At 45.1% G+C, this 41014-nt stretch carries 28 protein-coding genes, 1 tRNA gene and 1 riboswitch; of the genes, 23 read left to right on the top strand and 6 right to left on the bottom strand.

Annotated elements, in window-relative coordinates; translation table 11 throughout:
- The 7 genes from ACERC8_RS06545 to ACERC8_RS06515 form a co-directional block, all read left to right on the top strand.
- Positions 1 to 108: LPXTG cell wall anchor domain-containing protein (locus ACERC8_RS06545; protein ID WP_373659099.1), on the top strand; the 108-nt coding region annotated here is incomplete at its 5' end.
- A 98-nt stretch (positions 109 to 206) separates the two neighbouring features.
- On the top strand, positions 207 to 1253 hold the full coding sequence (gene holA / locus ACERC8_RS06540; protein WP_373659096.1) for a DNA polymerase III subunit delta: 1047 nt from the start codon (positions 207 to 209) through the stop codon (positions 1251 to 1253).
- Positions 1254 to 1349: 96 nt separating this feature from the next.
- Positions 1350 to 1958, top strand: coding sequence for a superoxide dismutase SodA (gene sodA / locus ACERC8_RS06535; RefSeq protein ID WP_373659095.1), 609 nt, complete (start codon positions 1350 to 1352; stop codon positions 1956 to 1958).
- Between the two features lie 201 nt (positions 1959 to 2159).
- Positions 2160 to 5417, top strand: a complete 3258-nt coding sequence (gene rexB, locus ACERC8_RS06530) for an ATP-dependent nuclease subunit B (protein WP_373659094.1) — start codon at positions 2160 to 2162, stop codon at positions 5415 to 5417.
- Positions 5407 to 9030, top strand: a complete 3624-nt coding sequence (gene addA, locus ACERC8_RS06525; protein ID WP_373659098.1) for a helicase-exonuclease AddAB subunit AddA — start codon at positions 5407 to 5409, stop codon at positions 9028 to 9030. Before rexB ends, addA begins: the two co-directional genes overlap by 11 nt.
- A 241-nt stretch (positions 9031 to 9271) precedes the next feature.
- Positions 9272 to 10264 (top strand): aspartate--ammonia ligase, encoded by a 993-nt coding sequence (gene asnA / locus ACERC8_RS06520; RefSeq protein ID WP_373659093.1) that lies wholly within the window; start codon positions 9272 to 9274, stop codon positions 10262 to 10264.
- A 3-nt stretch (positions 10265 to 10267) separates the two neighbouring features.
- The gene (locus ACERC8_RS06515) at positions 10268 to 11308 is read left to right on the top strand and encodes an MmcQ/YjbR family DNA-binding protein (protein ID WP_373659092.1); all 1041 of its coding nucleotides are present in this window, start codon (positions 10268 to 10270) and stop codon (positions 11306 to 11308) included.
- A 215-nt stretch (positions 11309 to 11523) separates the two neighbouring features.
- Here the strand turns inward: ACERC8_RS06515 and ACERC8_RS06510 are convergent, their stop codons facing one another.
- On the bottom strand, positions 11524 to 12444 hold the full coding sequence (locus ACERC8_RS06510; protein ID WP_373659090.1) for a helix-turn-helix domain-containing protein: 921 nt from the start codon (positions 12442 to 12444) through the stop codon (positions 11524 to 11526).
- A 392-nt stretch (positions 12445 to 12836) separates the two neighbouring features.
- On the opposite strand from ACERC8_RS06510, the gene ACERC8_RS06505 reads away from it, so the two are divergent.
- The 4 genes from ACERC8_RS06505 to ACERC8_RS06490 all read left to right on the top strand — a co-directional run bounded on the left by ACERC8_RS06505 (position 12837) and on the right by ACERC8_RS06490 (position 20670).
- Positions 12837 to 18500 carry a KxYKxGKxW signal peptide domain-containing protein gene (locus tag ACERC8_RS06505; protein WP_373659089.1) on the top strand — a complete coding sequence of 1888 codons (5664 nt, stop codon included), beginning with the start codon at positions 12837 to 12839 and terminating at the stop codon, positions 18498 to 18500.
- Between the two features lie 368 nt (positions 18501 to 18868).
- Positions 18869 to 19735, top strand: a complete 867-nt coding sequence (locus tag ACERC8_RS06500; protein WP_373659097.1) for an ABC transporter permease — start codon at positions 18869 to 18871, stop codon at positions 19733 to 19735.
- Positions 19732 to 20490, top strand: a complete 759-nt coding sequence (locus ACERC8_RS06495) for an ABC transporter ATP-binding protein (RefSeq protein ID WP_373659087.1) — start codon at positions 19732 to 19734, stop codon at positions 20488 to 20490. The genes ACERC8_RS06500 and ACERC8_RS06495 overlap by 4 nt, the downstream gene beginning before the upstream one ends.
- A 107-nt stretch (positions 20491 to 20597) precedes the next feature.
- A tRNA-Ala gene (locus tag ACERC8_RS06490) sits at positions 20598 to 20670 on the top strand.
- Positions 20671 to 20775: 105 nt separating this feature from the next.
- On the opposite strand, the gene gatD is transcribed toward ACERC8_RS06490, so the two are convergent.
- Positions 20776 to 21561, bottom strand: coding sequence for a lipid II isoglutaminyl synthase subunit GatD (gene gatD, locus ACERC8_RS06485; protein ID WP_373659086.1), 786 nt, complete (start codon positions 21559 to 21561; stop codon positions 20776 to 20778).
- Positions 21561 to 22904, bottom strand: coding sequence for a lipid II isoglutaminyl synthase subunit MurT (gene murT, locus ACERC8_RS06480; RefSeq protein ID WP_373659084.1), 1344 nt, complete (start codon positions 22902 to 22904; stop codon positions 21561 to 21563). Before murT ends, gatD begins: the two co-directional genes overlap by 1 nt.
- A gap of 108 nt (positions 22905 to 23012) precedes the next feature.
- A riboswitch (FMN riboswitch) is annotated at positions 23013 to 23225 on the top strand.
- A 163-nt stretch (positions 23226 to 23388) separates the two neighbouring features.
- Between murT and ACERC8_RS06475 the strand changes: the two genes are divergently transcribed.
- The 3 genes from ACERC8_RS06475 to ACERC8_RS06465 all read left to right on the top strand — a co-directional run bounded on the left by ACERC8_RS06475 (position 23389) and on the right by ACERC8_RS06465 (position 25477).
- Complete coding sequence (locus tag ACERC8_RS06475) at positions 23389 to 23961, top strand: ECF transporter S component (RefSeq protein WP_373659083.1); 573 nt, start codon at positions 23389 to 23391, stop codon at positions 23959 to 23961.
- Complete coding sequence (locus ACERC8_RS06470) at positions 23948 to 24604, top strand: phosphatase PAP2 family protein (RefSeq protein ID WP_373659082.1); 657 nt, start codon at positions 23948 to 23950, stop codon at positions 24602 to 24604. Before ACERC8_RS06475 ends, ACERC8_RS06470 begins: the two co-directional genes overlap by 14 nt.
- Before the next feature lie 153 nt (positions 24605 to 24757).
- Entirely contained in the window at positions 24758 to 25477 is a 720-nt protein-coding gene (locus ACERC8_RS06465) for a hypothetical protein (protein ID WP_373659081.1), read from the top strand.
- A gap of 57 nt (positions 25478 to 25534) precedes the next feature.
- Here the strand turns inward: ACERC8_RS06465 and ACERC8_RS06460 are convergent, their stop codons facing one another.
- Positions 25535 to 26617, bottom strand: coding sequence for a DEAD/DEAH box helicase (locus ACERC8_RS06460; protein ID WP_373659079.1), 1083 nt, complete (start codon positions 26615 to 26617; stop codon positions 25535 to 25537).
- 123 nt (positions 26618 to 26740) lie between these two features.
- On the opposite strand from ACERC8_RS06460, the gene udk reads away from it, so the two are divergent.
- On the top strand, positions 26741 to 27364 hold the full coding sequence (gene udk, locus ACERC8_RS06455; protein ID WP_373659077.1) for a uridine kinase: 624 nt from the start codon (positions 26741 to 26743) through the stop codon (positions 27362 to 27364).
- A gap of 37 nt (positions 27365 to 27401) precedes the next feature.
- On the opposite strand, the gene ACERC8_RS06450 is transcribed toward udk, so the two are convergent.
- On the bottom strand, positions 27402 to 28034 hold the full coding sequence (locus ACERC8_RS06450) for a copper homeostasis protein CutC (RefSeq protein WP_373659076.1): 633 nt from the start codon (positions 28032 to 28034) through the stop codon (positions 27402 to 27404).
- 111 nt (positions 28035 to 28145) lie between these two features.
- On the opposite strand from ACERC8_RS06450, the gene ACERC8_RS06445 reads away from it, so the two are divergent.
- Both ACERC8_RS06445 and ACERC8_RS06440 read left to right on the top strand, forming a co-directional pair.
- The gene (locus ACERC8_RS06445; RefSeq protein ID WP_373659075.1) at positions 28146 to 28523 is read left to right on the top strand and encodes a RidA family protein; all 378 of its coding nucleotides are present in this window, start codon (positions 28146 to 28148) and stop codon (positions 28521 to 28523) included.
- Positions 28524 to 28555: 32 nt separating this feature from the next.
- The gene (locus tag ACERC8_RS06440) at positions 28556 to 29137 is read left to right on the top strand and encodes a xanthine phosphoribosyltransferase (protein ID WP_373659074.1); all 582 of its coding nucleotides are present in this window, start codon (positions 28556 to 28558) and stop codon (positions 29135 to 29137) included.
- A gap of 465 nt (positions 29138 to 29602) precedes the next feature.
- Here the strand turns inward: ACERC8_RS06440 and ACERC8_RS06435 are convergent, their stop codons facing one another.
- Entirely contained in the window at positions 29603 to 29815 is a 213-nt protein-coding gene (locus ACERC8_RS06435) for a hypothetical protein (RefSeq protein ID WP_373659072.1), read from the bottom strand.
- Between the two features lie 264 nt (positions 29816 to 30079).
- Here ACERC8_RS06435 and ACERC8_RS06430 point away from each other — a divergent pair, with 264 nt between their 5' ends.
- From ACERC8_RS06430 to ACERC8_RS06405, 6 genes are all read left to right on the top strand, one after another.
- Positions 30080 to 30826, top strand: a complete 747-nt coding sequence (locus tag ACERC8_RS06430) for a DivIVA domain-containing protein (protein ID WP_373659071.1) — start codon at positions 30080 to 30082, stop codon at positions 30824 to 30826.
- 12 nt (positions 30827 to 30838) lie between these two features.
- Positions 30839 to 31264 (top strand): hypothetical protein, encoded by a 426-nt coding sequence (locus ACERC8_RS06425; protein ID WP_373659070.1) that lies wholly within the window; start codon positions 30839 to 30841, stop codon positions 31262 to 31264.
- Positions 31265 to 31425: 161 nt separating this feature from the next.
- The gene (locus ACERC8_RS06420; protein ID WP_373659069.1) at positions 31426 to 36951 is read left to right on the top strand and encodes a putative Ig domain-containing protein; all 5526 of its coding nucleotides are present in this window, start codon (positions 31426 to 31428) and stop codon (positions 36949 to 36951) included.
- Positions 36952 to 36966: 15 nt separating this feature from the next.
- Positions 36967 to 37143, top strand: coding sequence for a hypothetical protein (locus ACERC8_RS06415; RefSeq protein ID WP_373659068.1), 177 nt, complete (start codon positions 36967 to 36969; stop codon positions 37141 to 37143).
- The gene (locus ACERC8_RS06410) at positions 37140 to 39158 is read left to right on the top strand and encodes an LPXTG cell wall anchor domain-containing protein (protein WP_373659067.1); all 2019 of its coding nucleotides are present in this window, start codon (positions 37140 to 37142) and stop codon (positions 39156 to 39158) included. The genes ACERC8_RS06415 and ACERC8_RS06410 overlap by 4 nt, the downstream gene beginning before the upstream one ends.
- Positions 39159 to 39257: 99 nt before the next feature.
- A partial coding sequence (locus tag ACERC8_RS06405) for an SHIRT domain-containing protein (RefSeq protein WP_373659066.1) occupies positions 39258 to 41014 on the top strand: 1757 nt, incomplete at its 3' end.

Raw genomic sequence — 41014 nt, 5'->3', positions numbered from 1 at the left:
AAGGGACTCCCTGCAACAGGCGATGTTCACACAGCTCTAGCTGCTGTCGGCGCAACAGCCCTCTTATCAGCCCTAGGTTTAGCCGGACGGAGAAGACGAGCTAGGTAAGTTAATAAAAACTAGATTGGCCATGAGCCAGTCTAGTTTTTTACGCTTTTATTTCTTAGGATACCTCATCTAAATCTAAACTATGGTATAATAATCCTATGACAAATTTAGATGCATTGACAAGGTTGAAAAAAGAAACGTTATCCTCAGTGACGGTTCTTTTTGGAGAGGATGTTGGCTTGTTTGCCCATATGAAAGAGACCTTGCTGAAACAAATTGGCTATCATCCAAGTGACCTGACCTATTCTTATTTTGATTTGTCGGCAGCACGTTATAGTGATGTTGCTATGGATTTGGAGAGTCTGCCTTTTTTTTCAGAAGAAAAAGTAGTTGTTTTGGACAACGTCCTAGACATCACGACAACAAGAAAGTCTTACCTGACTGAACAGGAACTAAAGCAGTTAGAAGTCTATCTGGAACATCCACTAGAGACAACACGATTGATTATCTGTGCGGCTGGAAAACTGGATGGAAAGCGACGGCTGGTCAAGTTACTGAAGCGTGATGCCCTTCTTTTAGAAGCTAGTCCCCTATCAGAAGATGAATTGCAGAAGTATTTTATCAATCTGGCTCGGACATCAGGTCTATCTTTTGAGGCGGGAAGTTTTGATGCTTTGATGAGAAAGTCCCAGTATGATTTCGGACAGTTGTTAAAAAATATGAGTTTTTTGACCAACTACAAAGGCTCAGGCTCAGCTATTTCTTTGAAAGACATTGACGAGGCTATTCCAAAGAGTTTGCAGGATAATATTTTTGATTTGACTAAGTTAATCTTGTCAGGGAAAGTGACTGAAGGTCTGGGATTGGTGGCTGATTTGCGCTTGCAAGGTGAGGATGAGGTCAAGTTAATTGCCATTATATTGGGGCAGTTGCGGTTGCTCTTGCAGGTTAAGTTGTTGTTGCGACGTGGTTTTAGTGAGCCTCAGCTAGTCACAGAGTTGTCTGATTATCTTGGGCGGTCGGTTCATCCTTATCAGGTGAAAGTTGCTCTGAGAGATGGTCAGCAGTTGCCTGTGGAACGGTTAAAAACAGCCATTAAGACTTTGATTAAGACGGATTTTGAGATTAAATCAGGACTTCATGAGAAAGCTTATTTGTTTGAGATTGCCCTGTTAAAACTGGCTAATCAGTCCCATAAAAGCTAACAAATGTGTCGTGAGAAGGATAGCAGGCAAAAATCTTGAAAGCTCTGCCATTTTACCGTATAATAAGAGTATCAAAAGAAAAGAGGTATTGACCAAATGGCGATTATTTTACCAGACTTGCCTTATGCTTACAATGCATTAGAACCTGTGATTGATGCGGAAACCATGACACTCCATCATGACAAGCACCATGCGACCTACGTGGCTAATGTTAACGCTGCGCTTGAAAAGCACCCAGAAATCGGTGAAGATCTGGAGGCTTTGCTGGCTGATGTGGACAGCATTCCGGCTGATATCCGCCAAGCTGTCATTAACAATGGTGGTGGTCATTTGAACCACGCGCTTTTCTGGGAACTCTTGTCTCCAGAGAAAACAGAGGTACCATCTGAGCTTTTGGCTGATATCGAGGCAACTTTTGGGTCATTTGACAGCTTCAAAGAGGCTTTCACCGCAGCAGCAACGACACGGTTCGGTTCAGGTTGGGCTTGGCTAGTGGTTAACAAAGATGGCAAGCTCGAGGTTACTTCGACTGGTAATCAGGACACACCGATCATGGCAGGATTGACCCCAATCCTTGGTTTGGATGTTTGGGAGCACGCCTACTACCTTAACTACCGCAACGTCCGTCCGAACTACATCAAAGCTTTCTTTGACATCATTAACTGGACTAAGGTGGCTGAGCTCTACACGGCAGCCAAAGCTTAATCAGGCAGACTATTTTATTGACAGAGGCTGGGACTAATCCCAGTCTTTTTAAGCATTTCATGAGATGTAGTTAAGTTGCCTAACCTTATTCATGTTAGCCAGTCGTCTGAGAATTTGCTATAATAGTTTATGGAAACTGTCACTAGAAATGGTAGTTTAGTTGGTCAGCGACCAACCTAGGCAGAGCAGAAAGGAATAGCCATGAAATTAGTCTATACCGATTTGGCAAATGATTTAACACAACTCTTAGCCCAGCAGGCACAAAGCTATGCTGATGCTGGTAAGAGGGTGTTTTACATTGCCCCCAACTCCTTATCGTTTGAAAAAGAGCGTCGTGTCTTGGAATATCTGCCGAGTCGGGCTTCCTTTGCCATCACGGTGACGCGTTTTGGTCAGATGGCGCGCTATTTGACCTTGTCTCGTCAGAAAGGTCAGAAAACGATTGATGAGCTAGGGTTGACACTGGTGATATATCGGGTTTTAGCTGGTTTGACTGATGGGGGACTCCGTCGCTATCAGTTGCTCGGCACTGATCCAGCCTTTATCGCTCAACTAGTTGATTTTTATAAAGAATGGCAGAGCAGCGACTTAGATTTAACCGAACTAGCTGCTTTTGAGAGTGATAAGCTATCAGATGTCTGTCTTATCATGGAGAAAGTTAATGAAGCCTTGGTTGACTTAGATTTTTCAACACAGTCGACCATCAGCCAGTTGCGAGATGATATAGAAGCAGGTTTGCTGACAGAAGACCTTGCTCAGGTGGTTGTTCTTATCGATGGTTTCACACGATTTACTGCAGCGGAAAAAGCACTCATCCATCAGCTAGATCAGACTTGTCATGAGGTAATGATAGGGACTTACGCCAGCCAATCTGCCTACAAATCACCTTATCAAGCAGGCCAGCTCTACCAAGCCAGTGTTGAATTTTTAAGGCAATTAGCAGAAGAATTTGCCACTAAGCCTACTTATATGACCTTAGGAAGCCCTGAAACTTTCTTTAGTCGAGTGACTGCTCAATTAGAGAACCGTTATGCTTACCGCGACGTTGATAGCTTTCTCACCGATGATGACAAATCTAGGATTCAGATCTGGCAATCCAGCGGTATCAAAGAAGAGTTGGAACTTGTCGCACAGCGCATTCGCCAGAAGTTAGATGAAGGGTATCGCTATAAGGATATGCTGGTTTTGCTTGGCGATGTTGAGGCCTACCAGTTACAGCTGGGGCAGGTTTTTTCGACCTATGCCATCCCCTACTATCTCGGTCAAGCAGAATCGATGGCAGATCATCCCTTGGTTCATGTTGTCGATAGCCTTGATCGGCTCTATAGCTATCAGTTTCGTGCAGAAGATGTTCTAAACCTCATTCAGTCAGGGCTTGTGGGACAGCTTGACCAGATGGCGATTGACCAATTTGACCGCTATGTGAGTTATGCCTTAATTAGAGGGAAAAAAGGATTTTCAGAACCCTTTGTTAAAACAAACGGGCGATTTGACCTCGACCAACTCAATCAGACGCGCCAAGCCATCATGAATCCTTTGCTGGTATTTATGCAAGCAGATGGCTTGCCTGTCGAGAACGTGCTTGAGCACTTGTTAGGCTTTTTTGAGTCTGTTGATTTACGTCACCATTTAGCAGCTCTCGCTTCAACAGGCAGTCAGCAGGAAGCAGAAAAACACGAGCAGGTTTGGAAAACCTTTTGTGCGCTTCTGGAACAGCTTCAGCTGATTTTTGCTAAAAAGACCTTACCTTTGATTGAGTTATTGGGACTACTCAGGGCGGGTATGCTGGCTGCGACCTATCGGATAGTCCCTGCAACCCTTGATGTGGTTAACATTAAGTCTTACAACTTAATCGAGCCCCATACCAAGCCGTTTATCTTTGCCATTGGGCTCAGCCAGTCAAACTTCCCAGAAATTGTCAAAAATGTCAGCCTGCTGTCAGATGAGGAGCGTCTGTCCATTAACGCCCATCTGACAATAGGGGAGCTAGACCTTCCTGGCGGAGATAACCTGAAGCGAAATAATTACACTATGGTGTCCTTGCTAAATGCAGCGACACAGGAATTGGTCTTGTCCAGTCCGACCATGCTTGGTGAGACCGAAGACACAGCATCAACCTACCTGAATCAGCTAGCGGAGTTGGGCTTGCCTGTCGTTCACCACAAGCGCTCATATTACTCTCCTGTTGATGTGGCAACCTATCGTAGCCTCCTGTCTCGTTTGGTTGAGGCCTATCAGACAGACCTTGATCTTGACCAGCTGGATAAAACATCGGCCGATTATTGGTCGGTCTTGATTCGTCGCTTACGTCGGAAAATGGCAGAGCAGGGTTTGGTGTTACCTGAGGTGATTGCAGATGTGGTAAGCAGGCCACTTAGTCCTGAAACCCTTGCTGTGCGGTACCCGAAAGACTCTTCCTTACGCCTATCAGCGTCGTCGCTCAGCGATTTTTATAACAATGAATATAAATTTTTCCTGACCCATGTCCTGCGCCTGCAAGAGGAAGACAGTATTTTACCAGATGCTAGACAACACGGTATTTTCTTTCATCGGGTGTTTGAATTGGTGACAGCAGATAAGTCTAAGACAGATTTTGATGTCAAGTTGGATAGGGCTCTAGAGCAGGCGAGCCAAGAGCCAGAGATTGCGATGCTTTACCAGCAATCAGCTCAGACACGGTTTGCCCATGACTTGATGACCAGTATGATTCGTCAGACTGCCCAAGTGTTAAAAGAACAATCGCCTGTCGATATTGTCGGTGAAGAGCTTAATTTTAGCTTTACCAATCAGAAGAAAGCCACTTTATCTGGGGGGCGCGAGCTCGTCATCACTGGTAAGATGGATCGTCTCGACAGACTGTCTGATTGCCAAAGTTATGGCGTTGTCGATTACAAGTCGAGTGACCAGCGCTTTAAGCTTAATGATTTTTACAACCGATTAAGCCCTCAGTTGTTGACCTATGTGGCAGCTCTGAAACAATCGAGCGACTTTTCGCAAGTCGAGGACATCTTTGGTGCCATGTATCTCCAAGTTCATCACCCTCTTGTTACATTATCTAAAACAAGCTCCGCAGCTGACTTAATAGCAGTTGCTCACCAAGATGTCACCTATAAAGGGCTGTTCATCACCGACCAGACAAGTTTCCTCGATCAGCGTTATAGCAGCAAAAATAATACCTACTCAACAGAAGAGTTAGCTGTGCTACTTGAGTATAATGCCTCCCTCTACAAACAGGCAGCTGAACGCATCTTAGCCGGTCATTTTGCAATCAATCCTTACACGAGAGATGGTCGCTCAGTTGCAGGTGATCAGCTCAAAAGCATCACACGCTTTGAGGCTGATTTGCATCTAGGCCAAGCTAGACGGTTGCAGCAGTTCCCACGTGCGGAACAGCGTGCACTGATTTTTGGAGCAATGAAAGAAGAATTGGCTAAGGAGAAGGAGGACCATCATGCGTGAACCATTTTTAACAGAGGCTGAGATTGCGCGATTGGCTGAGGCAGAGCAGACGAGTGATAAGAAACAAAAGCGGACTAAAGAGCAGATTGAAGCCATTTATAGCCACGGTCAGAATATTCTGGTGTCTGCTTCAGCTGGTTCGGGCAAGACCTTTGTCATGGTGGAGCGTATCATTGATATGCTAAAACGTGGGGTTAGTATCAAGGAACTGTTTATCTCAACCTTTACCGTCAAGGCAGCTGGTGAATTAAAAGAACGCTTGGAAGATAAACTGACAGGCTTGATTGCCAAAACCAGTAACCCTGAGCAGCTAGCGCATTTGTCACGTCAGTTGGCGGATGTGCAGCTGGCAGATATTGGTACCATGGACGCCTTTACCCAAAAGCTGGTTGGCGAATACGGCTACCTTTTGGGTTTATCGCCGAAATTTCGGATATTGACAGATAAGTCAGAGCAAGATTTGCTGAAAAAAGAGGTGTTTGATGACCTGTTTGACGATTACATGAGGGGGACATCAGCGTCAGTCTTTAAGCAGTTGGTGCGCAATTTTTCAGTTAATCGTAAGGATGTCAAGGCCTTTCGTCAAGTCGTTGATCAGATTGTGACCTTTGTCCAGTCGACGCCAAATCCTCAAGTCTGGCTCAGGGAAAGCTTTTTACCTGAGGAGAGGTCATCTGAAGAGGTTTTAAGTGCCCTTAGACAGTCAGGGTTAGGCTTATTAGATGACCTAGAGCAGTTTTTCCAAGCTCACCTCCGGCATGAAGCTCAGCTATTTCCCAAAGCCAAATATCTGGAAAATGTGCAAGTAATCGTAGATCGGTTGACGCTAGTTGAGTTGACAGTAAGCCTTGAGGAGCTTGAAGAGCAGTTGCAATACGTGGTTGATATGGCTGCGACGTCCAACGGTCGAGGCCTGACCAATGCGACACGAAAAGAGGATACCAAGATCATCAAAGAGGTCTATAATGCCAATCGTAAGGACTTTATTGAGCAGGTGAAGGCTTGGTTGGCTCAGCTCTATCAAACGCGAGTTGTACTAAATTATCAAGATGGGGCATTGCCACTACTTGAGGTGCTTCAAGACTTTGCTAGTGATTTTTGTCAGCAATATTTGCAAGTCAAGCAGCAGGAACGGGCTTTTGAATTTTCGGATATTAGCCACTTTGCGATTCGGCTCTTGAGTGAGTTTGATGAGGTGCGTGAGGCTTATCGTCAGCGTTATCAAGAAGTGATGGTCGATGAGTATCAGGACACCAACCATACGCAGGAATGTTTATTGGAACTTTTATCGCAAGGCAATAATCGGTTCATGGTGGGTGACATCAAGCAGTCCATCTATCGTTTTCGTCAGGCAGACCCTCAGATTTTCAATCAAAAATTTAAGCAGTATCAGATTGATCCGTCAGCTGGTCGCTTGATTTTGTTGAAAGAAAATTTCCGTAGTCAAACAGAAGTTTTAGAAGCGACAAATGCAATCTTTACTCGCTTGATGGACGAAGAAATTGGTGATTTGGTTTACGATGAGAGCCACAACTTAGTAGCCGGTTCTCCTGGTCAGACCATTGCAAACACGGCTAATCGTTGCCAATACCTTATTTACGATACGGACCAAGAGCTTGATGACGATGACACCAATACGGTAACTCAGGGCGAGGTAGACCTCGTTGTTAAGGAAATCATTGCCCTGCACCAATCAGGGGTACCATTTAGTGACATCACGCTTTTGGTGTCCTCGCGCTCACGCAACGATGGCATTTTGAGGACCTTTGACCGCCACGGTATTCCTTTGGTGGCTGATGGTGGCGATATGTCCTATCTTCAGTCGGTCGATGTGCTCGTCATGCTCGATACCTTGCGCACCATCAACAATCCGCTCCACGATTATGCTCTGGTCGCCTTGTTGAAATCACCCATGTTTTCCTTTACTGAAGATGAGCTGGCGCGAATCAGTTTGCAAGCTGACGAGACCGAGCGTCTCAGTTTTTACGAGAAACTTTGTCTGGCTCAGCAAGGTGATGGGCAACATCCTCATTTAATCTTACCGGCATGTCGTGACAAGCTCAGCCATTTCCAAAAGTACCTGACAAAATGGCGGCAGTATGCTAAGGGACATCGTCTTTATGACTTGATTTGGCTGATTTATCAAGATCGACTCTATTATGACCATGTCGGACTTTTGCCAAATGGGGAAAAACGTCAGGCTAATCTCTATGCCTTGGCGCTTCGTGCCAATCAGTTTGAAAAAACAGGGTTCAAGGGCTTACCACGCTTTATTCGAATGATTGACCGTATTTTAGCGACAGATAATGACTTAGCTAGTGTTGAGCTAGCACCGCCTAAGGATGCGGTTAACCTGATGACCATTCATAAGAGCAAAGGGTTGCAGTTTGCTTATGTGTTTATCTTGAATATGGACAAGGTCTTTGACCAACGTGATGAACGTGCTCATTTAGTCATCAGTCGTCAACATGGCGTGGGTATCAAGTATATTGCAGATGTCTCTGCTGATTTAGCAACAGAGACAGCACCTCTCAAGCAGGTGTTGGTGTCACTGGACACCATGGCTTATCAAGCCAATCAGCGTGAGTTAAGACGTGCTAGTTTATCTGAGCAGATGCGCTTGCTCTATGTTGGCATGACGCGGGCAGAAAAGAAATTGTATTTAGTTGGCAAGGGAAGTCTAGAAAAGTTAGCTGAACGATACGAGGGTCAATTGATTGATGGACGGCTGCCCGTAGCTCATCGTGAAAAACTATCATCTTTTCAAGATTGGGTGTTGGCAGTGGCTAAGGCAGATAAAGACTTACCGATAGAGGTGTCCTATGTTCGAGACGAGGATTTGACGCCCGAAAAAATTGGTCATTTATCTTCTTCTGTGGCTGACTGGTCTAGTCGACAGCAAGCTGTGCGACAGACTGATGACATCAAGCTGGCTTTGGAACGCTTAGAGGCTGTTGAGATCCTTAATCAGCGTTACCGCTCAGCGATTAACCTGCCGACCGTCCGAACACCAAGCCAAATCAAGGAGCGTTACCAGCCCATCCTTGACAGTCAAGCCCTGTCGGTGATGGAACAGGTGAGTAAGCCTGCTCGTTTTGACTTGCCGATAGTTGGGGGAGAGACAGTTGCCACAGCTCAGCTTATCGGTTCGGCTGTGCATGACCTGATGCAGCGCGTTGAGATGAAGCCATCCGTGGCTCTTGAAGACTTGAAACAGGCACTAGATGAGGTTCCTGCTAGCGCACAGGTCAAAGCCAAGATTGATTTGGAAAAATTATTTGGCTTTTTTGACACATCGCTAGGACAGCTGTTAGTGACACATGCGGCTCAGCTTATCCGTGAAGCGCCTTTTGCCCTATTGACCGTAGATGAGGACAGCAAAGAGGAATTTGTTGTACGGGGGATTATTGATGGTTTTGTTCGGTTGGAAGACAGGATTATCCTGTTTGATTATAAAACAGATAAATACAGTGACCCTAGTCAACTAGTGGCACGTTACCGCCCACAGATGAGCCTTTACGCTCAAGCCTTGCAACAAGTTTATGGCAACCAACACATTGAACAGTATCTAGTCTTACTGGGGGGCGATAAGGTTGAGGTGGTTAGTCTCTAAAGACTATCGTGATAAGATAAAGTGAAAAGGCAACCCTTTTCAGTGAGATTATAATGGACTAATTGATGAGAGAGTGGGGCATTTCATGACAGTGTCTCACTCTTTATTGATAGGTAACATCTTTGCTTGGCGCTACCTGATAGTCATGACATGAAAAAGGGGGAAGAATTTTTCTTTTGCCCCTTTTATTTTTATAGAAAAGTGGTACAATAGGTCTAACGATTTTTTGAAAGGACTGGATATGAAGAAAAGTTTTATTGATCAGCAGGGTGAGATTTCTTTTGTCAAAAATACCTTTACCCAGTATTTGATTGACAAATTAGAGATTGTCGAAGTGCAGGGACCGATTTTGAGCCGTGTCGGTGATGGGATGCAAGATAACCTATCTGGGGTGGAGAATGCGGTGACGGTCAATGTGAAATTGATTCCAGATGCTGTTTATGAGGTGGTGCATTCCTTAGCAAAATGGAAGCGACATACCTTAGCGCGTTTTGGTTTCAATGAGGGAGAAGGGCTCTTTGTCCATATGAAAGCCTTGCGACCTGACGAGGATAGTCTCGATCCGACCCACTCGGTGTATGTAGACCAGTGGGACTGGGAAAAGGTCATCCCTTCGGGACGACGCAATTTGGCCTATCTTAAAGAAACGGTGGAGCAGATTTATAAGGCTATCCGTCTGACAGAGCTAGCAGTGGAAGCTCGCTATGATATTGAGTCTATTTTACCCAAGCAAATTACCTTTGTTCACACCGAAGATTTAGTTGCTCGCTATCCAGATCTAACAAGCAAGGAGCGGGAAAATGCTATCGCAAAAGAATACGGAGCCGTCTTTCTCATCGGTATCGGAGGTGTTCTGGCTGATGGTAAACCTCATGATGGTCGGGCACCTGACTATGATGATTGGACAACGCCGTCAGCTCAAGGCTACAGAGGCTTAAACGGAGATATTCTAGTCTGGAATGATCAACTGCAGGCAGCATTCGAGTTGTCCTCTATGGGTATTCGAGTAGATGAGGCTGCTCTTCGCCATCAGTGCGAATTGACAGGTGATACCGAGCGTTTGACCTTTGACTGGCACCAATCCTTGTTAAACGGTGAATTTCCACTGTCAATTGGTGGTGGTATCGGGCAGTCACGTTTAGCAATGTTTCTCTTGCGGAAAAAGCATATTGGAGAAGTTCAGTCCAGCGTTTGGCCAGCGTCTGTTCGCCGAGAATTTGAACACATTTTGTAACCCATGCTGATAGAAGATCATATTTTTCAACACAGACAATTTCAGGTAGATAAGTTACTGGCTTATGGGTTCAAAAAAGATGGCGAGGTTTATCGCTATAAAACACCCCTTCTTGATGGTCAATTTGAAGCCCATCTGATGGTTTCTGAACAAGGTCAGGTGTCTGGTTGTTTGATTGACACAGATTTGGCTGAGGAGTACACCGCTTTTCGAACCAAGCAAGCAGGTGCTTTTGTCGGTCAAGTCAGGGAGGCTTATCAAGCATGTTTGGAACAGATTGCCCATTCTTGTTGCTCGGAACAATCGCTTGTCTCGCGACAGGGTCAGGCTTTGGAGCGGTATCTCTCAACGACATTTGGTGATGTTGCAGAGGAATTTGGACGATTTAAAGGCATCTACTCTTTTAAACACCCTGCTAATCAAAAATGGTACGGTCTTGCATTGCGCCTGCCTTTTGGAAAGTTAGACTTAGGAGATGAAGGCTATTCGCCTGAAAGGTTGGAAGAAGAGGTTGAAGTCATCAATATCAAAATCGATCCAGCAGCCAAGGCAACTCTGATTAGAAAACCCGGTATCTATCCTAGCTACCATATGAATAAACAACACTGGGTGACCATAGTGCTTGATGGCGGACTAACAGATGAGCAACTAGTTGAGCTTGTCACAGAGAGTAGGGAACTCGTCAGCCAGATGAAAGCACAATCGAATTTGGCAACAGATTACTGGATCATTCCTGCTAATCCAAAACACTACGATATTGATAACGATTTTGCAAGCAGCCGCTTTGTTTCTTGGCCACAGAAAAAAGGTATGTCAGTTGGTCATACTGTTTATATCTATCTGACAGCGCCCTATCGTTGCCTCAGATATGCTTGCCGAGTGGTTGAAGTATTTCCTGATAGGCAGGAAATGCTGTTGGAATGTTTGGCAACTTTTTCCGATCACACCTACCCGATGAGTTTCTTACAAGAGCATGGTGTCACCAACATCCGAAGTACCAGGCGAATGACAAAAGAACTGGTAAAGGCCTTGACAGGAAAGTAATGGTTGATGACACTATTGTTAATGTCGTGTTTAATGCTATAGGCAAATATTGGGCAGCCTGATGAGCATGAACAACCCCCTGCTACCGATTGGAGTAGCAGGGGGCTTTCTCATGTGTGAGGTTTTGATAAGTTCACAAAATGTACCGATATTAGAAGGTTTAGTAGTGAGCTTAGTATGATATAGAATTAGTTAAGCTTTCGGACTTATCTAGCCTATGACCATGTAAAAGGAATGCTCTTGTCGCGGTGTTTTTCAATAAAGGCATAAAAGCGATTTTTGGAAAGGTTGAGATGCTTGATTTCTAGTTCGGTCTCAAGCAGTTCAAAAATGTTCATGCAGGCTTTCGCTAATGTCAGCCCTTCAGGTTGGTTACGCAATACCATAATAATGGCAGTATAGCACTTGAGAGCAAGGTGCTCATTAACGTAGGTAGCGAATTTGGCACATTTTATTTCTTGCCTAAATGATTGAATGATGGCTTCGGCATCATCAAGTAAATGCCGCTGGTATAGAAAGCGAATCCCGTGAAAAATCACCATCATAATACTCTTTGGAGTAAGCCCAGTTGGTTTCCCTGAGCTTAGAAATGAAATAGCTTGTTGACTTCTAAAGCGTACCATCGCAGGAGAGCATTCGTCTAGAATAAATGAGTATAAGAACCATTCCAAATCACCCCATGTTTTAATAGACGATAGATAATTTTTTAGGAAATCCAATTCTTTTTGGAATTCCGTTGTACGATGATTTAATATCGAGAGATGCGCATCAATCATATCGTTAATCAGTTGCTTGAGTAAGGGATGGTCAGCGTAGCGATTTTCAACAGAATTTTTAGCAAGTTGTGCTAACTGATAAAAATCTCGCGTGTCATAAAGCTCGTTGAAATCTTCAAGAGGTGCAATCAGCTGCGTAATGCTATCGCCATGATAACACCTCAGAAAATCGTTCCAACTGGCACCGATACGGAGCAAGAGACGCCCGAATTTATCGACAGAAATACCAACTAAATCCCTTTCGAATCGGCTAAGGAATTGTGGGCTAACAATGTCACCCGAAGCTTCCTTGAGTTTATAACCCCGTTGTTGGCGCAACTTTCTAAAAGCAGCGCCATAACTTGTTATTGACTGTGACATTCAAAAAATCCTCCAACAAATAAATTTGAATAACCCTTTGCAGAAACCAGCACAGATGGTTCCTAGTAGTTATCCGCTATCTATTATAGACCATCTTAAGCATTATTGGTGAAAAATAGTACAAAATTTATAAAAATAATAGCATGACCTTTAGTTTTGGTGCTAAAAGAAACATATAGGGGAGTTTTTAGAGACTTTGTGACATAGCCGAGCTGTTGTGCAAACCGTAAGCCTATCGAGCTAATCAGTGTTTGTTGTTTTCGATATTTTAGAAAAATTTCAGAAAAAAACTGGAAACATTTTTATTGTTAAAATCCTATCAAAATGCTTGACTTTTTGAGCAAACGGTTGCATAATGAGAAGTGAACTATAAATTAAAGGAGTTTTCTTTTATGGCACAAGAGACAAGAACTAAAGGATTCAGAATGTGGAAATCTGGCAAGCGCTGGTTATTTGCGATAGGGGCTTCAACGGCTATTTTTTTAGGCACAGGAGTGCAAGCGGTTGCTCAAGGCCCTGACGAACTCAACCAGCAGACGGACCAATTGCCACAACACATCATTGCGACGGATACTGTCAGCAATCTTGTGATTGAGCCAGAGACCAATTCATCAAAACATGGTGAGGTTTTGGATGCTCATTTGGCAGAAGAAGATGATGAGGTTGATCATATTATCGGAGACGATAGCCAAATTCCCAGTGAATTTTTACGCAGTGCTAGTCCAGTGACAGCTGTCCCAAGTTCCGTTGATGTCACAACAGCAAAGCCCGTGACGATTTATTATAAGCCTAAACAAGATGAGGGGGATTACTATGCCTATGTCTGGGGTGATGGACTTGAACAAGAACAACAGGGCAAAGACGTACAAATGACAAAAGAGGGGGGACAGTATAAACTAACTGTTACTCCCAAAAAAGATGCGACTTTCTTTAACTATATCATTAAGAAAGGTACAGATTGGAATAGTAAAAAAACAGGCGATATGACTGCCACGGTCAACCCTTACACCGAGACAAGCATTTATGTTGGCGATGATTTTTACTCTCAGATTTCTAACCTACAAACAGAAGCTTTTGATAAAAAGTTTGGTTATGAGGACAAACGCGTTAGCGAAACAGCCCCAGATAAGTTTGAAACTGTCGGTAGTTTAGGCCGCCTAGGAGCGACATTATATGATGATGGGACTGCTACAATCAACCTTTGGGCACCGACAGCTAAAGAAGTAAAGCTTAATCTTTATAAGGGATTAACAGAAAAATCAGCGATTGATAGAACTGTTAATATGGTTAGAGGAGATGTCGCTAATCCAGATGACCATACTAAAAATACCGTTGGCGTTTGGACTTATACGATTGACCAACAATTGTTGAAAGAACTAAAGATTGAAACAGCGAAAAATCTGGCTTATGACTACACCCTTAGCCTACCTAACGCCCACTTTATCCAAGTGGAAGAACAGCATGTTGAGCTAAACGGGCGAAAGAAAGTATTAAAAGTCTACCGTAACTCTGCAACTGAGAAAGTTCTCAATTACCATCATAAAGATGAGAAGCAGACTGTTCTAGGTCAAAACCGTGAAGCCACTCGTGAAGAAATTGCAGCCTTTTACGCAGGCGATGTCATTAAGCGTAAAAACAATAGCAGTGAAATTGAAGTTACCGAACATACGCACCGTCAAGTCACCACTCAAGACCCATACTCGGTAGCTGTTATCCAAGGGGGGACACGGTCAGTCATTCTTGACCCAAGTAAGGTTGGTGATAAGGTAACAATCACTAAGAACAAACGTGCCAAAACTAATTCAGAAGTGAGTGTTTTGGAAGTAAATATCCGTGATTTTTCAATCGACGAGTCATCAGGTGTTAAAAAAGAAGATCGTGGAAACTATCTTGGATTTGTTCAAGAAGGGACAAAAACGCCAGATGGCACGATGACTGGTCTTGATTACCTCAAATATCGTGGTACCAATTACTTGCAAATGATGCCGCTTAACGATTTTGAGACGGTTCCAGAGTTGGATAAAGACGATCCAAGGAACACGCAAATTTCAAGATTTGAGAAAGACGGTGTTCACGAAAATCAGCAAAACTGGGGCTATGATCCAAAGAACTATAACGTGCCAGAAGGTTCTTACGCCACTGATCCAAAAGACCCTGAAAATCGCATCAAAGAACTCAAGCAGATGATGCAAAAACTCCACGATGCCGGTCTTAACGTCATATTGGACGTGGTTTACAATCACCTCTACCATGGGCAAAAAAATGTCTTTGAACAAACTGTTCCTGGCTATTTCTACGCCATCAACCAGCCTGCCAACGTGATGAACAACGATATTTTTGTAGGCAATGCGGTGCGTTCTAACTCTGAGATGATGAGACGTTACATTGTCAATTCAACAGCTTTCTGGGCAGCTGAGTATGGCATGGATGGCTTCCGATTTGATGCCATGAGTGACCTTGATGTCAAGACCCTGAACGATGTCCGTGACGCTTTGAATAAGGTTGGTGAGAATATTGTCACTTACGGAGAAGGTTGGGACAGTATGGGTAAATACTTGCCTGAGGGTCAGGCAGGTAGTGATGCCCATGGTAAGAAAATCCCGACATACGGCTTCTTTGATGCAACCAGCCGAAACGCCATTGTTGGGCATGCTCACGATAGTCATCTGGATGCGCCCGGATTTGTGAACCAGGCGGTAGATGACGGAGAGAGAAAAAGGGTCAATAATCCAAATATAGACCAAACGACCAGTCTGGCGAATAGCCTACTGGGTGGAGACCGTGGAAAATATGCCAATGCCTCTCAGCAACTTAATTATGTTGAGTGCCATGACGGGATGACTTTGAGTGACATTTTGAAACGTTATAACGTTATTGACACGCGTGACCCACAGCGCCATTTAAATCGTGTAGAGTTAGCGACAGCTATGAGTGCTTTGGCACAAGGGATTCATTTTTCACAACACGGTCAAGAGTTCTTACGAACAAAAATGAACTCCGTAAACACTTATAACTCTGGTGATGAGTACAACAAGATTGACTGGACTTTAGTGACAAAACACTCAGATGCAGTAAACTTTTCTAAGGCTATTACCCAGCTACGTTTAGCAGAGCCATTGTTCCAGTTATCTGAATATAAGGATATTGACGAAAAAATGGTTGTCACTAATGCCCAAGATCAGTCAGGTGTTATCACTTATGAGCTTCGTCCTGATGGTAAAGGTGAGACTGTTAATGGCAAGTACCTTGTTATTTTTAATAATAATAAGGGTGATGGCGAGTCTTCACTAACTCTCGGTGGTGATGAATGGTACTATGGCGGTAAACAGGATATGGAGAATCACAAGAACCTTGAAGGCAACCGCGGTGTCATCAATTCAACCAACGATTTCAGTAAAGCCTTTATCGTTGCGACAAATGCTAAAAATCTTTATGAAAAAATCGGTCAAACGGTTGGTGAGAAAAAATTGACGGTAGATCCGCTGTCTGCAACGGTACTCTTTATCCCAGCGCCTGCCAAAGCTGTGGAGTTGAAAGATGCTGAGCGCGTGATTACTTATGTTAATCGAAAAGGTGAAACTGTAGCGTCTGAAAAGAGGCAGGCAGTAACTTATTTGACCGTTGAGGAAACAGCACCGGAGTTGAAATTTGGCTTTGAAAAATCTCAGATTCCAGTGACCACAACTGATTTGGGACATAAGGAAAACATTGTCAACAAGGTTTCCCAAGAAACGCCAACTGTCAAACGTATCTATGTAGCAACAGATGCTTCAGGACGTGCCATTAAGGCAAATACTGAATTAAATCAGGTTCAAATCGGTGACGATGGCAATCCAGTTGATACCGACCAAATCAAATGGAAACTGATGACACCTGTTGCTTTTGTGGAACAAGCACCAAAAGGCTTTAAAGACCAGACTACCTACACAACTGATAAACAAAAATGGCTCTCTCAAGCGTGGGATAACGTAGCGGAAGTTCATCATCCGAAGGTAGAAAATCACCATGTTCAATCTGTTAGTCCAACTGAAGCAGGTGATAAAGAAAAAGTGAATATTGGGTCTGTTCAACTTGGTCAAGCGACGGCAACGGTCACAGTGACCTATGCTAAGGAAAGCGTAGCTAGAATTATTTCTGAAAATGACCCTGAGAAAAAATTGCCTCTAAATGAAGCTGCAGCTAATAGTGAGTATATGGTAAAAGGCTTAGAGGGTGATGCGATTGCATTTGCAGTGACTGATGATGTCTTGAAGCGAGAAGGTTACACTTATACAGTTAATGGCAAAGCTAATTTGACAGAGGCGTTGGCTGATCCGGCGGGTGTCTTTGGTGAAGAGGAGAAAGTCTTTAGAGTCGTTTATGAGGAAAAACCTATCCCAGCCTTGATTATTCAAGATATCGCAACGACGACCATTCCAGCACTGAGAATTGAGGATACCGCGACGACGACAATTCCGGCGTTGATAATTGAGGATACCGCGACGACGACGATTCCCGCGTTGAAGATTGAAGATGTCGCGACGACGACCATTCCTGCGTTGAGAATTGAGGACACGGCCACGACGACGATCCCAGCGATGAAAATTGAGGACACGGCCACGACGACGATTCCCGCGTTGATGATTGAGGATACGGCAACAACCACAATCCCAGCGATGAAGATTGAGAATACAGCTAAGACCACAATCCCAGCCTTGATTATTCAAGATACCGCAACGACGACAATTCCCGCGTTGATGATTGAGGATATTGCAAAAGCCACAATTCCAGCGATGAAGATTGAGGATATAGCAACAACCACAATTCCAGCGATGAAGATTGGGGATACAGCAAAAACCACAATCCCAGCAATGAAAATTGAGGATACGGCAACAACCACAATCCCAGCAATGAGAATCGAGGACACGGCCACGACGACGATCCCAGCGATGAAAATTGAGGACACGGCCACGACGACGATTCCCGCGTTGAAGATTGAAGATACGGCAACAACCACAATCCCAGCCATGAAGATTGAGGATACGGCAACAACCACAATCCTAGCGTTGAAGATTGAAGATACGGCAACAACCACAATCCCAGCGATGAAAATTGAGGATACAGCTAAGACCACAATCCCAGCAATGAAGATTGAGGATACGGCCACGACGACGATTCCAGCACTGAGAATTGAGAATACCGCGACGACGACGATTCCCGAGTTGATGATTGAGGATACGGCCACAACGACCATCCCAGCCATGAAGATTGAGGATACGGCCACGACGACCATCCCAGCCATGAAGATTGGGGATACGGCAACAACCACAATCCCAGCGATGAAAATTGAGGATACAGCTAAGACCACAGTCCCAGCAATGAGAATCAAGGACACGGCCACGACGACCATTCCAGCATTGAGAATTGAGGATATTGATAAAGATGGGCAAAAACTTCTAGCAGAGCCATTTGAACGTCGACTTGTCGATACACGAACAGGTGTTACCGTTATCCTTGACAGACGTGAATCTTCTGATATTGTTTTCCTACGTGTTGTTCCCAAGATTCTATCTCCTCAGGAAACACCAGAGAGTCTAGTAGAAAAGGATTATGATTTGTACGATATCGATCTTGTGAATAGAGAGGGTAAAGTTGTCAAAATGGCCTATTCTGCTAGAGTTCTCTTGCCGGTAGATCCTGATAAAATGGTTAAACAAGTTCTTTATCTACCGGAAAAATCTTCTGTAAGAGCCCTTGATTTTACACTTGTTGAGTTAGGTCGATTTGTGGAGATTATAGCGAAAAGCTTTAGTCAATATGCTGTCATTTATCATTCTCAAATAGTATTAACTAATCAAGAAGATGATGAAGCTCGTAGCATCCAAGAACGAACAGAACAGATTATTGTGCCAGCTTTAGATCGTCCAACAGCAATAACTGTTGCCGATAGCACTGGTGTAGCATCGACGTTGCCAAGCACGGGAGACAATGACTCTGCAATTTCTCAGCTAATTGCTGGTGTTGCTTTAACAACACTTGGCTTGGTTGGAGTTTCTCGTCAAAAGCGAGAGAAGTAAAGAATTGCTAAAGAGATGACTTTAGCTGAGTATGAGAGGAGACGAAATACCGTCTTCTCTTTTGCTATACTCAAAGTTTTGAGGAGTCTGGGGTTAATTTAGCTATTATAATCACAGTCTTTGGCTGATATAATATCTGTTAACGTGTTATCAACGTATCAGCTGCATAAGATATTTTTTAATGAGCTAGCTAGAGCGTTTTAATCAGAGGTTTTGTGAGTTTGTTTCGGAGTTTCTAATCGATTTACCAGTGGTCTTATGCGGTTTTTGAGGTATCGTCTAATCAATTATTATTGTTATTTTGCTTTTCTGGTCAGATTGTGATACACTGATGGTAGAATTTATTCGTTAAACAAGAAAGGTAAATGATGATTATTTCAGCAGTTTCTCAAGGGCTTTTATGGGCTGTCTTAGGGTTGGGTATTTTTATGACCTACCGTATTTTGAACTTTCCTGATATGACGACGGAGGGCTCCTTTCCGCTGGGAGGTGCAGTTGCTGTAACGCTCTTGGTGCAAGGTGTTCACCCATTATTAGCCACGTTTGTGGCAGTGCTAGCGGGCTGCTTAGCTGGTCTGGTGACGGGGTTGCTCTATACCAAAGGCAAAATCCCCACCATCTTGGCTGGGATTTTAACCATGACAGCTATTCATTCCGTGATGCTCTTTATCATGGGTAGGGCTAATCTGGGTTTGTTAGACGTGGACACGCTTCAGTCAGCTCTGCCATTTTCCCAAAGCATCAACCTCCTCATCATGGGGCTTATCGTCGTGAGCTTGGTTATTGCTGCTCTCATCTTTTTCCTCCATACTCAGCTGGGCCAAGCCTATGTGGCGACGGGAGATAATAAAGAGATGGCGCGGAGTTTTGGGATAAACACTGACCGTATGGAAGTACTAGGCTTGGTGCTATCAAATGGCGTGATTGCGTTGGCTGGAGCGCTAATTAGTCAACAGGATGGCTATGCTGACGTGGGTAAGGGAACTGGTGTTATTGTTATTGGGCTAGCTTCCATTATTATCGGTGAAGTGCTCTTGGCTGGTCATCTGACCCTGCTTGAGCGACTTTTAACGATTGTTGTAGGGTCAATCTTTTATCAGTTGTTGATTGCCCTAATTATTACCCTTGGCTTTAATACCAGTTACCTGAAATTCTTCTCGGCGCTGGTTCTGGCTATCAGCCTGATGATACCTGAATGGCGCAATCTGGTGCTGAAAGGAGGACGTGTCAAATGACAACAATTGTATCCCTGAAACAAGCCACCGTGGCTGTGGATAATGGACTTGACCAGAAAAAAATTATTCTCAATCAGGTCGATTTGGATATTGACGAGCAGGATTTTATCACCATTTTGGGAGGCAATGGCGCTGGAAAGTCGACCTTGTTTAACGTGTTGTCTGGGACCTTGCCCTTGACCAGCGGTCAGATGTTGGTCAGAGGAGAAGACGTGACGCGACTTCCTGCTCATGAGCGGGCGCGTTACTTGTCTCGGGTCTTTCAAGATCCAAAGCTAGGGACTGCCCCTCGGATGACAGTTGCTGAGAATTTGCTGATTGCCCTAAATCGTGGTGAGAAAAGACAGCTTGTCCCGAGGCAACTTGACCAGCAACGCGAAAATTTCCAATCGCTACTCGCTCAGGTTGGCAATGGCTTGGAGAACCATCTGGACACGGCAACAGGGCTCCTATCAGGTGGTCAACGACAGGCACTCAGCCTTTTGATGGCGACCCTCAAAAGACCCGACCTCTTGCTCTTGGATGAACATACGGCAGCCCTTGATCCAAAAACTAGTCAGTCCTTGATGAGATTGACGCAACGCTTTATCGATGAGGGCAACTTGACCGCACTCATGATTACCCATCAGATGGCTGATGCCTTGACCTACGGTAATCGTCTTTTGGTCATGAAGGATGGGAAAATTATCAAAGACTTGAGTGCAGAAGAAAAGAACCTTATGACAATGGCAGATTATTATCAGTTGTTTGATTAGAACAGACTTGATGATGGCAATTAACTAAAAAATGACTGAAACTATTGACAGTTACCATTATATTTGATAGAATAAATGTGTTAGATATGTGAAAACATTTATTCGATGGGGCCTTAGCTCAGCTGGGAGAGCGTTTGGCTGGCAGCCAAAAGGTCAGGGGTTCGATCCCCCTAGGTTCCATGATAGACTGGGGTTACCCAGTTTTTTTATGGTTTCATTAGGTTGCTTGGCTCATAAAAACGCCTAACATCAGGTTATTACAACCAATGATGTTAGGCGTTTTTGCTAGTTTTTATCAACCTTACGTTTCATGTCTTCGTATTCTTCTGGTCGTTCGAGAATGAGAATATCCTCATAACTGGCTAGTTGAATATCTTGACCGTAACGGTTTTTAAGAGCAGTGACGACAAGACGATAGGCCAGGTTGGTGTTGCGAGAGAGGATGGGACCGTGGAAGTAGGAGCCGTAGACATTCTTGTACTGAACACCTTCCCCATCATGTTCATCATTGTTTCCGATACCGTAGAGGACCTTGCCCAGTGGTTTTTGATCATCGGCTAAAAAGGTTCGCCCCTGATGATTTTCAAAGCCATAGTAAATCTCATCAAAATCTTCGTTATAAATCTTAATATCGCCGATGTAGCGGTTGTCGGTCTGGTTGAGGGTGTAGTGCCCCATGACCCCAACGCCGTCAATCTTGACACCATTAGCTTGGATATAGTATTGCCCTAGAAGCTGGAAACCACCGCAGATAGCCACGACCACCTTGTTTTCTTGGATAAAGGCGTCAAGCGCTTCTTTTTTCAGGGGTAAATCCTTAGACACGATGGACTGTTCGTAGTCTTGACCACCACCAAAGAGGGCGATGTCATAGTGGTTCTTGTCAAAAGAATCTCCCAGCGACACGATGTCCGCCGTCACCTTAGCCCCCAGCTTTTCACCGATGTATTTGAGCATGAGGATATTGCCATAGTCCCCGTAGGTATTCATCAGATCCCCGTAGAGATGGGCGATGTTGATCTCGTAGGTGTAGTCACGAGTGTCGGGAGAGCTTGTTGAGGTGTAAACCATTAGTCTTTCTCCTTTCTGACCGCTTGTTTTTGGGCTAATAGTTCGCGCAGCTCCAGCATGGCGGTATAGGTCGCAAGAATATAGGCGTGCTGACTATCCTGCCTTTCAATGGCGCTGAGCAGGTCTTCCAGCGTTTTTCTAGCGGTGATTTTTTCGGCTGGGTAGCCAGTCACCCGCAAACGTCTAGCGATTTCTGGGTACCGAACGCCACCAGCATTGATTTCAGTGATAGCCATCTGGTTAATCTGTTCAAAATCCGCATCCCAGATCCAGCTGGTATCAATCCCGTCGGCGTAGTTGGCATTGAGCAGGACAGACAAGCTAAATGCATAAGGAGCCAGCTTAATCATCTCCAGCGCCTGACTAGCCCCAACAGGGTTTTTAATCAAAACAAGGGTACAGTCTTTATCACCTATTTTAAAGGTTTCTTGGCGACCGAAAACAGCTCGTGATTTATCAAAGCCAGTCTTGATAACCTCAGGGGATATGCCCAGATGCTCTGCTATGGCGACGGCCGCTAGGGCGTTGTAGATGTTGTAGAGCCCGCCGACATTGATGGTGTAGTTTTGCCCATCGATGACAAAGCTAGAGGAGACATGAGTCAGATTGGTTAGCTCGGTCAGGGTATAATCCAGTGCTGGTCGCTCAAAATCGCAGTTAGGACAGGTATAGTCGCCCAAGTTAGCGTAGGTGTTGAGACGATAGTTGATGATGCTGTCACAGTGCGGACAGAGAATGCCTTCCGTGTTAAAATGTGCCCGCTTTGGCTCTGTTTTTGTCGTGTCAAAACCATAGTATTTGATAGAATTGTTGATAGGATGAGAGTTGAAGAGCGGACTATCACCATTAGCCAGAACTGTTACTTGAGGAGCTTTAGCGATGCCATCCAAAATCATCTGATAAGTGGTGTAAATCTCGCCATACCGATCCATCTGATCACGAAAGATATTGGTCATGACAATCAGGCTTGGGGTGATGTGGTCGGTGATTTTTGATAAACTTGCTTCGTCAATTTCCAGTACCGCAATTTTTCGACCAGAAGCATTCGGTCTAGCCGTTAAAAAAGTTGACGTGATGCCGGTAATCATATTGGCACCGCTTGGATTGGTCACCACTTGTCCAAATGCTTCCCTAAGGATACCAACCGTCAGGGCAGTGGTCAGGGTTTTGCCGTTGGTGCCTGTAATGACGATAATCTCATAGTCTTTGGCGAGATGTTTAAGAATGGTTGGGTCTAATTGTAGAGCAATTTTACCAGGCAGGGTAGAGCCACGACCTAGCTTACTCAGCATAAAGTGAGCTGCTTGTCCAGCAGTCTTTGCAAATACAGTTTTCATGTTCATGTGTTTTATTGTACCATAAAGCACCAGAGCTGTCATGCGGAGAAGATAGGATTAAACTGCTAATTAGTTCTAAATGCTTGCCAAGTTCTTTTTTTTCTGTTATGCTTAAATAGTCTTCAGGGCAGGGTGTAATTCCCGACCGGCGGTGACTGGTGAGTAGACTGCCTTCTAAACCGTATTTTGACCTTTCTGGTTGTGCGATTGGTGTACACAGAGGTGTTAAACGTTTAGGGAACAGTCAATCATCAGAAGTCCGTGAGCGCAAGCTGATGTGGTGTGATTCCACAACCGACAGTATAGTCTGGATGGGAGAAGACAAGGAGTTTTGTTTGAAGCAGGGCTGTATAAGCTTTATCTTTTTGGTGGGTCTATGTCAATTTTTTTGATATTTGATACATCAATTAGGAGAGCAGATGTTGTTCTGTATCGACACCGACCTCTTTGTGACTTCTTTCAATTGTCAAAAATTGGAGGAATTTTTTATATGTTAAACACACGACGTCTGACGTTCATTGCGATTTTAGGGGCACTGTCTTTTGTACTCATGTTTTTCAGCTTTCCGATTATCCCAGGGGCGGATTTTTTGAAAGTTGAACTGAGCGTGTTACCGGTCTTGCTAGGCTTATTTCTAATGGATGTGAAAGCGGCTTACCAGATACTGATTCTGCGCACCGTGCTAAAGCTCTTACTCAATAATCATGGTGTTAATGATGTTATCGGTCTACCGATGAACATCGTCGCTCTTGGGCTATTTGTGACTTGCTTTGCCGTCTTCACCCATCGTCGTCAGTCGACCAAATCCCTGCTATTAGCAGGGGGTATTGGGACGCTTAGTCTGACAGTTGCTATGCTCTTTTTAAACTATGTGTACGCCATACCTCTTTATGCAACCTTTGCAAATTTTGATATCGCCAAGCATATCGGAACAAGCACTTATTTAGTTGGAATGGTCTTGCCCTTTAATCTGGTTCAAGGTGCCTTGTTCACCTTAGCGACGGTCATCATATTACTGCCCCACAAACGCTTATTTAGAAGGATAATGGATGATGCTCAATAAAACGACGTATTATGCGAAAGCCTCGTTTGCCCTGTTAATTGTGGTATTTCTGGGCTATGTGGTTAAATTCTACCCCAATCAGCTGGTTGAGGCGGATAGTGCGATACAAGGTGCTGTGCGTGGCAATCTGCCTCAGATTTTAACCAACTTTTTCTCTCATGTGACCGTTCTTGGTAATACCCTAACTCAGGTTATTTTGGTTAGCGTGCTGACAGCCATACTTTATTTTTGGAAAAACTGGCGCGCTGAGGCGATTTGGGTCTTAACTAGTGGTCTATCGGCAGGCATTTTAATTCCGATATTGAAACTTATCTATGCACGTCCACGTCCTAGCTTGTCGCATTTGGTAGAGGCAAGTGGCTATTCCTTTCCGAGTGGTCATGCAACAGGGGCAATGCTGATCTTTGGCAGTCTGCTTGTTATCATCTCGCAACGTATGCCCAAGGGATGGTTCAAGATGTTGGTGCAAACAGGTCTGATGTTCTTGATTGTTCTTGTTGGTCTATCAAGAATTTACCTAGGTGTGCACTACCCTAGTGATGTGCTAGCTGGTTTTGTGCTTGGCTTTGGAATGCTTCATCTGCTCTATCCGACCTATATGACATGGCGCTTCAAGTGGCGTTTTACCGGTCAATCACGCTAAGCCGATAGCCTAAACGATTGAAAAGATAGAGACTGATATTTTAATCACTGTGTTAAACGAAGAGATTTGGACAGACTTATCCAAATCTCTTTTCTTTTTATTCTTTTTCAAGATAATGGTATAATAAAAGAAAACGATATTAGGAGGTGTCGCATGAAAAAATATGTATGGGCAATCGGACTTGCTCTTATCGTAGGTATCTTGTGGTGGTTTAGTTTACCAAAGGCTACTGACATAGCTTTGCGCTTGGAGCGAGATCGTGCGGAACAGTTTTATCCCGTAGCCTATGCCGATTGGGTAGAGCTAAATGGTCATCAGTTTTATCTAATTAGCCCGTTTGGAGAGCATTCACCCACAAATGACCTACAGGTGACACTGAGTGCAATCTCTACACAAGAGGAGCTGCCGTCGAACCAGATTAAGGTAATTCGTGGGGACTATCAGGAGACCGAGCTGGCTGGCATCCGCTACCTCGTTTTTCATGAGAGTGTTTATGACATCGGAGGTTCAACCCCGCGTCTTATCAGCAGTCACCCTATTAGCAAACAGCACCATATTGAAAAAAATCAGGGTCTTTTTACCCTGACTGATTTATTCAAGGGCTATCAGACTTATGTGACTGACGCTGTAGCTAAAGAACTAGAAAACCATCCCAGAAAAGACGAGTTATTAACCAAGCAGTTTGACTGGTCTCCTCTGGAAAAGTATGAGAAAAACGGGGTTCAAACAGATGGCTATACCATAAAAAACGGCTATATGGTGTTTGATATCGGTGTTAGCCTTCCCTTGTCGACATTTCACGATGTCATTGACCCATCTTATCTCAAGGGGAATGACTTACTTGATTATCAGACCTTACAAAACAGGCAATAAATGATAAGAAAAGGCAGACTAGCCTGATTGTAAAGCCATCAAGGCAGTCTGTCTTTTTTAAGCCTTATACAATTTTTGGTCTTTGAGGATAAGCTCGCTAACTGAGGCAAATTTTTTCAGTTGCTTCAGTTCTTCCTGGTGGCTAATCAAGGTGATGACGAGACCTTCCTTACCCATGCGACCGGTACGCCCAGCACGGTGAGTATAGGCCTCCTTATCCCGAGGCACCTCGTAGTTGATGACCAGCTCAAGCCCTTCGATATCAATTCCTCTGGCAACCAAGTCAGTCGCCAACAGGAGAGCGATGTCATGCTGTTTAAACTTGTCTAAGATGACCTTTCTGAACTTGACATTAACATCACTGGCAAGGGAAACGGCTGAGCTACCAAGATAGGTTAGTCGCTCCTCGCAAGCCCCTAAATCGGATAAGCTGTTAAAGAACACCAAACCACGGCAGTCTGGAATATTAGCAAATTTGCGTAAAATATCAAGCCGATCGCGCTTATCAAGCATCATGTAGTGGTGGCTGATGGTGTCCAGCTGCTGATGAGATAAATCAATAATCACGGTGCCTTTTGCCAATGCCGTTTTTTCGATAGCTTGCGTGGCAGAGACATAAATCATCTGATGGTCACGAGGGGCATAGGTGATGATTTTTTTGACAAACTGATACTGGCTGTCTTGCAAGAGGTCATCAAACTCATCTAGGATAATGGTGTTGATTGACATCATTTTTATCTTTTTCAGCTTAATCAACTCAAAGATTCGACCTGCCGTACCGATGAGAATCTCCGGTCCTTTTTTTAATCGCTCAATTTGTCGTTTTTGGCTGGAACCAGATAAAAATAGCTGAGCGGTCAATCCTAATGGTTCTGCCCAGGTTTTGGTGACTTCAAAAATCTGCCCAGCTAGTTCAGAGTTGGGGGCCAAAATCAGCAACTGCTGACTTTTTTTAGGGCTTAGTCTCAGTAAACTTGGCAAGAGATAGGCTAGGGTCTTGCCTGTTCCTGTCGGACTCACGGCTAGTAAATGTTGACCGTCTTTAATGGGGGTAAAGACAGCTTCTTGGATGGGAGTCAGTTGGTGAAACTGAAGTTCAGTCAACTGGTCTTGCCAAACCTTTGGGAAATTCGATAACATGATGCTCTACTTTCTTTTGTCAGTTGCCCTCATTATACCATAAAAAACCTAGCTAGGGGCTAGCGACTTTTTTTAAAATAAGGTAAAATAGGATGAGACGACTAGAAGAACGAAGGAGACAAGATGCGACAAAAACCTATTATTATCGGTGTGACAGGTGGATCTGGTGGTGGAAAAACAAGCGTTTCTCGTGCGATTTTAGCTAATTTTCCGGATGCCAAAATCGCTATGATTGAACATGATTCCTACTATAAAGACCAAGCCCACTTAACCTTTGAAGAGCGGGTGAAAACCAACTATGACCACCCCTTAGCCTTTGATACGGACTTGATGATTGAGCACTTAAAAGAGTTAATCGCTGGTCGTCCGGTCGACATCCCGATTTACGACTACACCATGCACACAAGGAGCGATAAATCCTATCGTCAAGAGCCACAAGATGTTTTTATTGTTGAAGGGATCTTGGTGTTAGAAGACAAGCGACTGCGCGATGTCATGGACATTAAACTGTTTGTGGACACAGATGACGACATTCGGATTATCCGTCGGATTAAGCGCGATATGGAGGAGCGTGGGCGCAGCCTTGACAGTATCATCGAGCAGTACACGACAGTGGTTAAGCCCATGTATCATCAGTTTATCGAGCCGACCAAGCGCTACGCCGACATCGTCATCCCAGAAGGCGTGAGCAACCTGGTGGCAATCGACTTGATTAACACAAAAATCGCAACGATTTTAGCAGAGTAAAAAGAGAGAAGTTATGATAACTTCTCTCTTTCGTTCATTACAACAAACCAGTGCCGTGGACTTGATTGGTGCCTGTCTGTGCGAGCAAATCAGCATAGTTGGTCTTGTTGACACCGCCACCGAGGAGAATCTCGATGCGACCGTCAGCGTGGCTAATTAGGGTCTTGATATGGTCGATGTTGTCAAAAATGTTATGACGTTTTTCTGAACCATGAAGGAGAAGGCGCTTGAAACCGAGCTCAATCAGCTGGTCGAGGGCTGTTGTCTGCTCTGCTATTGGTACCAAATCAAAAGCCATATGAAAGACCATGTCTACCCCTTGGCAAGCGGGCAAGAGTTGCTCGATAGCCTCTATGTCGATGCGGTTATCCGGCGTCAGACAGCCAAAGACTAGAGCGTCGCTTTCCAGCTCAACCGCGCGGAGGATGTCCTCCTCCATGATACGGAGCTCGATGTCGTTATAGACAAAGTCACCGCCGCGAGGGCGAATCATGGTTGCGACACTGATCTGGTTGTCGTGGAGGAAACGAGCAGCTTCCTTGATGACACCGTAGCTGGGAGTTGTTCCCCCAACAGCTAGGTTATCACAGAGCTCAACACGGGTGATGTCCGTCCCAACCAGGCGGTGGAGGTCAGTTAGGTTTTCGGCGCAAAATTCTTTTGTAATCATCTTAGTCTCCTTATTTTTGTTAATAATTCATTATAACATAAGGCGTTAACGGTTGCAATTTTCGGCTATTTTTTGTAGAATGAAGACAGAAAACAGGAAAGTGAGATAACGATGAGAACGATTAACACCCCCCATGCACCAGCAGCTATCGGTCCTTATGCCCAGGCTAAGGTTGTCGGCAACCTGCTCTTTACCAGCGGTCAGCTTCCCTTGTCAGCAGAGACAGGAGAGGTTGTCGGCACAACCATCGAAGAGCAGACCCAGCAGGTTCTAAAGAACCTGGAAGCCATTTTGACTGAGGCGGGGACAAGCTTTAACAAGGTTGTTAAGACCACTTGTTTCTTGGCAGATATGGCTGATTTTTCGGTGTTTAACAGTGTTTATGAGACGGCTTTTGCAGCAGAAGTACCAGCTCGCTCTGCCGTTGAGGTCGCTCGTTTACCGCGTGATGTCAAGATTGAGATTGAAGTGATTGCAGAGATTGGGTAAACTCTAAAAGGCTAAGAGCAGAGGAGGGGATGATGAGATTATTAGAAGAACGTATTTTAGCGGATGGTCGTGTTTTAGGCGAAAACATTTTAAAAGTTGATCGTTTTTTAACCCACCAAGTGGACTACCAGCTGATGAAGGCCATCGGTCAGGTCTTTGCGACTGCCTATGCTGAGTGTGGGATTACAAAGGTGGTGACCATCGAAGCCTCAGGTATTTGCCCTGCCCTCTACACTGCTGAGGCGCTTGGAGTTCCCATGATTTTTGCTAAAAAGCATAAGAACATCACCATGACTGAGGGCATCTTAACGGCTGACGTTTATTCCTTCACCAAGCAGGTGACCAGCACTGTCTCGATTGCAGGTCGACTCCTATCCGCCGAGGACAAGGTCTTGATTATCGATGATTTTTTGGCAAATGGCCAAGCTGCCAAGGGGCTTATCGACATTATCAGTCAGGCTCAAGCCAGCATAGCTGGTGTCGGCATCGTTATCGAGAAATCCTTTCAAACAGGCCGCCAAGTGCTGGAAGATTTAGGTGTTCAAGTGACGTCTCTGGCTCGGATTGAGCGGTTTGAGGACGGTCAGGTGGTCTTTGGACCAGCAGATGCTTAGAAGTTGAGACTGGGACAAAAATCGGTAACCCGAAGGGGGCGATGAGTCGTTAGCCCACCTCCGCACAGTTGAGTAGGGCTGTAAAAGCTGATCAGATTATCGAATTATAGTCCGCTCAACCACTGTGCCTTGCTTGAAAATTAAAAATCACTTGAGAAGTTAGGACTTTTGTCCCAACCTCTTTTTGGTGTAGAGGAGAACTTTTACCTCAGGCTCTTGTGACGAGTTAAGAGCAGTGAGGCTTGAACAACGTGAAAGCCAGCGTCTTTAGGCACTGGCTGGTCTCGTGGGCCTATAGCCCTTGTTCAAACCACCCGTTTGACGGGTGGTCGTGATTGGTAACGACGCTAGATGCCGTTGTGGAGTGCTTCAAGGGACCTGACCTTGAAGGTGGGAAATCGTGAGTCGCAAGGCAACTCCACTCCCCAATACGCTGGTGTCATCAGCAGAACAGCTCTGAATGAATCAAATGCGGGAAATAATGTTTCCAAAATTTCCAAATGAAACGTGCGTGATGATAGGGTGGTCATCTACCACATGGATGTACACCGCACGCTGGATATTACTGGATGCTTTTGAACGTCTCTCAAAATTTTCCTTGTCAGCTGTTTGCCCCACTCCATGCGTTGAGTGATAGGTCATCCGACATGTTGTATACTGGTCACTGTATCCTATCACTTGAACCTATCTTTGTGTGGCAGACTGTCCAAACATGCGACAAACTTATTTTTTCCATAAAAAAACTAAACTGTTCAAAACAGACATCACTGTTCTTCATGCGTTTGTCCTGATTTTCAGTTTTTTTTGTGGACAGTTCTTATAAATTGTGATACAGTAGATTTGAATACTATAAATAAAAATAGTCTTTGCACCTGATTGCCCCATCTTATGCTGAGATGAGCATCATAAAAGACGCTTTTATTAGATAAGGAGAAAGGGTCTATGACAAAATTTAGACGTTCACTGTTTGGGTACAAGGTTCGAGATGTTGACAAAGCAGTGAAGTTTTTAAAGGCAGAGTTGCGACAGCTAAAGCAACAAAACGATGAGTACCTCCGTCAAATAAAGCATCTTACTGATGAGTTGAGAAAAGCCAAGGCCGAAGAAGAACTAATCAGAGATGCCATTATCGATGCGAAACATTTATCTAAACGCTTGGTACGTGAGGCAAAAGAACAAGCGACCGAGATGTTGTTTGAAGCTGAGCGTGACATCAATAAACAGTTCGTCCAGTTTGAGGAAAACATGTCGGTTCTAAAACACATGCATGCCAACATCGTCTCTCAAAAACAAGCCCTTAAACAAGAACTCGAAACCACCATCGATCGTTACAAGGAGATGGTAGGAACAGTCGATCAGGGGGCTGAGCGGTTTGATCGTCTCCAGCAAAACATGACGACAGGGCTTGAGCAGGTGGCTGAAAAGACGACCAGCTCTAAACAGGTCATCTTTTTACCTAAAGCGATTCAGAAAAAAGAAGAGGTCAAGGTCGGTCTTGATGTGTCTAAACTGAGCGCGACTAGTCCAGATTATGCTCAGTATATTGCGCCGGAACAACCACCTAAAGCAAAAGCACCTCTAACTGATTATTCTGGTCATGCTGGCACTGGCGACAGGCTGGTGGCAGCCCAGAGTAGTCCGTCAGGTTTTGTCTCAAGTGACGAGATTCCTGTCTTTTCTTTTAAGTGAGAAAGGAGCAGTATGGATAAACTAAACCAGTCCTTTCAGGAAGTTCTTCACCAACGAGGGTTTCAGATGAAGGTGACCTCTGCTGAACAACAGCTCACCTACAAAAGCAGGCTAGCGCTTGATGATGGTGTTCTAGTTGATTTTGCAGTGCAGGTGCCGGTTTCTGACACCAGAGAGGTGATCCAGTTGGTCTTTGACAACCTCTTGACCTGTCCTGATCAGGCTCAGAGGAGTGTGTTTTTGGACATGCTTAACCACATCAATGTGACCTTTGGGATATACTTTTACTTTGCTTTGCGAGAGGATGGGACGGTCTTTGCGCGATACATGCTACCAGTTGACCCTGATCGGACAGAGGTCATTATGGAACTAGCTCAGACCGGTAGTCATCTCATCAAACAAGTCAGGGAGTTACTGATTGAGACCCTTATCCAATGATTGGGGCAGTCAGTCGTCCATGACCGCTGGTTGACTGTTTTAGCGACAACTTCTTGTTCTCTAGCTGTCGTGCTGAGAGGCAGGGGGCGTGGCTTTTAACAGTAATACTGACTTATTTTGTATTATATAGATATATAGAAAGAAAACACAAAGAAAACACTATGTTTAAACGCTTTAAACGTGACACGAAACAGATTTTTTCGATTCGTAAGTTCAAGGCTTACGGGGCGTCGTCAGCCTTGCTAGTGACCCTGTTCTTTGCGACGGGGGCTCAGGCTGAGGAGGTAGCTAATCAGTCCTCACCATCAGACAGTGATGGGGCGTCTGCGACAGAAACCTCTAGCTCATCAGGCACGGCCGAAACCGACAGCCTGATCATCTCAGAAACACCTGAAACGCCTGAGGCAAGCTCAGCCTCTGCTGAAGCAGAGGTAGATCCAGCGGCGTCAACAGTTGCTGAGGCAACCACAACAGCGACTGAAGCGACCACGGCACCATCAGCGGCGCCTGCAGTGTCTGAAGGAGCGGTCGCTAAAACAGCTACTGAGACAACAGAGCAGGAAAAACCTGCAGCTGAGACCCCAGTCAAACGCTCTGCCATCATCAGCTATACGGTCCAGTACGTCAGCAAGGCGATTGGCAAGGTCGTCCACAGTGTGGTCAAGACCAAGGTCGTTGAAACGACCGAGGCTGTTGCAACAGCAACCGTCAACGAAAACGGCGCTGAGTTGGTCAATGACAGTCAACTGGAAAACTACTACGTCCCAGATGGTCTACCGACAGCACGGACGGCTGAGATCACCGAGGGGGCTGCCAATGTCATCACCTATGAGGTGGAGGGCTTTGGTGATGCCACGGCGCGTGAGGTAGCCATCAGCTACCGAGTGGACTATGTCGATGCGACGACCAAGGAAGTCCTCTACAGCGAAAACAAGACCCATACCGTCCTCGCCGAGAGCGATCAGGCTGAGGCTGTCATCACTGAGGAAGCAACTGCTCTTACCACTGTGACCAAGCTCGACAACTACCGCCTGCCAGTCAACGCTGCAAAACTCCTGACCCAAACCATCAAAACCCAACAGGAAAACGTCCTAGTCTTTGTCGTGGAGTCAAACGACACCGCTAAAAGCCGCCGCACCCGCAAGGTGGAAAGCTCAGTCAGCGAGGACAAGCCCTATTTGACCATCGAGAACTTTACTGAATACCCAACTTCTGATGGAGGAACAAGTTTGGGACATGACCGCCCGATCTATAAAGACAACGGCAGCAACCAGGTGGTGCCGCTGGTCTTCAAAATCGGCTTTAGCCGTATCGAAGCTGATCAGTTAGAGTTGACCGATGATGCTAAAGCACTAAATCTGATCCTGGATACCACATCAGGCTATATCCGAGGCGATATCAACCTGTCTAGTACACAACCCAAGACCTACAATGTCGGCTTTAAGTCCAAACTTGACCCAATAGTGAAAGTGAGCATTCCAGTAACTATTGAAAAGATACCTGTTTATGGTTTCTTCCTCTATGACGACATTGACGCTCCTTATAGTAACCGTTTTTTCTATGATGGTAACAGAAGATTAACAAATGATTCTACTTATTTCTATGAGAGTGAAAATAACCCAGTAAAAGTTACGTTTGAAGACGCAGGAACATATAGTGATCGTAATCGTAGTGATTTTTTACCTACAAAGAATACTACCTTTAATTACAATATCCAACTAACCACGACGCCGTTTGGTTATTATGTGACCCCCAATCAGATGGTTAATGATGCCACTAAGGATACCCAAAAATATTTGACAACGGTTCCCATTTTTGCAGGTCTGGATAACTACGAGACATTCAATAATAACAGACTAGCTTTACAAATTACTGACTTCAAGATGCTATCAGCTAGCGAGGATGTAAAAGTTGAGTTGCTAGACATACGGTCCACAGAAAATCTTCCTCAATCTTATTATTCAGATAATGCTTCTACAGTGTCCTCGAACAATTATGATAGCACAACTTCAGACAAGCCATACATTTTTGGCGGGGACAAGCCTATCTACTACCTCCATTTCACCAAGTTACCCAAAACAGCAGGGAACTATAAAGCTACAGTGCAAATTACCGATAACTTTGGTGTTGTCAAGACTTTTAACCTCAACTTGACAACAATTGAGCGTTCCATTGGCGGCGCCTTGACCAATGCCGATGTGCAGTTTGAGGGTAACCCAGATCGGATATCTAGCTTCTCTGGTCTGGTTAGTGTCCCAGCTGAGACGGCTAGACAAGAGCTCGGTAAGGTCGTCCTCAACAAAGACAACGCCTGGATCATCGAGAAAACCCTGCCACCAGGCATCGCTCTGGAGCCGATCAGCCACACTGACAAGGGTGACATCCATGAAGCCAAGGTGGTCAAGACAGAGGGGCAAAAACTAAACCCAGGTCGCTATAGTTTCGAAGTCAAGGCTGTCGATGGTCACTTCGGGGACAACGCTCCTGTGCGTGAGTTTGCCTTTGAAGTCACCGATGCCATCGTTAAGATCCCTCACCAAGTCTGGGAGGAGGGCAAGGTTGGCGCTCCGATTCCAGTTGCCATGGAGAACGGCACGGCCATCTCCAGCATTCGGATTGACTATACACCTAATCATGCCGTCATTGCTACAGATGGCGATAACGAGAGACTTGAGGTATTTGCTACCAAAAAAACCGATGCTAACCAGACGGCACGCCTCTATGTGACCTATATCAATGGCGATGGCAGTACATCTGAAACTTATACGGACTTTACCTATGAGATCACCCCTGGTCCAGAGAACAACTTGACCCTTGAGGTGACTAATGCGCAACAAACCGTCAAAGAGGGCGATAGTTGGAAGACTATGACCATCACCCATACCGAGGGGGCTAGTCTGCGGGTCGATACCACAGCACTGCCTAAGGGTACCCGCTTTAACCCGAGCGACAAGACCATCACCGGTCGCGGTCTCTATGAGGGCACCTACGATGTGCCAGTTGTTGTCGAAAAAGACGGTCTGGTCAAATTGACCCTCATCCAGCTGGTGGTCACACCAGAGAGGTTTGAGGTAGCAGATGAGAGCGTCACCATTAAGGTCTTGGACAAGGTTGATGGCATCAAGTTTGAAAACATCCCTCAAGATGCTAGGGTGACCTATGATGATAACGTCGCAACAATACTCTCTAACTATGGTTTGAGCTTGACTGGAAATGTCATCACCGGGACACCAACAAGAACTGGGCTCATCAGCCTTAGAGCGAATATCACTGTCAAAGGCAGCAATGGTCTAATACGGTCGGACGGGGCGTGGCTGTACATCACCATCACAGGACGAACAGTCAGCCTAACTGCTGATAATAAAGAGCAACGTCTTGAGGTCGATAGCGATGCTTTTAAACCCATCACTCTGACCAAAGACCTTCACTCCACGCTAACCTTTTATGCGGATAACAAGAAAGTTGATCCTGAAGTTGCTCTGCCACCAGGTCTGACCTATAACTCTGTGGATAAAACCATCACCGGGACACCGACAACAGTGGGCAAATACACGTTTTATGTTTTAGCAGGACTTCCAGAAAACTTGGTTGAAAGCGGAGAATTAGAACCACGATTGTTACCTCCCAACCTAAGTAAAAATAATCAATATACCTGGGAGAGAATCGACGTCACCGTTGTTCCCGTTAATCCTAAGTTCAGCCTGACCAATGAAGAGCAGACCTTCTCAACGGTTGAAAACATGCAACCGGTTAAGATCACGGCTGATCCAGGTGTGACCATCGAGGTGCAAAATCTCCCAGTAGGGGTCTACTATGATCATCGCACCCAGACCATCACCGGTCGCCCAACAGATGGGATAACTAAGCAATTTGTTTTAGATGACGATGGTATATCAAACAGAGAGGTTCTAAAAGACACCTATGAAATTGCGGTGGTGGCGACCAACTCTGTGGAGAAAGGGAGCGGTAAACTGACCAAGTATGTCACCCTCAAGCTGACCCCGATCGCACCGAGTCTTCAGGCCACGCTTGCTGAGCAAACCATCGATGCCACTCAGGCTATTACACAGATTGTCTTGCAAAAGGATGCGTATTCGACGCTTAGTCCAATCAATTTGCCGTCAGGTCTTAGCTATGATGAAGGAACTCAGACCATCTCAGGAATACCGACTGCAGTTGGTACCCACCGAATCACGGTGAACACAAATCTTGAGCAGAAATTGGTCGGCGTTAATCCGACAACTGCGACGCAAGAAATCGTTATAACTGTCAATCCAGTAGCGGTTAATCTGACAGTGACGCCAGAGCGTCAGACCAAGCAGGTCTTGACCCCGATTGATGAGGTTAAGATTGAGACCTCAGCAGGGGCAGAACTGACTGTTAACGGTGAGAAACTTGGAGACTACATCCAGAGTATCCCGGGTCTGACCTATAACCCAGATACCAAGACCATCTCAGGAACACCAACGAGGGTTGGTACCTATACCTTTACGGTTGACGCTAACTATCCTGTCTCTGGTAACCCGAAAACCTCCAAAGAGGTGACCATCGAGGTTACTGCCTTGCCGGTTGAGCTTTCCATCGCGGACAACGACCAAACGGTCCAAGTCAACAAGCCAATCACCCCGATTAAAATTAGTCACACTGATTTGAGTAACCTATCCATTTACACCCCTGGTGGGGGAATTATTCCTGAAGATGAGATGGCTGATTACCTCCTGGAGCGTTACGGTCTGGTGTATGACAAGGATAGCAACACGCTATCAGGTTCACCGTTTAGCGTCGGCTTGATTCGTTTCAAACTTCGTGCCCAACACACGACTGATAATGGTGGACTCAAATACGAGAAATACTTGACAATCAATGTACTACCTAGCGATACCCTGCCAACAACAACCGTCCCAGTGATTAATCCAATGATTGAAGGGTCATCCGTGGTGACAGGTAAAGGTATCGAGGGGGCAACGATTAATGTCATCCTACCAGACGGCATTCAAAAATCAACAACGGTTAAAGGTGGTGTATGGAGCATTGATGCTAACGCACCATTCGTCAAAGGTGAGAATGTCATCGTCAGCCAAACACGCCAATCAGGTGCTCCAAGTGACCACATCACAGCAACTGCCGTACCGAAAATTACCCAAGGCAACGACGATAAAGACGGTAAAACCCCAACCGTGACAACTCGACCAGACACACAAGACGGCAAGACCGGTGTCTGGGTGATCTTCAGCCTAGATGGCGAAGAAATCACCAAAACCTTTATTGCTAACGGTCAAGATGGCGCAGCAGGTCAAGACGCTCGTCAGATTTCAGTGAAGAGTGAGCCTGCTAATGTCGGTGGCAAGTCAGGTCACAACATCATCGTTTACTACACTGATGATAATTCCGTCGTATCAACTACCTTTGTCGCAGATGGTGACAAAGGTGAGCAAGGTGAACGTGGTGAAAAAGGTGAGCAAGGTGAACGTGGTGAAAAAGGTGAGNCGCAGATGGTGACAAAGGTGAGCAAGGTGAACGTGGTGAAAAAGGTGAGCAAGGTGAACGTGGTGAAAAAGGTGAGCAAGGTGAAAAAGGTGAAACTGGTGCAGCAGGTGCTAACGGTCAAGATGGTGCAGCCGGTCAAGACGGTACCTCAGTTGGCATTAGCAACACTGAAACCCTACCAAACGGCGACATCAAAGTAACCTTCACAGATGGCAATGAAATCATCATTCCTAAAGGTGCCAAAGGTGACCAAGGTGAAAAAGGTGACCAAGGTGAAAAAGGTGAAACTGGCTCAGCCGGCACAAATGGTGTTGACGGTAAAGCTGGTATCTCTGGTACTGACGGTGCAACCCCAACAGTTACTGTCGGCACAAACGGCAACTGGCATGTGAACGGTGCTGATACAGGCATCCCAGCAGCTGGTACGAACGGTGCAAACGGTGCTAATGGTTCAACACCAACCGTTTCAGTTAGCGACAACGGCAACTGGTTCATCAATGGTTCAGACACAGGCATTCCAGCCAAAGGTCAAGACGGTGTAGCAGGTAAGAATGGTCAAGATGGCACAACAACAGCTAACACGATCGTTATCGGCGACAACGGCAACTGGTTCATCAACGGTAAAGACACTGGTATCCCAGCGACAGGTTCAAATGGCGCAAACGGTACAAACGGTCAACCAGGTTCAGTAGCGATTAACCCAGCAACAAACACATGGGTCATCAATGGTAAAGACACTGGTATCCCAGCAAATGGTACGAACGGTCTTAACGGTAAAGATGCGGCTACAGCAACCATCATCATTGGTACAAACGGCAACTGGCACGTTAACGGTGTAGACACTGGCGTTCCAGCGACAGGTGCCAAAGGTGAACGTGGTGAAAAAGGTGACCAAGGTGACCAAGGTGAAAAAGGTGAAACTGGTGCAGCAGGTGCTAACGGTCAAGATGGTGCAGCCGGTCAAGACGGTACCTCAGTTGGCATCAGCAACACCGAAACTCTGCCAAGTGGTGACATCAAAGTGACCTTCTCAGACGGTAAAGAAATCGTTGTACCGAAAGGTCAGGATGGTCGTGACGGTAAAGACGGCAAGACTCCAGTTGTTGAAGCAGTCAAAGGTGCTGATGGTGTGACCACAATCACCTTCAAAGACCCAGACACCGGTGCGCCAATCGGTGACCCAGTCAAGGTTAAAGATGGTGAGAAGGGTCCAGACGGTACATCCGTAACCATCACCAACACCGAAACTCTGCCAAGTGGCGACATCAAAGTGACCTTCTCAGACGGTAAAGAAATCGTTGTACCGAAAGGTCAGGATGGTCGTGACGGTAAAGACGGCAAGACTCCAGTTGTTGAAGCAGTCAAAGGTGCTGATGGTGTGACCACAATCACCTTCAAAGACCCAGACACCGGTGCGCCAATCGGTGACCCAGTCAAGGTTAAAGATGGTGAGAAGGGTCCAGACGGTACATCCGTAACCATCACCAACACCGAAACTCTGCCAAGTGGCGACATCAAAGTGACCTTCTCAGACGGTAAAGAAATCGTTGTACCGAAAGGTCAGGATGGTCGTGACGGTAAAGACGGCAAGACTCCAGTTGTTGAAGCAGTCAAAGGTGCTGATGGTGTGACCACAATCACCTTCAAAGACCCAGACACCGGTGCGCCAATCGGTGACCCAGTCAAGGTTAAAGATGGTGAGAAGGGTCCAGACGGTACATCCGTAACCATCACCAACACCGAAACTCTGCCAAGTGGCGACATCAAAGTGACCTTCTCAGACGGTAAAGAAATCGTTGTACCGAAAGGTCAGGATGGTCGTGACGGTAAAGACGGCAAGACTCCAGTTGTTGAAGCAGTCAAAGGTGCTGATGGTGTGACCACAATCACCTTCAAAGACCCAGACACCGGTGCGCCAATCGGTGACCCAGTCAAGGTTAAAGATGGTGAGAAGGGTGCAGACGGTACATCCGTAACCATCACCAACACCGAAACTCTGCCAAGTGGCGACATCAAAGTGACCTTCTCAGACGGCAAAGAAATCATCGTACCGAAAGGTAAAGATGGTCGCGATGGCCGTGACGGCACAAATGGTAAATACGGACGCGATGGTCAACCAGGACAACCAGGTAAAGATGGTCGCGACGGTCAACCAGGAACACCAGGTAAAGACGGACGCGATGGTCAGACCGATTCAAATCATTCAACTGGTACTAATGGGTCTGTCAGCTCACATGACATGCAACCATTAGCATATACAAGTCAGAAAGCTACTGTTACAAGTCAGACAAGCACAGCACAACTACCAAATACGGGAGTTGACAATGCAGTCTTCCTTGAACTTGCTGGCTATATGACATTGTTGGGTGGTGCGATGTTTGTTAATAAATCACGTCGGAAAAAATAAGTGATTAGAACAATGTCTTGACGGACGAACTCTAGCACAAATAGTCACTTATTTTAAAGCAAGTGACTATTTGTTTATAATAAATGAAAGAATTGACGGATGAAATGGGAGAGATATTTAAAATATTCAATTAGAAAATTATCTATAGGTGCGGCATCAGTTTTAATTGGGTTAGGTCCAGCTGTTACACCATTGCAACAAGCTTATGCATCAGAAGCTCAAGATTTTAATAAAAATCAATATATTATCGATACAGCTGCAGATTTAAAACAGCAGGTCATTAATCTACAATCATATACTGACCTTTTTAGTAGTCAGGTTAGAATTAACCAATTTAATCAGTATGTTCAAAAGTTGCAGGCGAAACTTGATGCTTATTCTCAGCGTCAGTCTGTCTGGTACAAGCCTGCTGATTGGGAAAGATATGAACAAAAAGTGATTGAGGCCACTACATTGCTTGAACAGGCGCAGCCTATTTATGATGTTTTACCGAGTATGGCGAGTAAATCTAGCGAAAATTTAGCGAAAGCACAAGCTATTTTCGCCAGAAAAAATCAGTGGGGTATTATTTTTCGAGAGGACCACGAGACTATCGAACAGGCAATAGATAGAACTTATCAGGATCTTAAAGTTGCTTATGAGGAAATGCTACCGCTTACTAACGATATTACGCCAATCGCTTCGGTTTATCAGCGCCTCATGCCAAGTTTTGAGCAACAAAATCCCCTCTATAAGATGTTAAATGATTTGACGAGCTTGGAGAATTATATCGAAAGTACAGCGACAACTGCTCGTCGAGAGCATGAAGAGTTATCTAAAGGCTTCGCAGAAAATCATAAAATTTTGGTGAGTAACCTTAATGGTCGCTTAAGTGAAGATGATGAAAAAGCACTTTTAGAGGCGTTAACGTTCGACTATACCGTTTCATTTGATGATACGGAAACTGCTGTTTTTGTTAACTATGAGGGCGTTTACAAAATAAGGTTTAACCATGATGGTACTTTAACTGTTCTCTATACAACCGATGGTTCAGAAGATACAGTTCCACTTAGTTTGTTTGCAAGACAAGATACTAATGCTCAGCCTAGTTATACCATTAGCTATCGTTATGAGCATGCACCCGAGGGGCTAGTACCACCAGTAGCTGTGAGCAAGAAGATAGGTGAAGTGATTGATTTCCCACAAGATGGTGAGGTAATTACTAGATCCGAAGGAACTTATCGTTTGTCTTGGGATAAATCAGTTAACCGAGTTCCTAGTTCTAACTATGAAGTGGTAGGTATCTGGGAATTTATACCAATCACTCGTTATGATGTGACTTATGAATTTCGTTCAACCGATGGCAGTCAATTGCCAGAAGTCGTTCAAAAGTTAAAACCGATTGATCAAATAGGAGTAGTGCAGGGGACACAGGTCACTCCTCCAGAAACGTTCCAAGATCAGTTAGAAGCTCGTGGTATTTGGCGCTTTGAAGGCTGGGATAAAACTAGTCAACTAGTTCAAGATAGTCCATTACGCTTCATTGGTACCTGGGAGTTTGTTAAAAATCATGAGTTATTGGCGGCAATAGCAGAGCTGGAAACAGAAGTTATTCTTTCTAACAGAATCTTGACAACTCAAAACTATCAGCAAGCAAGCAATCGTTTGGCTTATGATCAGTCACTGGCTAAGGCACGTGCTATTCTAGCAAATAGTCAATCAGATTTGACTGCTATCCGAGAAGCACTGACGAGCCTATCCACCGTCAAAAATAGTCTTGATGGTGATCAACGTATTGCCACAAGTAAGGTAGAAGCCGCAGAAAGCACAGCCCAAGCCGCCCAAGCTAAATTGGCTGATGCGACCTCTGATCAGCT

Source organism: Streptococcus sp. E29BA, assembly GCF_041807805.1.
In the GTDB taxonomy this organism is placed as follows: domain Bacteria; phylum Bacillota; class Bacilli; order Lactobacillales; family Streptococcaceae; genus Streptococcus; species Streptococcus entericus.
Note: the sequence above shows the minus strand (reverse complement) of the source record. Positions and strands in the feature narration are given on the sequence as shown.

What these genes read in the sequence shown, in the direction of transcription:
- udk (WP_373659077.1), top strand. Translation starts at nt 26,741, where the DNA reads ATGCGACAAAAACCTATTATTATCGGTGTGACAGGTGGATCTGGTGGT.
- ACERC8_RS06460 (WP_373659079.1), bottom strand. Translation starts at nt 26,617, where the DNA reads ATGTTATCGAATTTCCCAAAGGTTTGGCAAGACCAGTTGACTGAACTT.
- gatD (WP_373659086.1), bottom strand. Translation starts at nt 21,561, where the DNA reads ATGGTTTACACCTCAACAAGCTCTCCCGACACTCGTGACTACACCTAC.
- ACERC8_RS06430 (WP_373659071.1), top strand. Translation starts at nt 30,080, where the DNA reads ATGACAAAATTTAGACGTTCACTGTTTGGGTACAAGGTTCGAGATGTT.
- ACERC8_RS06425 (WP_373659070.1), top strand. Translation starts at nt 30,839, where the DNA reads ATGGATAAACTAAACCAGTCCTTTCAGGAAGTTCTTCACCAACGAGGG.
- ACERC8_RS06500 (WP_373659097.1), top strand. Translation starts at nt 18,869, where the DNA reads ATGATTATTTCAGCAGTTTCTCAAGGGCTTTTATGGGCTGTCTTAGGG.
- ACERC8_RS06415 (WP_373659068.1), top strand. Translation starts at nt 36,967, where the DNA reads ATGAAATCATCATTCCTAAAGGTGCCAAAGGTGACCAAGGTGAAAAAG.
- ACERC8_RS06495 (WP_373659087.1), top strand. Translation starts at nt 19,732, where the DNA reads ATGACAACAATTGTATCCCTGAAACAAGCCACCGTGGCTGTGGATAAT.
- ACERC8_RS06470 (WP_373659082.1), top strand. Translation starts at nt 23,948, where the DNA reads ATGATGCTCAATAAAACGACGTATTATGCGAAAGCCTCGTTTGCCCTG.
- ACERC8_RS06465 (WP_373659081.1), top strand. Translation starts at nt 24,758, where the DNA reads ATGAAAAAATATGTATGGGCAATCGGACTTGCTCTTATCGTAGGTATC.
- murT (WP_373659084.1), bottom strand. Translation starts at nt 22,904, where the DNA reads ATGAACATGAAAACTGTATTTGCAAAGACTGCTGGACAAGCAGCTCAC.
- sodA (WP_373659095.1), top strand. Translation starts at nt 1,350, where the DNA reads ATGGCGATTATTTTACCAGACTTGCCTTATGCTTACAATGCATTAGAA.
- ACERC8_RS06445 (WP_373659075.1), top strand. Translation starts at nt 28,146, where the DNA reads ATGAGAACGATTAACACCCCCCATGCACCAGCAGCTATCGGTCCTTAT.
- holA (WP_373659096.1), top strand. Translation starts at nt 207, where the DNA reads ATGACAAATTTAGATGCATTGACAAGGTTGAAAAAAGAAACGTTATCC.
- ACERC8_RS06505 (WP_373659089.1), top strand. Translation starts at nt 12,837, where the DNA reads ATGGCACAAGAGACAAGAACTAAAGGATTCAGAATGTGGAAATCTGGC.
- ACERC8_RS06440 (WP_373659074.1), top strand. Translation starts at nt 28,556, where the DNA reads ATGAGATTATTAGAAGAACGTATTTTAGCGGATGGTCGTGTTTTAGGC.
- rexB (WP_373659094.1), top strand. Translation starts at nt 2,160, where the DNA reads ATGAAATTAGTCTATACCGATTTGGCAAATGATTTAACACAACTCTTA.
- ACERC8_RS06510 (WP_373659090.1), bottom strand. Translation starts at nt 12,444, where the DNA reads ATGTCACAGTCAATAACAAGTTATGGCGCTGCTTTTAGAAAGTTGCGC.
- ACERC8_RS06450 (WP_373659076.1), bottom strand. Translation starts at nt 28,034, where the DNA reads ATGATTACAAAAGAATTTTGCGCCGAAAACCTAACTGACCTCCACCGC.
- ACERC8_RS06475 (WP_373659083.1), top strand. Translation starts at nt 23,389, where the DNA reads ATGTTAAACACACGACGTCTGACGTTCATTGCGATTTTAGGGGCACTG.
- asnA (WP_373659093.1), top strand. Translation starts at nt 9,272, where the DNA reads ATGAAGAAAAGTTTTATTGATCAGCAGGGTGAGATTTCTTTTGTCAAA.
- ACERC8_RS06515 (WP_373659092.1), top strand. Translation starts at nt 10,268, where the DNA reads ATGCTGATAGAAGATCATATTTTTCAACACAGACAATTTCAGGTAGAT.